This is a genomic window from Kitasatospora sp. NPDC002227, from assembly GCF_040296285.1.
GTDB lineage: Bacteria > Actinomycetota > Actinomycetes > Streptomycetales > Streptomycetaceae > Kitasatospora.
The window spans coordinates 1-54,876 of sequence record NZ_JBEOWY010000017.1; the positions used below are offsets into that span (position 1 = coordinate 1).

At 73.2% G+C, this 54,876-nt stretch carries 53 protein-coding genes, 1 pseudogene and 1 riboswitch (1 of these 55 only partly in view); of the genes and pseudogenes, 23 read left to right on the forward strand and 31 right to left on the reverse strand.

The window, feature by feature from the left end:
- Positions 1–112 precede the first annotated feature (112 nt).
- The 3 genes from ABT095_RS17585 to ABT095_RS17595 all read right to left on the reverse strand — a co-directional run bounded on the left by ABT095_RS17585 (position 113) and on the right by ABT095_RS17595 (position 3,193).
- Positions 113–1,987 (reverse strand): Ig domain-containing protein, encoded by a 1,875-nt coding sequence (locus ABT095_RS17585; protein WP_350530318.1) that lies wholly within the window; start codon positions 1,985–1,987, stop codon positions 113–115.
- A gap of 255 nt (positions 1,988–2,242) precedes the next feature.
- Positions 2,243–2,728, reverse strand: coding sequence for a GNAT family N-acetyltransferase (locus ABT095_RS17590; RefSeq protein WP_350530319.1), 486 nt, complete (start codon positions 2,726–2,728; stop codon positions 2,243–2,245).
- A 45-nt stretch (positions 2,729–2,773) separates the two neighbouring features.
- A complete protein-coding gene (locus ABT095_RS17595) occupies positions 2,774–3,193 on the reverse strand; it encodes an ankyrin repeat domain-containing protein (protein ID WP_350530320.1) in 420 nt (139 codons plus the stop codon).
- A gap of 257 nt (positions 3,194–3,450) precedes the next feature.
- Between ABT095_RS17595 and ABT095_RS17600 the strand changes: the two genes are divergently transcribed.
- From ABT095_RS17600 to ABT095_RS17610, 3 genes are all read left to right on the forward strand, one after another.
- The gene (locus ABT095_RS17600; RefSeq protein WP_104814662.1) at positions 3,451–3,645 is read left to right on the forward strand and encodes a hypothetical protein; all 195 of its coding nucleotides are present in this window, start codon (positions 3,451–3,453) and stop codon (positions 3,643–3,645) included.
- A gap of 106 nt (positions 3,646–3,751) precedes the next feature.
- Positions 3,752–5,320 carry a hypothetical protein gene (locus tag ABT095_RS17605; protein WP_350530321.1) on the forward strand — a complete coding sequence of 523 codons (1,569 nt, stop codon included), beginning with the start codon at positions 3,752–3,754 and terminating at the stop codon, positions 5,318–5,320.
- 230 nt (positions 5,321–5,550) lie between these two features.
- The gene (locus ABT095_RS17610; protein WP_345286024.1) at positions 5,551–5,925 is read left to right on the forward strand and encodes an RNA polymerase-binding protein RbpA; all 375 of its coding nucleotides are present in this window, start codon (positions 5,551–5,553) and stop codon (positions 5,923–5,925) included.
- 66 nt (positions 5,926–5,991) lie between these two features.
- Here ABT095_RS17610 and fxsA read toward each other — a convergent pair whose 3' ends face one another.
- From fxsA to ABT095_RS17630, 4 genes are all read right to left on the reverse strand, one after another.
- The gene (gene fxsA, locus ABT095_RS17615; protein WP_350530322.1) at positions 5,992–6,522 is read right to left on the reverse strand and encodes an FxsA family membrane protein; all 531 of its coding nucleotides are present in this window, start codon (positions 6,520–6,522) and stop codon (positions 5,992–5,994) included.
- Between the two features lie 49 nt (positions 6,523–6,571).
- Positions 6,572–8,170 (reverse strand): apolipoprotein N-acyltransferase, encoded by a 1,599-nt coding sequence (gene lnt / locus ABT095_RS17620; protein WP_350530323.1) that lies wholly within the window; start codon positions 8,168–8,170, stop codon positions 6,572–6,574.
- 157 nt (positions 8,171–8,327) lie between these two features.
- On the reverse strand, positions 8,328–9,935 hold the full coding sequence (locus ABT095_RS17625; protein ID WP_350530324.1) for an amidohydrolase: 1,608 nt from the start codon (positions 9,933–9,935) through the stop codon (positions 8,328–8,330).
- A 30-nt stretch (positions 9,936–9,965) separates the two neighbouring features.
- On the reverse strand, positions 9,966–10,406 hold the full coding sequence (locus ABT095_RS17630) for an Lrp/AsnC family transcriptional regulator (RefSeq protein WP_350530325.1): 441 nt from the start codon (positions 10,404–10,406) through the stop codon (positions 9,966–9,968).
- 224 nt (positions 10,407–10,630) lie between these two features.
- Between ABT095_RS17630 and ABT095_RS17635 the strand changes: the two genes are divergently transcribed.
- Complete coding sequence (locus ABT095_RS17635; protein WP_350530326.1) at positions 10,631–10,981, forward strand: hypothetical protein; 351 nt, start codon at positions 10,631–10,633, stop codon at positions 10,979–10,981.
- A gap of 138 nt (positions 10,982–11,119) precedes the next feature.
- On the opposite strand, the gene ABT095_RS17640 is transcribed toward ABT095_RS17635, so the two are convergent.
- Positions 11,120–12,283, reverse strand: coding sequence for an acyl-CoA dehydrogenase family protein (locus ABT095_RS17640; RefSeq protein WP_350530327.1), 1,164 nt, complete (start codon positions 12,281–12,283; stop codon positions 11,120–11,122).
- A gap of 215 nt (positions 12,284–12,498) precedes the next feature.
- Between ABT095_RS17640 and ABT095_RS17645 the strand changes: the two genes are divergently transcribed.
- The 4 genes from ABT095_RS17645 to ABT095_RS17660 all read left to right on the forward strand — a co-directional run bounded on the left by ABT095_RS17645 (position 12,499) and on the right by ABT095_RS17660 (position 16,333).
- Positions 12,499–13,077: a uridine kinase family protein gene (locus ABT095_RS17645; RefSeq protein WP_350530328.1), complete on the forward strand. Its 579-nt coding sequence runs from the start codon at positions 12,499–12,501 to the stop codon at positions 13,075–13,077.
- A 381-nt stretch (positions 13,078–13,458) separates the two neighbouring features.
- Entirely contained in the window at positions 13,459–15,333 is a 1,875-nt protein-coding gene (locus ABT095_RS17650; RefSeq protein WP_350530329.1) for an AAA family ATPase, read from the forward strand.
- 47 nt (positions 15,334–15,380) lie between these two features.
- Positions 15,381–16,151, forward strand: a complete 771-nt coding sequence (locus tag ABT095_RS17655; protein WP_350530330.1) for a MerR family transcriptional regulator — start codon at positions 15,381–15,383, stop codon at positions 16,149–16,151.
- Entirely contained in the window at positions 16,151–16,333 is a 183-nt protein-coding gene (locus ABT095_RS17660; protein WP_350530331.1) for a hypothetical protein, read from the forward strand. The genes ABT095_RS17655 and ABT095_RS17660 overlap by 1 nt, the downstream gene beginning before the upstream one ends.
- A gap of 210 nt (positions 16,334–16,543) precedes the next feature.
- Here the strand turns inward: ABT095_RS17660 and ABT095_RS17665 are convergent, their stop codons facing one another.
- From ABT095_RS17665 to ABT095_RS17675, 3 genes are all read right to left on the reverse strand, one after another.
- Entirely contained in the window at positions 16,544–17,590 is a 1,047-nt protein-coding gene (locus ABT095_RS17665; protein ID WP_350530332.1) for a hemolysin family protein, read from the reverse strand.
- Entirely contained in the window at positions 17,587–18,912 is a 1,326-nt protein-coding gene (locus ABT095_RS17670) for a hemolysin family protein (RefSeq protein WP_350530333.1), read from the reverse strand. Before ABT095_RS17670 ends, ABT095_RS17665 begins: the two co-directional genes overlap by 4 nt.
- A 298-nt stretch (positions 18,913–19,210) precedes the next feature.
- Positions 19,211–19,780, reverse strand: coding sequence for an RICIN domain-containing protein (locus ABT095_RS17675; protein WP_350530334.1), 570 nt, complete (start codon positions 19,778–19,780; stop codon positions 19,211–19,213).
- Positions 19,781–20,155: 375 nt separating this feature from the next.
- On the opposite strand from ABT095_RS17675, the gene ABT095_RS17680 reads away from it, so the two are divergent.
- Together ABT095_RS17680 and ABT095_RS17685 are read left to right on the forward strand one after the other, a co-directional pair.
- Entirely contained in the window at positions 20,156–20,905 is a 750-nt protein-coding gene (locus tag ABT095_RS17680) for a hypothetical protein (RefSeq protein WP_350530335.1), read from the forward strand.
- A 29-nt stretch (positions 20,906–20,934) separates the two neighbouring features.
- Positions 20,935–21,423, forward strand: a complete 489-nt coding sequence (locus ABT095_RS17685) for a hypothetical protein (RefSeq protein ID WP_350530336.1) — start codon at positions 20,935–20,937, stop codon at positions 21,421–21,423.
- Between the two features lie 3 nt (positions 21,424–21,426).
- On the opposite strand, the gene ABT095_RS17690 is transcribed toward ABT095_RS17685, so the two are convergent.
- The 3 genes from ABT095_RS17690 to ABT095_RS17700 are packed head-to-tail and all read right to left on the reverse strand — an operon-like array spanning position 21,427 to position 25,565.
- Entirely contained in the window at positions 21,427–23,631 is a 2,205-nt protein-coding gene (locus ABT095_RS17690) for an MMPL family transporter (protein ID WP_350530337.1), read from the reverse strand.
- Between the two features lie 33 nt (positions 23,632–23,664).
- Complete coding sequence (locus ABT095_RS17695; protein ID WP_350530338.1) at positions 23,665–24,162, reverse strand: ATP-binding protein; 498 nt, start codon at positions 24,160–24,162, stop codon at positions 23,665–23,667.
- Positions 24,163–24,173: 11 nt separating this feature from the next.
- Positions 24,174–25,565, reverse strand: a complete 1,392-nt coding sequence (locus ABT095_RS17700) for an NAD(P)/FAD-dependent oxidoreductase (protein WP_350530339.1) — start codon at positions 25,563–25,565, stop codon at positions 24,174–24,176.
- 117 nt (positions 25,566–25,682) lie between these two features.
- Between ABT095_RS17700 and ABT095_RS17705 the strand changes: the two genes are divergently transcribed.
- Positions 25,683–26,138: a hypothetical protein gene (locus ABT095_RS17705; protein ID WP_350530340.1), complete on the forward strand. Its 456-nt coding sequence runs from the start codon at positions 25,683–25,685 to the stop codon at positions 26,136–26,138.
- Between the two features lie 44 nt (positions 26,139–26,182).
- Positions 26,183–26,794 carry a GNAT family N-acetyltransferase gene (locus ABT095_RS17710; protein WP_350530341.1) on the forward strand — a complete coding sequence of 204 codons (612 nt, stop codon included), beginning with the start codon at positions 26,183–26,185 and terminating at the stop codon, positions 26,792–26,794.
- Here ABT095_RS17710 and ABT095_RS17715 read toward each other — a convergent pair.
- The 3 genes from ABT095_RS17715 to ABT095_RS17725 all read right to left on the reverse strand — a co-directional run bounded on the left by ABT095_RS17715 (position 26,791) and on the right by ABT095_RS17725 (position 29,286).
- Positions 26,791–27,786 carry a hypothetical protein gene (locus tag ABT095_RS17715; protein ID WP_350530342.1) on the reverse strand — a complete coding sequence of 332 codons (996 nt, stop codon included), beginning with the start codon at positions 27,784–27,786 and terminating at the stop codon, positions 26,791–26,793. The two genes, ABT095_RS17710 and ABT095_RS17715, sit on opposite strands and share 4 nt — an antisense overlap.
- 120 nt (positions 27,787–27,906) lie before the next feature.
- A complete protein-coding gene (locus ABT095_RS17720) occupies positions 27,907–28,680 on the reverse strand; it encodes a DUF2182 domain-containing protein (protein WP_350530343.1) in 774 nt (257 codons plus the stop codon).
- A complete protein-coding gene (locus tag ABT095_RS17725; protein ID WP_350530344.1) occupies positions 28,681–29,286 on the reverse strand; it encodes a DUF1326 domain-containing protein in 606 nt (201 codons plus the stop codon). It abuts the gene before it with no gap.
- A 209-nt stretch (positions 29,287–29,495) separates the two neighbouring features.
- Here ABT095_RS17725 and ABT095_RS17730 point away from each other — a divergent pair, with 209 nt between their 5' ends.
- Positions 29,496–30,275 carry an NAD-dependent epimerase/dehydratase family protein gene (locus ABT095_RS17730; RefSeq protein WP_350530345.1) on the forward strand — a complete coding sequence of 260 codons (780 nt, stop codon included), beginning with the start codon at positions 29,496–29,498 and terminating at the stop codon, positions 30,273–30,275.
- On the opposite strand, the gene ABT095_RS17735 is transcribed toward ABT095_RS17730, so the two are convergent.
- The 7 genes from ABT095_RS17735 to ABT095_RS17765 all read right to left on the reverse strand — a co-directional run bounded on the left by ABT095_RS17735 (position 30,266) and on the right by ABT095_RS17765 (position 35,147).
- Positions 30,266–30,703 carry a PH domain-containing protein gene (locus ABT095_RS17735; protein ID WP_350530346.1) on the reverse strand — a complete coding sequence of 146 codons (438 nt, stop codon included), beginning with the start codon at positions 30,701–30,703 and terminating at the stop codon, positions 30,266–30,268. The two genes, ABT095_RS17730 and ABT095_RS17735, sit on opposite strands and share 10 nt — an antisense overlap.
- Positions 30,704–30,782: 79 nt before the next feature.
- On the reverse strand, positions 30,783–31,631 hold the full coding sequence (gene hisG, locus ABT095_RS17740; protein WP_350530347.1) for an ATP phosphoribosyltransferase: 849 nt from the start codon (positions 31,629–31,631) through the stop codon (positions 30,783–30,785).
- Between the two features lie 49 nt (positions 31,632–31,680).
- Positions 31,681–31,953 (reverse strand): phosphoribosyl-ATP diphosphatase, encoded by a 273-nt coding sequence (locus ABT095_RS17745; RefSeq protein ID WP_350530348.1) that lies wholly within the window; start codon positions 31,951–31,953, stop codon positions 31,681–31,683.
- A gap of 86 nt (positions 31,954–32,039) precedes the next feature.
- Entirely contained in the window at positions 32,040–32,525 is a 486-nt protein-coding gene (ribH, locus tag ABT095_RS17750; RefSeq protein WP_350530349.1) for a 6,7-dimethyl-8-ribityllumazine synthase, read from the reverse strand.
- Positions 32,526–32,569: 44 nt separating this feature from the next.
- Entirely contained in the window at positions 32,570–33,853 is a 1,284-nt protein-coding gene (locus ABT095_RS17755) for a bifunctional 3,4-dihydroxy-2-butanone-4-phosphate synthase/GTP cyclohydrolase II (protein WP_350530350.1), read from the reverse strand.
- Positions 33,850–34,497: a nicotinamide mononucleotide transporter family protein gene (locus tag ABT095_RS17760; RefSeq protein ID WP_502884909.1), complete on the reverse strand. Its 648-nt coding sequence runs from the start codon at positions 34,495–34,497 to the stop codon at positions 33,850–33,852. The genes ABT095_RS17755 and ABT095_RS17760 overlap by 4 nt, the downstream gene beginning before the upstream one ends.
- Entirely contained in the window at positions 34,494–35,147 is a 654-nt protein-coding gene (locus ABT095_RS17765; protein WP_350530351.1) for a riboflavin synthase, read from the reverse strand. Before ABT095_RS17765 ends, ABT095_RS17760 begins: the two co-directional genes overlap by 4 nt.
- Positions 35,148–35,362: 215 nt before the next feature.
- Positions 35,363–35,490: riboswitch (FMN riboswitch) on the reverse strand.
- Between the two features lie 166 nt (positions 35,491–35,656).
- Between ABT095_RS17765 and ABT095_RS17770 the strand changes: the two genes are divergently transcribed.
- Positions 35,657–36,331 carry an MSMEG_1061 family FMN-dependent PPOX-type flavoprotein gene (locus ABT095_RS17770; RefSeq protein WP_502884910.1) on the forward strand — a complete coding sequence of 225 codons (675 nt, stop codon included), beginning with the start codon at positions 35,657–35,659 and terminating at the stop codon, positions 36,329–36,331.
- Positions 36,332–36,338: 7 nt separating this feature from the next.
- Here the strand turns inward: ABT095_RS17770 and ABT095_RS17775 are convergent, their stop codons facing one another.
- Complete coding sequence (locus tag ABT095_RS17775) at positions 36,339–37,376, reverse strand: CocE/NonD family hydrolase (protein ID WP_350530352.1); 1,038 nt, start codon at positions 37,374–37,376, stop codon at positions 36,339–36,341.
- Between the two features lie 185 nt (positions 37,377–37,561).
- Between ABT095_RS17775 and ABT095_RS17785 the strand changes: the two are divergent.
- The 4 genes and pseudogenes from ABT095_RS17785 to ABT095_RS17800 all read left to right on the forward strand — a co-directional run.
- A pseudogene (locus tag ABT095_RS17785) lies at positions 37,562–37,693 on the forward strand (carbohydrate-binding protein); the annotation flags it as partial.
- Positions 37,694–37,892: 199 nt separating this feature from the next.
- The gene (locus tag ABT095_RS17790; protein ID WP_350530353.1) at positions 37,893–38,696 is read left to right on the forward strand and encodes a glycerophosphodiester phosphodiesterase family protein; all 804 of its coding nucleotides are present in this window, start codon (positions 37,893–37,895) and stop codon (positions 38,694–38,696) included.
- Positions 38,693–40,081, forward strand: a complete 1,389-nt coding sequence (locus ABT095_RS17795) for an MFS transporter (protein ID WP_502884912.1) — start codon at positions 38,693–38,695, stop codon at positions 40,079–40,081. The genes ABT095_RS17790 and ABT095_RS17795 overlap by 4 nt, the downstream gene beginning before the upstream one ends.
- A 7-nt stretch (positions 40,082–40,088) precedes the next feature.
- On the forward strand, positions 40,089–40,562 hold the full coding sequence (locus tag ABT095_RS17800; RefSeq protein ID WP_350530354.1) for a hypothetical protein: 474 nt from the start codon (positions 40,089–40,091) through the stop codon (positions 40,560–40,562).
- On the opposite strand, the gene ABT095_RS17805 is transcribed toward ABT095_RS17800, so the two are convergent.
- Both ABT095_RS17805 and ABT095_RS17810 read right to left on the reverse strand, forming a co-directional pair.
- Entirely contained in the window at positions 40,549–41,403 is an 855-nt protein-coding gene (locus ABT095_RS17805) for a 4'-phosphopantetheinyl transferase family protein (protein WP_350530355.1), read from the reverse strand. The two genes, ABT095_RS17800 and ABT095_RS17805, sit on opposite strands and share 14 nt — an antisense overlap.
- Positions 41,404–41,419: 16 nt before the next feature.
- Positions 41,420–43,066 (reverse strand): acyl-CoA dehydrogenase family protein, encoded by a 1,647-nt coding sequence (locus tag ABT095_RS17810; protein WP_350530356.1) that lies wholly within the window; start codon positions 43,064–43,066, stop codon positions 41,420–41,422.
- A 151-nt stretch (positions 43,067–43,217) separates the two neighbouring features.
- Here ABT095_RS17810 and ABT095_RS17815 point away from each other — a divergent pair, with 151 nt between their 5' ends.
- Both ABT095_RS17815 and ABT095_RS17820 read left to right on the forward strand, forming a co-directional pair.
- Positions 43,218–44,657: a hypothetical protein gene (locus ABT095_RS17815; RefSeq protein ID WP_350530357.1), complete on the forward strand. Its 1,440-nt coding sequence runs from the start codon at positions 43,218–43,220 to the stop codon at positions 44,655–44,657.
- A 52-nt stretch (positions 44,658–44,709) separates the two neighbouring features.
- Positions 44,710–44,901 (forward strand): hypothetical protein, encoded by a 192-nt coding sequence (locus ABT095_RS17820; RefSeq protein WP_350530358.1) that lies wholly within the window; start codon positions 44,710–44,712, stop codon positions 44,899–44,901.
- A 120-nt stretch (positions 44,902–45,021) separates the two neighbouring features.
- Here ABT095_RS17820 and meaB read toward each other — a convergent pair whose 3' ends face one another.
- The 4 genes from meaB to ABT095_RS17840 all read right to left on the reverse strand — a co-directional run bounded on the left by meaB (position 45,022) and on the right by ABT095_RS17840 (position 51,237).
- Complete coding sequence (gene meaB, locus ABT095_RS17825) at positions 45,022–46,023, reverse strand: methylmalonyl Co-A mutase-associated GTPase MeaB (protein ID WP_350530359.1); 1,002 nt, start codon at positions 46,021–46,023, stop codon at positions 45,022–45,024.
- Positions 46,024–46,026: 3 nt separating this feature from the next.
- Positions 46,027–48,219 (reverse strand): methylmalonyl-CoA mutase, encoded by a 2,193-nt coding sequence (gene scpA / locus ABT095_RS17830; protein WP_350530360.1) that lies wholly within the window; start codon positions 48,217–48,219, stop codon positions 46,027–46,029.
- On the reverse strand, positions 48,219–50,081 hold the full coding sequence (locus ABT095_RS17835; RefSeq protein WP_350530361.1) for a methylmalonyl-CoA mutase subunit beta: 1,863 nt from the start codon (positions 50,079–50,081) through the stop codon (positions 48,219–48,221). Before ABT095_RS17835 ends, scpA begins: the two co-directional genes overlap by 1 nt.
- A gap of 160 nt (positions 50,082–50,241) precedes the next feature.
- On the reverse strand, positions 50,242–51,237 hold the full coding sequence (locus ABT095_RS17840; RefSeq protein WP_350530362.1) for an isopenicillin N synthase family dioxygenase: 996 nt from the start codon (positions 51,235–51,237) through the stop codon (positions 50,242–50,244).
- Positions 51,238–51,399: 162 nt separating this feature from the next.
- Between ABT095_RS17840 and ABT095_RS17845 the strand changes: the two genes are divergently transcribed.
- From ABT095_RS17845 to ABT095_RS17855, 3 genes are all read left to right on the forward strand, one after another.
- A complete protein-coding gene (locus ABT095_RS17845) occupies positions 51,400–52,482 on the forward strand; it encodes a terpene synthase family protein (protein ID WP_350530363.1) in 1,083 nt (360 codons plus the stop codon).
- Positions 52,483–52,562: 80 nt separating this feature from the next.
- Entirely contained in the window at positions 52,563–53,987 is a 1,425-nt protein-coding gene (locus ABT095_RS17850; RefSeq protein ID WP_350530364.1) for a cytochrome P450, read from the forward strand.
- Positions 53,984–54,876: the 5' portion of a cytochrome P450 gene (locus ABT095_RS17855; protein WP_350530365.1), read on the forward strand. The gene runs 481 nt beyond the window's last position; only the first 893 of its 1,374 coding nucleotides appear in the window; the start codon lies at positions 53,984–53,986; its stop codon lies beyond the right edge, outside the window. The genes ABT095_RS17850 and ABT095_RS17855 overlap by 4 nt, the downstream gene beginning before the upstream one ends.

A 54,876-nucleotide genomic window follows, 5' to 3' on the forward strand; every position in this document is an offset into this window, starting at 1 on the left:
CGGTGGTGAAGGCGAAGACCGGCAGTTCGTCGCCCCGGGTGAGCAGCCGGAAGGCGCCCAGCTCCTCGACGGCCCCGGCCCGCCCCACCGCCCCCAGTCAGCTACGTCTTGGTCAGGAGACCGTCACGTCGTCGTAGTAGGTGTAGGTCGGGTCTCCCGGGTAGTTGTCGTCCTTGCTGGTCAGGGTCAGGGTGTAGCTGTGGCCGGCGGTCAGGGTGCCGCTCGCGGTCTTCCAGCCGGCGCCCTGGGTGCAGGTCTTGGCCAGGACGGTCGCCGTGGTGCCGGTGGTGTTGTCCTTGAGGGTGGCCGTGGCCCAGTCGTAGGTCACGGTGTCCGGGCAGGTGACGTTGTACGAGAAGCTGACCTTCGTGCTGCCCGCCGGGGCGGTGAAGGTCTGGGCGACGGAGGAGGTGCCGCTCGGGCTGGTGGAGCCGACCATCGCGCCGTAGCTGCCGCTGTGCGCCGCCGAGGTGGAGGCACTGGCGGAGCCCGCCGCCGTCCAGCTGCTCAGGCTGCCGGTCTCGAAGCCGCCGTTGACGACGCCGCCGCCACCGCCGCTGGTGGAGACCGTCCAGCTGAAGGAGGCCGAACCCGAGGCGTTGGTGGTGTCCTTGGCCGTCACGGTCACCGAGGAGGTGCCGGTGGCCGTCGGGGTGCCGGAGATCAGACCGGTCGAGGAGTTGATCGACAGACCGCCCGGCAGGCCGGTGGCCGAGTAGGTCAGCGTCTGCCCGGAGGCCGAGTCACTGGCGCTGATCTGCAGCGAGGCGGCCGTGTTGACGATGGTGCTCTGCGCGCCCGGGTTGGTCACCGTGACCGTGTTGCCCTGGGTGCCGCCCACGATCGGGTGCGAGATGGCGCAGGCGTTGGTGTCGTTCGACCAGCTGGCCTGCTCGGCCCAGGTGCCGAAGGTGCCGAAGGTGATGTTGGCCGCGCCGCCCGACGTACCCGGCGAGAGCCAGGCGCACTCGTCGGAGTTCTCCTGGCCGTTGTAGGAGCTGCCGGTGTTGTTGGTCCAGCCGCCCGCCGGGTTCTGGTCCGACATCATCTCGTGCCACTCGTGGCCGAGCGTCATGGTGAACCCGTCCAGCGTCCCGGGCGAGTTGACGAAGCCGACGCCACAGCCGGCGCCCGAGTCGATGTTGTACGGCTGGTTGGAGAACGCGACGTCGCCGTACGGCGAGGAGACCGCGCCGCCGGTGAGCGTGGTGTCACCGTTGTAGTCGTGCCAGGCGCAGTACTGGTTCTGGTACTGGTCCGGGTTGGTGCCGTGCGGGGAGAGGATCACGTAGTACGCGTCGCGGTTGGCGGCGGCCGTGGTGTTGCCGAAGTGCCCGGCCGCGTTGACGGCCTCCTGGCCCAACTGGTGGCCGGTGGCGGCGCTCGGCGAGGCGGCCGAGTTGTCGTACCAGACCCCGGCGAGCACACCACCCGACTGGTACGGGATGAAGTTCGCGTTCGAGGGGCAACTCGTCGCCCCCGTCGCCACGTTGGGCCCGTCGCACCACTGGGTCAGGTCGGCCGACCAGAGCTCACCGCCGGTGCCGATGCCCTTGAACATCTGCTGGGTGGCACCCGCCGCCCCGGCCGAGTCGCCGGAGAACTTGGCGTTCCCGTTGGCGTCGGTGGTCTGGGTGCCCCACTGGCTGCCGTAGAACACCAGGTAGACCTTGGAGTGGCCGCTCTGCACGCCGATGCCGTCGATGCCGCCGCCGTAGGACAGCGTCTCCGGGCCGGTCGCCACGTTGGGGGTGGGGTGGCTCGCGGACCAGGACTGCATCTTGGCGTGCTGCTGGATGGTCGGCACCACGCCGTGCCGGTACGGGTGCTGGTATGCCGGGCTGAACGGGTTCACCACCGCGCTGCCGGAGTTGGCCGGGGCCGCGTGGGTGGCGGCGGCGGCCATCGTGGCGCCGGTGACGAGCGAGAGCGACGCGATACCGGCCATGACCAGCCGGGCCGCACCGCGGGTGTGGGGGGTACCCATGGGTGGGGGAATCCTCTCTGGTGACAGTGCGCACGGCGGCAACTCCCCTGGACGTCAGTGGAATTGACCACTCGACCGGAGATCCGCCGGGCACTGCGCCAAGCAGAGCAGCGTTGTCCGACACCGGTCAACGAGTCGTACGGCAGGTCAGAGGAAACTCAGAAGTTGATCCTGGAGCCACCCGCTCAGGAACGGCAAAACCCCCGCCAATTGCGGGAATTGACGGGGGAATGAGCCAGGTTCCGGTACGTCCGGCTACCGCGCGACGGCGACGATTTCCTTCGACATGCAGACGCACTCCGGCGCGTCCCGGTACACCCCGAAACCGGGCATCCGCGCGTACCCCTCGGAGGTGTACAGCGCGAGCGCCTCCGGCTGCTCGGTGCCGCTCTCCAGCACCAGCCGGGTGCGGCCGGCGGCCTCGGCGGTCTGCTCCAGGTGGCGCAGCACGGCCCGGGCCAGGCCCCGGCCGCGCGCGGCGGGCCGCACGTACATCCGCTTGAGCTCGGCGTCGCCCTCGCGCAGGCCGTGGTCGTTGGGCTCCTTGGCCCGCCAGCCGCCGCAGGCCACCGGCTCGCCGTCGAGGTAGACCACCACGAAGAGCCCGGCCGGCGGGTCGAAGTGGTCGGCGTGCATCACCGTCGCGTCCACGTCGCCGTACCGGCGGACGTACTCCTGCTGCACCTCGGCGGCCAGCTTCTGGGCGTCCGGGTGCCCGTACCCGGTCGTACGAATGTCCATGACCGCCAGCCTACGTGCCCCGGCGGCACCGGCCGGGGCCGGGGCTCAGCGGCCCTCGAACCGTGCGACCAGGTCGTCCTTGCCGAACATCCGGGCCGTCTCGGTCGCCGAGGGGGTGCCGGCCTTGGGGTCGGCGCCGCCGTCGAGCAGTGCGGCGATGACACCCAGCTCGCCCTTGAAGACCGCCCCGGCGAGGGGGGTCTGGCCCTTGTCGTTGACCCGGTCCGGATCGGCGCCGCGCTCGATCAGCAGCCGCACCGTCTCCTCGTGGCCGTGGTAGGCGGCGAGCATGACCAGGGTGTCGCCCCGGTCGTTGGCGAGGTTGGCCGGGGCCCCGGCGTCCAGGTAGGCGGCCAGCAGGGCCGTGCCGCCCGCGCGGGCGGCGTCGAAGAGCTTCCCGGCGAGTTCGATGACCTCGGCGTCGGGGTGCTGAGCGGCGGAGCCGGACGAGGCGGAGTCGGTCATGGAACAGGCCCTCCCATTCGGTGTGTGTCACTGCGGTATGCACCGTAGCGGACGACACGCCCGTCAGGTGGTAACGCATCCGTTCGGGCGAATTTCTCGGGGCCGGACTTCGCGCGTGTACGGCCGAGCCAATCCTTCCGCCCAGAAACACCCGTTTGCCACATTCCATCATCTATTACTTTTTGTCACGATTGGGACACTTTCGGTAACACTCTTTTCCCCTACGTCCCTGTCCCCCCTCCCCGAGGAGCAGACGCGTGATCCTCTCCATCTCCGGCATCGTCCTGTTCGGCACCATCACATTCCTGTTCTTCCGACGGGACGGCCTCAAGCCCTCGCATGCGATCGTCTGCGCCCTGCTCGGCTTCTACATCGCGGGTTCGTCCATCGCGCCCAGCATCCAGGCGGGCGGCGCGAGCCTGGCGAGCCTGCTCGGCGGCCTGAAGTTCTGAGCCGCGCTCCTCGTCCTTCCGGCCCGGGTGCGGACCCCTACCGCCCCGGGCCCGCTGCCATCCCGCTCCTGCCGTCACCCATCCCACCGTCGGGGAGACCTCCGGAATGTCCCTCAACCGCCAGCTGACCAGGGGCCGCGACTTCGCCCGCACCGCGGGCGACCACGCTGCCGACATGTTCGCGCCGCTCACCCTGATGGGCCGGGGCCTGCGCAGCCACGCCGACTGGACCAAGGGCCGCTGGGCCGCCACCCCCAAGGAGCGGCGGGGCCCGGCCCTGTTCCTGGTCGCGGCCGCACTGCTCGGCATCTTCCTGCTGCCGCACGGCCCGCTGTTCGCCCTGGTCGCCCTGATGGCCAGTGCCGCCTGGGCGGGCCGCCAGCCCAAGGCCGCCCCGCCCCCCGCCCCGGACGTGGCGGGCACCAAGCTCACCGCGCTCTACGCCGCCCTCACCCCCTACCTGGGCGGCTTCGACGACCTCACGCCGCTCTACCACGGCGAGGGCGGGTTCAAGGACGCCTTCGACTCCTGGGCCTTCGACGAGGACGGGCGGCTGACCAGCCTGGAGCTGCGCTACCCGCTCTCCTTCACCGACACCGAGCCGGGCGCCCGGGCCCGGATCGAGCAGGTGCTGCAGAGCAAGGCAGGCCGCTCGCGGGAGTACCGCTTCGACTGGGACGAGGAGTCCAACAGGCTGCGGGTCACCGCCCTCGCCCCGCTGCCCGCCGACATCCCCGCCCAGGTCTTCGTCACCGCACCCGGCGAGATCGTGCTCGGCTTCACCGACGTCCAGGGCAGCAGCCTGACCATTCCGGTGACCCAGGCCGGCGCCACCCAGCAGCAGCCCCCGGTGGTCTGGCGCACCGGCGCCCGCGCCGCCGAGCCGCACCTGCTCGCCTTCGGTGTGACCGGCTACGGCACCTCCTCGCTGGTCCGCTCGATCGCCCTCCAGGCCCTGCCGCACGGCGACCTGGTGGTGATCGACGGCGCCGGCACCGGCGAGCACGCCTGCCTGGTCAACCGGCCCGGGGTGCACACCGTGGAGACCAGCCTGCACGGCGCGCTGGCGGCGCTGGACTGGGTGGCCAAGGAGACCGAGCGGCGGATCTCGGCCCTGAACGCCTCCCGCCAGTACGGGGTGCCCGCCCCGGCCGACGTCACCCGGCCGCTCTGGCTGCTGCTCGACCACCCGACCGAGCTCAGCGAGCTGGCCCACGCCGAGGGCCGCCCCGACCCGCAGGACCTGCTCGAGGTGCCGCTGCGGCACGGCCGGGCCGCCCGGGTCACCGTGGTGGTCGCCGAGGACATCGACGCCCGGGACCGCGTCTCTCCCGGGGTGCGCGCCACCACCCGGGCCCGGGTCGTGCTCGGCCCCGTCCACCCCGAGCTCGCCCAGGAGGCGCTCGGTGCCCCGCTGGACATCTGCCCGGCCTCCCACACCCCGCCCGGCCGCGGCTACGCCCGCCTGGGCACCGCGGCTCCGGTCCGTCTCCAGGTGCCGATCACGGCCGATCCGCTGGACGACGAGGCCCCGGCCGCCGACCGGGACGCCGTGATCGCCCTCCTCCCGCACCGCGATACCCGCGAGGAGGCACCCGCCCCGACCGCGACCGTCCAGCTCGAACCCGGCGTCCGGCTCGACAAGACGGCGCACGGCGGCGGCTCGCGCCGATAAGCTGGGGCGCCACCGACCGGATTCCGATCACCGTGTGCATAATTTGTGATACTCAGGGTGATAATTACGCTCAGATGTGACAAATCGGGCGACGGTGGGTACAAACAGGGGCGGCACGACAGGCGACGCATATCCCGGGACGGGAATCTTCGTCGGAGGCCGAGCGTTGACCGAACGACGATGACAGCGACCACTAGTCCTGTGGGCCATAAGCCCGGGAGGCACGATTCATGAGCGAGCGAGCTCTCCGCGGCACGCGACTCGGGGCCACTAGCTACGAGACCGACCGTGGAATCGATCTGGCTCCCCGCCAGACCGTTGAGTACGCATGTCAGAACGGACACCGGTTCGAGGTGCCCTTCTCCGTCGAGGCGGAGATTCCCTCGGCCTGGGAGTGCCGTTTCTGCGGACAGGAAGCCATGCTTCTCGACGGCGACGAGCCGGAGGAGAAGAAGACCAAGCCCACGCGCACCCATTGGGACATGCTGATGGAGCGCCGTACGCGTGAGGAGCTGGAGGAGGTGCTGGCCGAGCGGCTGGCCGTCCTGCGCTCCGGCGGGATGAACCTCGCGGTTCACCCGCGGGACACTCGCAAGAGCGCCTGACGCGGAAGTAGCGCCGAAGGGGCCCCGGGCAACCGCCCGGGGCCCCTTCGGCGTACCCGCCCCTTACTACTTCTCGCCGTCCGGCTCCACGACCTCGCCCTGGATCACCTTGCCGTCCGGCCGGTGGATCCGCAGCTGCTCCTGCAGCCGCACGGCGTCCGCGAACGGCGCCGCACCCGCCGGGGCGGCCGAGCGCAGCGCGGTGGCCGTCAGCCGCCGCCCCAGGGCGCGCCAGAGCGCGCGGGTCGGCGGGAACAGCAGGGTCAGGCCGAGCAGGTCGGAGAGGAAGCCGGGCAGGATCAGCAGCGCCCCGGCCAGCACGGTCATGCTGGTACCGGTCTGCGGCTGCTGCGACTGCGGGTCCCTGGTCTGCGCGAGCGCGGCCGAGAAGGCCCGCGCCCCGGCCCGCTTGATCAGCGAGCCGCCGACCGCGACCCCGGCGATCAGCAGGAGCAGGACGGCGAACCCGCCGATCCACCCGGCCACCACGGTGAGCAGCCAGATCTCCAGCACCAGCCAGGCGGTGAACAGCAGGGGCAGCAGCCGCCGCAGGCGGCTGCGCGGGGCAGTGGGGGCCGGGGTGGCGTGCTGGGTCACGATAGGAATCACTCCAACGCGGTGCTCCCGCCCGGCCGATCCGGGCCGGTTAAGGCACCACTGAGGTCAACGACCCGGCCTCGGCCGGTGTTCCGTCAGCCTCGGCGGCCTCGGGCTTGCGGCGGCTGCGGCGCCCTGCCAGCACACCCGCCCCCGCGGCGAGCAGTCCGCCCAGCGCGAGCGCCCACTCGGGCGCGGCGCCGACGCGGTCGGCCACCGTCCTGCCGTCCCGCAGCGCCACGGTGGCGCTCAGCTCGGCGGCGGTCAGCTCCTTGGTGCGCTGCGAGACGGTGCCGTCGGGCTCGATCACTGCACTGATTCCGCTGGTGGCGGCGATCAGGACGGCGCGGCCGTGCTCCACCGCCCGCAGGCGCGACATCGCCAGCTGCTGCTCGGGCTGGCCGCTCTCGGCGTACGTGGCGTTGTTGGTCTGCACCACCAGCACCCGGCCGCCCTGGTTGACGGTGTCTCGCACGATCTCGTCGTACGCCACCTCGAAGCAGATCACGTCCCCGATCCGGGCCGGGCCGAGCTGCATCACGCCGTTGCCCTTGCCCGGGTAGAAGTCGCGGGCGACCCGCTGCAGCCGGGTGATCACCTTGGACAGCTCGGCACGGAACGGCACGTACTCGCCGAACGGCACCGGGTGCTGCTTGGTGTACGAGGCGCCGGGGCCGGTCACCGGGTCCCACACGATGCCCTCGTTCTGCACGTGCTGGTTGTCCGGCCCGTCGACCAGGGCGCCGACCAGGGTCGGCACGCCGACGGTGCGGACGGCCTGGTCGATCCGGTCCTTGGCCACCGGGTCCAGGAAGGGGTTGAGGTCGGAGGAGTTCTCCGGCCAGATCACCACGTCCGGGCGCGGCGCCTTGCCGGCGGCCACGTCCTTGGCCAGCTGCTCGGTCGCGGCCGCGTGGTTGTTCAGCACCATCATCGGGCGGCCGAGGAAGTCCATCCCGGGCTGTGCGACGTTGCCCTGCACCAGGGCGACCTTGACGGTGTCGTCGGCCTTGGTCGGGACGGGCACCGCATAGCCCGCGAGGACGGCGGCGGCGGCTCCGGCGCCGGCCAGGGCGGTGGCCCGGGTGCTCGTGCGGAAGTTCAGCACGGCCCAGGCCAGCAGGGCGCCGGAGAGCGCCACGGCGAAGGTCACCAGCGGGGCGCCGCCGAGCGCCGCCAGCGGTGTGAAGGGGCTCGCGGTGTTGGCGAAGGCCAGCCGGCCCCACGGGAAGCCGCCGAACGGCAGCCTGTCCCGGGCCCACTCCTGGGCCACCCACAGGCAGGCCGCCCAGAGCGGCCAGGCCCGCAGCCGGGAGCTCACCGCCAGGCCCGCGCCCATCAGCGAGACGAACAGCGCCTCGATCGCGGACAGCCCGACGGTGGCGTCCAGACCGATCACCCGGAGCCAGTCGAGCAGCAGCAGGAAGAAGGGGAACCCGAACACGAATCCCGTCCACGCCCCCTGCCGGGCCGTCCGCCCCCGCGTCAGCACCGACAGCAGCCCGACCCCGACCACCGACAGCGGCCACAGATCGAACGGCGGGAACGAGAGCGCCAGCAGAAGCCCGCCGACGACCGCCAGCGCGGTCCTCGGCAGACCCGCCCGTATCCGGGCGAGACGGCTGCTGGGAACGGATTCTTGCTGCATCAGCGAACCGTACAGCACGGACCAAATCCACCGGCAGCTGCACCATCCCCGCTCGGGGGTGCGAGGAACGGCGCGGCCGACCAAGCACGGCGCCGCAGCGACGCACGGCGGACTGCTTGCACTATCCGTTCGGGGGCACGGGGCCCCTGGAGGGTTCTCAGCGCTCGAAGACTGCCCGGCCCCGGACGACGGTGCGCAGGCAGACCGGGAGCGGCTCGCCCGGGGTGAGGTCGGGGAGGCCCGGGGTGCCGGAGCGGGGGTCGGTGGACCAGCCCGCCACGCGGGAGTCGGGGGCCTGGACCACGAGGTCGTCGGCGGCCCAGATCGCGTAGCTGGCGACGGCGCCGGGCACCAGCACGCCGTCCTGGTCCCGCCCGATCGCCCGCCAGCCGCCCCGGGTGTGGGCGGCGAACGCGGCGCGGACCGAGATCCGGTGCTCCAGCGTCCGGTGGAACGCGGCGGCCCGCACACTCCCCCACGGATCGAGCGCGGTGACCGGAGCGTCCGAGCCGAAGGCCAGCGGCACGCCCGCCCGCAGCATCGCGGCGAACGGGTTCAGCCCGGCCGCGCGCTCCGCGCCGAGCCGCTGGACGTACATCCCCTCCGGCCCGCCCCAGGCCGCGTCGAAGGCCGGCTGCACCGAGGCGGTCAGCCCGAGCTCGGCGAAGGCGGCCACGGCCTTGTCGTCCAGGGCCTCCGCGTGCTCCACGCGGTGCCGCAGGGCCTTGACCCGGGCGAGCCCGAGCCGGTCGGCGGCGGTGCGGACGCCCTCGACGACGGCGGTGAGCGCGGCGTCCCCGATCGCGTGGAAGCCGGCCTGCAGGCCCGCCTCGGTGCAGGCGGTGACGTGGTCGGCGACCTGCTCGGCGCTCAGGTAGGCGGTGCCGGTGTGCTCGGCATCGTCGTACGCGGTGTGCAGGCAGGCGGTGTGCGAGCCCAGCGCGCCGTCCACGAAGAGGTCGCCGCCCGCGCCGACGGCGCCCAGGCGCTGGGCGGTCTCGACGCCGCCGCGCGAGGCGAGCTCGCCCCAGTAGCCGAACACCTCGGGGCCGTCGGTCTCGGCGGCCAGCGCCAGCAGGTCCGCGAGGTCCTGCTCGGAGGAGATCTCCGGGCCGGCGCACTCGTGCAGGGCGCCGATGCCGAGCTCGGCTGCTCGGCGCAGCGTGGCCAGCTGGGCGGCGCGGCGCTGGGCCGGGGTCAGATGGGCCAGGGCGGCCTGCCGGACGGCGTGGTGGGCGTCCTTGGTGAGGGGGGCGTCCTGGTCGTGGCCGGGCAGCTCGGTCAGGCCCTCGGTGAGGGTGCGCAGGGCCGTGGAGGCCAGCGCGGAGTGCACGTCGGTGCGGGAGAGGTAGAGGGCTGCGCCTGCGCAGGCCTCGTCCAGCTCGGCGCGGGTCGGCGGGCGGCCCTCGGGCCATTTGGTCTCGTCCCAGCCGTGCCCGATCAGCACGCCCTCGCCGGCGGCGGCGAAGGCGGCGATCCGCTCCAGCGCCTCGGCCAGCGAGGGCGAGTCCGTCAGGTCGAGGCCGGTGAGCGCCAGACCGGCCGAGGTCGCGTGCACGTGGGCGTCCACGAACGCGGGGGTGACCAGCGCACCGTCCAGCTCCACCACCTCGTCGGCGGTCGCCGCATACGACTCGGCGGCGCCGTCGCTGCCGACCCAGGCGATCTGCTCCCCCTCCACCAGCATCGCGGTGGCGAAGGGGTCGGCGGGGCTGTGGACGTTGCCGCCGCGCAGCAGCACGGTGCGGTTGGTGCGTTCGGTCATGGGAGCAAGTCTGCACCCCCCTGCGGGGTGCTAGAGCTTCGGGGGGCGGGCCTCGTACGGGGTGGAGAGCACCACGGTGGTGCGGGTGGAGACGCCGGCGGCAGAGCGGATCCGGGCCAGCAGGTCCTCCAGGTCACCGGGGGCGGGGACCCGGACCTTGAGGATGTAGTTCTCCTCGCCCGCGACGCTGTGGCAGGCCTCGATCTCCGGCAGCCCGGCCAGGCGCTCGGGCGTGTCGTCCGGGGCGCTCGGGTCGAAGGGCTTGACCGAGATGAACGCGGTCAGCGCCAGATCGACCGCGTCCGGGTCGATGATGGCGGTGTAGCCACGGATCACCCCGCGTTGTTCGAGGCGGCGCACCCGCTGGTGCACCGCCGAGGTGGACAGGCCGGTGGCCTTGCCCAGGTCCGTGTAGCTCATCCGGCCGTCTTCGAGAAGCAGCTGGACGATGCGCTGGTCTAGATCCTCCACAAGGCGCAAACCTACTGCCCCGGGCGCCCCCTTGCCGACCGCCCCCTCCGGGGCGCAGAGTCGCACACCCGGCGCACGCCATTGGCATGTGCCGGATGAATGTGGCCAAGGACACACCGGATGCATCGGCGTGCGGCTCGCCGCAGGATTATGACGGTCCGTCGGCGGGAAGTGCTGGTGATGGCCGCCTCCGGAGGGATGCGGCCCGATCCGAGGGGGATCAGATGCCTGCCACTGACCAGCGCGCCCGCGGCGCGGAGGATGCACTGCTCGACGCCGTCGAGTTTCCCGGGGTGGACCCGGGCGAGGTGGAGAACTGGGAGATCGTCCGAGTGCACTGCCCGGCCTGCGACCGGCCGATCGCGCTCGTCGGGGACGAGGAGCGGCTGCCGCAGCACGCCGCCGTGCCGACCGCCTGGCACCCGTTCGCCACTGCCGTCTGCCCGGGCTCGGGGGAGTTCACGGACGACCTGAGCGAGTGCGACGAGCCCGCCGGCCCGAACTGCCCCGCGGCGCTCCTCACCCTCCCCGCACAGCTCGACTGGCGCACCCAGCCGTTCTCGCACGCGGCCTGAGCTCCGCTCCAGGGGACTTGCACCACCTGAAGGGGCTCGGGGCCTCAGCAACAACAGGGCGCGAGGAACTGCGCGCTGCGGAAGGCGACAGGCCGTCATCTTCCGCACTCGCGCAGTTCCTCGCGCCCCTTCAGTGGCTCACTTGCCCGTCAGGTGGCGGCCGATCACCAGGCGCTGGATCTGGTTGGTGCCCTCGACGATCTGGAGGACCTTGGCCTCGCGCATGTAGCGCTCGGCCGGGTAGTCCTGGGTGTAGCCGTAGCCGCCGAGGACCTGGACGGCGTCGGTGGTGACCTTCATCGCGGCGTCGGTGCAGAACAGCTTCGCCATCGCGGCCTCCTTCGAGAAGGAGAGCCCGGCGTCGCGGCGGCGGGCGGCCGCGAGGTAGAGCGAGCGGCCGGCCTCGATCTGGGTGGCCATGTCGGCGAGCATGAAGGACAGGCCCTGGAAGTCGGCGATCCGCCGGCCGAACTGCTGGCGGGTGCCCGCGTAGTCGACCGCGAGGTCGAGGGCGGCCTGCGCCACACCGATCGCACAGGCCGCGATACCCAGCCGCCCGGAGTCCAGCGCCGAGAGCGCGATCTGGAAGCCCTGGCCCTCCTCCCCGACCAGCCGCTCGCGCCCGACCCGCACGCCGTCGAAGTGCAGCTGCGCCGTCGGCGAGGAGGTCATGCCCATCTTGTGCTCCGGCGGCGCCGCCGAGAAGCCCTCGGCCCCGGCCGGGACGAGCAGGCAGCTGATGCCCCGCGCGCCGTCGTCGCTGGTGCGCACCATCGAGCTGTAGAAGTCCGCGTGCCCGCCGTGGGTGATCCACGCCTTGGTGCCGCTGATCACGTAGTCCTCGCCGTCCAGCTCGGCGCGGGTGCGCAGCGCGGCGGCGTCGGAGCCGGACTGCGGCTCGGAGAGGCAGTAGGCGCCCAGCTGCTCGCCGCCCAGCATGCCCGGCAGCCAGCGCTCGCGCTGCTCGTCGGTGCCGAAGGTGGCCAGGGCGTGGCAGGAGAGGGTGTGCACGCTCACCCCGAGGCCGACGGCCAGCCAGCCGGCGGCCAGCTCCTCGAGGACCTGCAGGTAGACCTCGTACGGCTGGTCGCCGCCGCCGTACTGCTCGCCGTACGGGAGGGAGAGCAGGCCGGCCTCGCCCAGGGTGCGGAAGACCTCGCGGGGGAAGCGGCCGGCGGCCTCGTCCTCGGCGGCGCGGGGGGTGAGCTCGCGCTGGACGAGGTCACGGGTGAGGCCGAGCAGTTCGCGGGCCTCGTCACTGGGCAGCTGGCGGTCGACAGGCTTGGCAGGGGCGGGGCTCATGAGGGCGGGGCCTCCTCGATCGGGCACCGCGCGCCGGGGTGGGCGGACGCGGCGCGGCGGAATCGCCCGACCGGCACCGGGTTGCGGTGAACGGCCGTTCACAGACGTGGCGAAGCGAGTATGCCCGATCAGGCGGCCGTCGTCACGGCCCCGGGGCATACCTTCGCAGGTGGCCGCCCCTGGAGACCCGTCCCCGACCCCCTAGGCTGGGCCCCATGCCGGCCCCCGATCTGCTCCCCCTCGCCGCCCGCCTGCGGGCGCTGGCTCCCTCCTGCGGTCCGGTGCGGCTGGTCGCGGTGGACGGGCACGCGGGGTCGGGGAAGACCACCTTCGCGGGCCGCCTCGCCGAGGCCCTGGGCGGGGCGCCGGTGGTGCACCTGGACGACCTGGCCACCCATGCCGAGCCCTTCGAGTGGGTCGGCCGGCTGCGCGAGCAGGTCCTGGAGCCGCTGGCCGGGGGTGTCGCGGCCCGGCACCGGGTCTACGACTGGACGCTGTGCCGCTTCGAGGCCGTGCAGGAGATCCCGGCGGCCGAGGTGGTGCTGGTGGAGGGGGTCGGCGCCGGGCGGCGCGAGGTGCGGCCGTGGCTGGCGGAGCTGGTCTGGATGGAGCTGCCCGCCCCCGAGGCCCGGGCCCGGGGCGAGCTGCGGGACGGGCCGGAGCTGGCCGAGTTCTGGGCGGGCTGGGCCCGGGCCGAGGCGGCCCACTTCGCCGCCGACCCGAGCCGCCCGTACGCGGGCCTGCTGGTCGACGGCCGCACCGGCCGCCCGCTCGAGGATCAGGCGTTCAACTGACGCCCTCAACCCTTGACCACCGCCCGAGGCGGAAATATGTTCTCCCCGTGGCGAGTTTTGTTTATCTCGCAACTTAAGAGCTGCGGCGCTCTCGGCCCCTTCCCCCGTGGGCCGAGGGCGCCGCTTCTGTCTCCGGCCGTTTCCCAGTGAACGGCCAGCGAACGATCAGCGCACGATCAGCGAGCTGCCAGGGAGACCGCTTGGCCCCCAACGACCCGTTATCCACCGAGATTTGGGCCTGCGCGGCACCCTTCCGGATCAGAGCTTCGCCGGTACGATTCGTCATGACGGGCGCGGCCGCGTCTCAAGGCGTCGCGGGTCCGGCACTGGCCACGCCTGGCACCGGCCCTCGTAACGCACACCGGGGGGCGTGAGTTGTCGATGGAGAGTTCAGGGACGTCCGGGGCGAACAGACTCGCCGACCGGGCCTGGCTGCGGGCGATGGACGCCTACGCCGCGGGGGCGTACGCGCGTGCCGAGGAGGAGTTCCGGGCGGCCGTACGGCTCGACCCGGGGATGGCCGATGCCTGGCTCGGCCTGCACGCGCTGCGCTGCGACACCTCGGGCGCGCTGCTGGCGATGCACCGGCACCGGGACCGCTTCGGCGAGCAGCGGGAGCGGCACCGCCGCCCGCTCAGCTCGTGGTACTGGCTGGGCTGGTGGGTGCAGCCCGTCCTGGAGGACGCCCGGGACTTGACCCTGGCGCACGCCTCGCACTGGCTGGACGGGCGCCATCTCACCGAGCTGGACGCCGCGTTGGCCTCCTGCCCGCCGGTGGACGAGGACTCCTCGGTGCGCTTCCTGCACGCCTGCCGCTCCTACCTGCTCAAGGACTGGGAGCAGCTGATCCGGGACACCGACCGGCTCCTGGACGACCCGCTGCTCGGCATCGAGGCGGGCCTGTTCGGCGGCATGGCCCGGGTCCGGCTCGACATGTGCGCCCAGGCGCAGCGCCCGCTGGCCGCCTCGCTGGCCCGCTGCCGCTCCGAGCAGCCGCAGCGCAAGGAGCTGCGCTACTGGCTCGCCCGGGCGTACGAGGGGGCCGGGCGCAGCGCGGCCGCGCTGCCGCTGTACCGGGCGGTGCACCGGGCGGATCCGGCCTTCATGGACACCGCCGCCCGGCTGGCGGCGATCTCCACCGAGGACGGTCAGCTGTTCGCCGAGGAGGACACCCCGTCGGCCGAACTCACCGGTCTCGAACCGGGGTTCGACGGGGAGTTCGGCTACCAGCCGGAGTACGCCGAGCCTGCGGAGGATCCGCGGGCGGAGGCGCCGGCCGAGCCGCAGGGGGCGCCGGAGCGCGCGGCCGAGGCCGGCCCGACGCCGGGGGCGGTGCTGCGGGCCGCCGAGGCGGCGGCCGCGGCGCCCGACCGGCCGGCGGTGGCCGGGGCGGTGCAGGGCGGCGAGGGGCTGGCGGCGGCGCTCGCGGCGCTGGAGCAGATGGTCGGGCTCGACCCGGTGAAGCGCCAGGTCCGGGCGCTGTCGGCGCAGTTGAGGATGTCCCGGCTGCGGGCCGACCAGGGCCTGCCGGTGCAGCCGCCCAAGCGGCACTTCGTCTTCTCCGGCCCCTCGGGCACCGGCAAGACCACGGTGGCCCGCATCCTCGGGCAGGTGTTCCACGCCCTCGGGCTGCTCTCCGGCGACCACTTGGTGGAGGCCCAACGGGCTGACCTGGTCGGCGAGTTCCTCGGCCAGACGGCCGTCAAGGCGAACGAGCTGATCGACTCCGCGCTGGACGGCGTGCTCTTCATCGACGAGGCGTACAGCCTCTCCAACTCGGGCTACAGCAAGGGCGACGCGTACGGGGACGAGGCCCTGCAGGTGCTGCTCAAGCGGGCCGAGGACAACCGCGACCGGCTGGTGGTGATCCTGGCCGGCTACCCGGAGGGGATGAACCGCCTGCTCGCCACCAACCCCGGCCTGAACTCCCGCTTCACCACCCGGGTCGACTTCCCCAGCTACCGCCCGCCGGAGCTGACCGCGATCGGCCGCTCGCTGGCGGCGGTCAGCGGGGACGAGTGGGACACCGACGCGAGCGAGGAGCTGGCCAGCATCTGCGGCCACGTGGTCGGCGAGGGCTGGATCGACGACCTCGGCAACGGGCGCTTCATCCGCACCCTGTACGAGAAGTCCTGCGCCTACCGCGATCTGCGCCTGTCCACCCTGCGCGAGCTGCCGACCCGGGAGGACCTGGCCACCCTGCGGCTGCCCGACCTGGTGCAGGCCTACGGGGAGCTGATCGACGGCAGGTCCTGAGCCCACCGGCTTGCACCTCACGCGACGTCAGGTTGCAGAGTATGGTCATGACCTTCGAACAGACCTGGAAGGTGGGTGCGCTCGCCGAGGCTGCCGGCCTCACCGTGCGCACCCTGCACCACTGGGACCAGCTCGGGCTGCTCAGCCCCTCCCGCCGCACCCCGGCGGGGCACCGCGAGTACAGCGAGGCGGACGTCGTCCGGCTCTACCAGGTGCTCGCGCTGCGACGGCTCGGCCTCGGCCTGGAGTCCATCACCACCTGCCTGGACGTCGGCGTCGACCCCGTCCGGCTGGTGCGCGAGCACGTGGCCGGGGTCGAGCGCTCGATCGCCGAGCTGACCGCCCTGCGGTCCCGGCTCACCCATGTCCACGGGGAGCTGCTGCAGCAGCGCTCGCCCGGGATCGACGCGCTGCTCGACGTCCTGCAGTCCATGAACAGCGCCGGGCCCGCCGATCTCGAGGCGCTCCGCCGCCACCTGGACGACGACCAGATCGCGGCCCTGCGCGAGCGGGCGGCCTCGGTCGGCCCGGCCACCCACTACCTGCTCGAGGTGGAGTGGCCCGAGCTCTACCGCCGGGCCGAGGCCCTGCGCACGGCCGGGGCCGCCCCCACCGCGCCGGAGGTCCGGCGGCTGGTGAAACGGATGGACGAGCTGTCCGCCCTCTTCAGCGGCGGGGACACCGCCCTCTCCGGCGCCGTCCGCGCGGCCTGGCAGGCCGAGCCGGCCGCGCTCTCCGGCCACCCCGAGGCGCCCGCCGACGAGTGGCGGGACCTCAGCACCTACCTGGACGAAGCCCGCCGGAAGGACCACTCCTGATGAACGCCCGCACCAAGCTCCGCATCTCGGCCGTCGGCACCCTGCCGACCCTGCTCATCGCCCTCGCCGTCCTGATCCCGTTCACGGTGACCGGGCTGACCCCCTGGCCGGTCATCCCCGCCGTGGTGCTCTCGCTCGGCGTCCAGCTGGTGATCACCTACGTCCGGCTCGGCAGGTCCTGACCCTGCTGGTGCGGGCCCGGCGTGCCGAGCTGGGCGGCGAGCCACGGGAGCGCCTCGGCGAAGGCGCTGCCGGCCATGCACGGCCTGTCGCCTACCGCATCGCGCAGTTCCCCGCGCCCCAGACAGTGCAACTGGATCCCTGCGGAAGCTGGCAGGTCAGGCTTCTTCCGACCTCGCGCAGCTCCCCGCGCCCCTGGGGGGTTTGCCCCCCTACGCGCGGCCCGTCACCCGGTGGTCGGGGTCGTGCATCTCGCCGACCAGTTCCTCCAGGACGTCCTCCAGGGTGACGACGCCGAGCTGGGCGCCGTCGGGGCCGGTGACCACGGCCAGGTGGGAGGCCGTGCGCCGCATCGCGGCGAGTGCGTCGTCCAGCGGCATCGACCCGCGCAGGACGGTGACCGGCCGCCGCAGGCGCTCCGGCATCGGCGCGTCGAGGTCCTCCGCCTCCAGCGTGTCCTTGACATGCAGGTACCCGAGCACGGCGCCGCTCCCGTCCAGCAGCGGGAACCGCGAGAAGCCCGTCCGTACGGCCAGCCGCTCGACCTCGCGGGCGGTCGCGCCGGCCCCCACCGTCACCAGCTGCGCCGGCTCCAGCAGGACGTCCGTCACCGGCCGGTGGCCGAGCTCGAGGGCGTCCTCCAGCCGCTCCTGCCGCTGCTCGTCCAGCAGCCCCGCCTCGTGCGAGTCGCTCAGCAGGTGCAGCAGCTGCTCGGTGGTGAAGACCGACTCGACCTCGTCCTTGGGCTCGACCCGGAAGAGCTTCAGGACGCCGTTGGCGAAGGCGTTCAGGCCCCGGATGACGGGGGCGAGCAGCCGGGCCAGCCGGTCCAGCGGCGGGCCGAGCCAGAGCGCGGCCTTCTCGGGGCCCGCCAGCGCGATGTTCTTGGGCACCATCTCGCCGATCACCATGTGCAGGAAGACCACCAGGCCCAGCGCCAGCGCGTACCCCAGCGGGTGGATCAGCCCGTCCGGCAGGCCGAGCGCGTGGAACGGCCCCTCGAGCAGGTGCGCGATGGTCGGCTCGGCCAGCGCGCCGAGCAGCAGGGAGCAGACGGTGATGCCGAGCTGTGCGGCGGCGAGCATGGCGGAGACGTTGGCGAGGGCGTGCAGCACGGTGCGGGCGCGGCGGTTGCCTGCCTCGGCGAGCGGCTCGATCTGGCTGCGCCGCACCGAGATCACGGCGAACTCGGCGCCGACGAAGAAGGCGTTGCCCAGCAGGAGCAGCAGCGAGGCCGCGAGCTGGAAGGCGGCGGTCATCGGGCTTCGTCCTCGTCGTCCGGGGTGCGCCGGATCTCCACCCGGCTGGTGCGGTGGCGCTCGACGGCCAGCACGGTGAACCGCCAGCCGGGCAGGTGGGCCTGCTCGCCGCGCTCGGGGATCTTGCCGAGCAGGTCGGCTAGCAGCCCGCCGAGCGTCTCGTACGGGCCCTCGGGGGTGTGCAGCCCGATGGCCTCCAGCTGGTCGGTCCGGGCCCGGCCGTCGGCCTCCCAGACCGGCAGGCCGTCCTGCGGGGCGAGGCGGCGAAGCTCGGGGGCGTCGGCCGGGTCGTGCTCGTCCTGCACCTCGCCGACGATCTCTTCGACGATGTCCTCCAGGGTGGCGACCCCGGCGGTGCCGCCGTACTCGTCCACCACGATGGCCATCGGCTGCTCGCGGCGCAGCTGTTCGAGCAGCCGCTCGGCGGGCAGCGTCTCGGGCACCAGGAGCGGCGCGGTGGCCAGCTCGGCGACCCGGACGTGGGTGCGGCGCCCGGCCGGGACGGCGAGGGCGTCCTTGAGGGTGACGGTGCCGCTGACCTCGTCCAGGCTGTGGCCGTACACCGGGAAGCGGCTCAGACCGGTGGCCCGGCAGAGGTTGAGCACGTCGGCGGCGCTGGCGTCGCGCTGCAGCGCGGCCACGTCCACCCGGGGGGTCATCACGCTCTCGGCGGTCAGCTCGCCCAGGCCCAGGGTGCGGACGAACAGGGTCGCCGACTCCTCGTCTATCGCGCCCGCCCTGGCCGAGTGGCGGGCCAGCGAGACCAGTTCGGCGGGGGTGCGGGCGTGGTCGAGCTCCTCGGCGGGCTCCATGCCGAGCGCCCGGACGATCCGGTCGGCGGCGCCGTTGAGGAAGGTGATCAGCGGGCGGCAGGCGGCGGAGAACAGCCGCTGCGGGCCGACCACGGCGCGGGCGACCTGCAGCGGGCGGGAGATCGCCCAGTTCTTGGGGACGAGCTCGCCGATCACCATCTGCACCACGGTGGCGAGCACCATGCCGACGACCACGGCCACGCCGGTGGCCGCCGACTCGGGCACGCCGACGCCGGTCAGCAGCGGGCCGAGCAGCACCGAGAGGGCGGGCTCGGCGAGCATGCCGACCACCAGGGAGGTGACGGTGATGCCGAGCTGGGCGCCGGAGAGCTGGAAGGAGAGCTGCCGCAGTGCCTTGCGCACACTCGCGGCCTTGCGGTCACCGGAGGCGGCGGCGCGCTCGACGCTGCCGCGGTCGACGGTCACCAGGGCGAACTCGGCCGCCACGAACAGGCCGTTGGCGAGGATGAGCAGCACGGCCGCGAGGAGCAGCAACCAGGCGGTGGTCACAGGGCCGCCTGCCTTCCGTGGCCGGGGAGTTCGCCTGGGGCGAGCCCGCCGTGGGGATGCGAGACGGCGCGGGTACTACCGGATGGATCGTCCATCGAGGGGAGGTGTCACTCCTCAGGTCGCGGGTCCGCCCCGGCGGTCGGGTGACCGGCCGGGCGGGCCGCCGGGCACTTTGCTCCGGCTTTACCAGCCTAGACGATGACCGTACGAAGCCGGACCACCCGTTCGACCGTGTCCGCAGCCTTCACCGGATCGGCTCGCCTCCCCTACATCAGCCCGCCCCCTGACTCGCCGGCGGTCAGTGCCAGTAGTGGTCGGCCCAGGTGCCGCAGGGCCACTGGATCACCGGGGCGCCGGGCTGGGTGCTGGCGCCCGGCAGGGCCAGGCACTGGCGGCTGTTGTAGTTCACGATGTGCACCTGGCCGTTGGTGTCGAGCTCGAAGGCCCAGTAGTGGTCCTTCCACTGGCCGCACGGCCACTGCACCAGCTGGGCACCGGCCTGCGTGCTCGCGCCCGGCAGCGCCAGGCACTGCCCGCTGTTGCGGTTCACCACGTGGTACCAGTAGTAACCGCTCTCGGTGAACTGGTAGTCCGTGGTCCAGTAGTGGTCGGTCCACGAGCCGCAGGGCCACTGGATCACCCCGGCGCCGTACGCGGTGCTGGCGCCCGGCAACGCGAGGCACAGCCCGCTGTTGTTGTTGACGATGTGGTCGTAGACCCCGTCCCACCCGATGTTCGGCCGCACCCGGGCGTGGGCGGGCGACTGTGCGGCGGCGGTGCCCGTGGCGGTCAGCGCGGACACCGCGACGGTGGCCACGGCCACCGCGGCCCGGGCCCAGCGGCCCGAGAGCAGCGCGGAAGTCTTCACAACAGTTCTCCTGTCGGTAGGCGGAGGGGACAGCACACACAGGAGAGCGGCCGGTCGCCGTGCACCCCCTGCGGGCCGAGCACCCAGAAACTAACGGGCCCGCACACAACCCACCAAGTGCAACTTTCCAGCCACCAACCGGAACCGTAACCTCCCCAACTCCCCACCCCACCCCGGCAGTCCGCCACGACCTCGGCCGATCACCCCGATCTCGCCACGCATGCCCCCACCGCCGCCGAGCCGTTCACCCCCGGGCCACTCCCGGAGCTCCCAGCTCTGTCCGAATCCCGCCGGTCCGGGTTCACCAGAAGTCAACACCACCGCACAGTTGTCCTGCGGCGCACCGCCACGAAGCAGCGCCGTACGCTGACTCCCGTGACCACACTGCCATCGCACGACCCGCGCTCATGGGGCCTCGCCCTCGACTTCGCCGACATGGACGAGCTGGTGGCCGGTCTGGTGGTCCCGGCCGAGGCGTCGATGCCCGTGATGAGCTCGCTGGAGACCTCCCGCGAGCTCGTCCGGCACTCCTGGCTCCGCTACGAGTTCGCCGGTGTCGCCGTCACCCACTCACTGGTCGCCCTCGAACTCGCCCTGGCCGCACGGCTGTCCGCCGACGGCACGCTCCCCGACCTGATCCGCCGCGCGGTCACGTCCGGCCTCGTCCCGGGCGACCTCGCCGCCGAACTCGACCGCGCCGCGGCGCAACGGGAGCGCATCGCAACGGGCCGGGCGACGAGCGGCGCACTGCCTCCGATGGGCTGTCTGCGGCTGGTGCGGGCCGTTTTCGACGCCGTCACGCTGCTCACCCCCGCCGTCCGGCCGACGGACCGTCTCGACCTGCTGTGGAAGCAGGTCCGCGCCGCGCCCTTCCCCGAGAGCTTTCGCGGGGTGGACCTCGACGGCGTCGAACTGATCCTCCTGGACGCCGGCGTCGCAGGCCTCGTCCAGCGCGAAGTGGACGGCGGCCTCGACGCGGCCGGCCTCTCCTCCCTCTGGGACTGCATCGCCGACCTCGACCGAGTCCTCCCCCTGATCAACGAGCAGTACTGCGCCGGCTACTACGCCCGCCTGCGCCGCCTGGCCTGCCTCGCGGCGGCCCGTCACCTCCCGACCGCGACCTGAGCCGGCTCCCCCGAAAGCAAGGAAGATCCATGGCATCCCCCGGTACCACCCGCTCCCGGCGCGCCCGCCGGGCCGTCGGACGGGTGCTCTGCACGGCCGTCCTGCTGCTCCTGGCCGCCGTGGCGGGCCGCGCCGCGCTGGACCTCGGGCCGGCGAGCGAGGTGGGCAGCGGCCGTGGGACGCCCGGGACTTACCGTGTCACGGGCCACCACTGCGGCCTGGGCTGCTCGGTCAGCGGCACCTTCACCGCGCGGGGCCGGACCGACCCGGGAGCGGTCGGCGTCGCGCTGCGCTCGGACGACGCGTTCGAGGTCGGAGAGGAGGTCGAGGCGGTCATGGTGGACGGCCGGGTGTACCCGCTGGACGGCGGCGGAGCCTGGTTCGGGGACATGGTGGCGCTCCTCCTCGCCCTGCCCGCACTGCTGCTCTGGCTCTGGCTCGTGGTGCTGCGCCCCCGTCGGCGCCGACGCGGACTTGTCTGGGAGGTGCTCTGGGAGTCCCGCGCCGCCGGGGCGTAGCCGCTATGCCGCCCCCGCGCCCTCCGCGTCGATCCGGGGCAGCAGGCGGTCGAGCCAGCGCGGGGTCCACCAGGCGCGGTGGCCGAGCAGGACCATGACGGCGGGCACCAGGAGCAGCCGGACCACGGTGGCGTCGATCAGGACGCTGGCGGCGAGGCCGAGGCCGAGCATCTTGACCACGATGTCGTGGCTGAGGATGAACGCGGCGAAGACGCTCACCATGATGAGGGCCGCGCAGGTGATGACCCGGGCGGTGATCCGCAGGCCGTGGGCGACGCTCTCCTGGCCCTGACGGCTGGCCAGCCAGAATTCGTGGACCCGGGAGAGCAGGAAGACTTCGTAGTCCATGCTCAGGCCGAAGACGATCGCGAACATGATCATCGGCGCGTAGCTCTCGATCGGCACCGTGCCGGACACTCCCAACTCCGGCCCGCCCCAGCCCCACTGGAAGACGGCGACCAGGACGCCGTAGGAGGCCGAGATGGAGAGCAGGTTGAGCACGGCCGCCTTCACGGCCACCAGCACACCCCGGAACACCGCCAGGATGATCAGGAACGCCAGCCCCACCACCACCGCGATGATCACCGGGAGCCGGCGGGCCATCAGCTCCACGAAGTCCAGCTGGGCGGCCGTGTTTCCGGTGAGGTAGCTCTTCGCACCGGTGCCCGCGACGGCCTTGGGCAGCACGTCCTTGCTCAGGTGGTCGAAGAGCTGCTGGGTCTGCTCGGCCTGCGGCCGGGCGGCGGAGACGGCGGTGGCGGTGAGCAGCGCGCCGTTCTCGGTGGCCTGCGGCGCGCTGATGCTCGCCGCGCCCGGGACACTCGCCAGGGCCTGCTGGAGGTTGGCCGCGAGGGCGGCCCGCTCGTTCTGAGGGACGGCGGACTGGTCCACCACGACGGTCAGCGGGCCGTTGGCGCCGGGGCCGAAGCCGGTGGCGATCAGGTCGTAGGCGCGGCGGTCGGTGAAGGTGGTGGGGTCGGCGCCGTCGTCGATGTGGCCGAGGCGGATGGAGAACAGCGGGACGGCGAGCACCCCGATGACCACCAGCCCGGCCAGCAGGAACCACCACGGGCGGCGGGCGACCGTCCGGGCGTAGCGGTCGAGCAGGCCCGCCTCGCCAGAGGTCTCCTCCGCGATCGGCTGCCGGAGGTGGAACCGGTCGATCCCGCGCCCGATCACCCCGAGCAGCGCGGGCACCAGGGTGAGCGCGCCGAGCACGGCGGTCGCGACGGTCACGGCCGCGGCGGCGCCGAGCCGGCCGATGAACTGCACCCGCGAGACGTACAGCCCGGCGAGGGCGACCACGACCGTGCAGCCGGAGACCAGGACCGCACGGCCGCTGGTCGTGGTGGCCCGGCCGGCGCTGCGGACCGGGCTCAGGCCGTCCATCAGGTGCTGGCGGTGCCGGGTCGTCAGGAAGAGCGCGTAGTCGATGCCGACGCCGAGCCCGATCATGGTGGCCAGGGTGGGCGCGACCGTCCCGAAGGTGAAGGCACTGGCCAGCAGGGACAGGCAGCTCAGGCCGACGACCACGCTGATCAGCGCCGTCACCAGCGGCAGCCCGGCGGCGAGCAGGCTGCCGAAGCCGATCAGCAGCACCACCACGGCGACCGCGAAGCCGACCGCCTCGCTCTTGAGATCGGTGGCCGCGGGCCGGGCCAGCTCACCCAGCGAGCCGCCGTACTCGACCTGCACACCCGCCTCCCGTACGGGTGCGACGGCCTCGTCCACCTGGCCGACGTACGAGTCCTCGAAGGAGGTCGGGTTCTCGTCGAAGCGGACGGTGATGTAGCCGGTCCGGCCGTCCGCCGAGAGGGAGCTCGAGGGCTGGCCGGGGGCGGTGGGCAGCGGGCTCTTCGCCGAGGTCACGTGGGCCAGCTTGCCGAGCGAGGCGACCGCCTGGTCGATCTGGGCCTGCACGGCGGTGAGCGGCCCGGCCTGGTCCTTGAGCACCACCTGGGCGGCGAACCCGCTCACCGCCGGTGCGTCGGCGGCCAGCAGGTCCTGCCCCGTCCTCGACTGCGTACCCGGCAGCTCGAAGTCGTCCACGTACGTGCCGCCCACCGCGTTCTGCAGCCCGTGCAGCACGCCGAGCCCGGCCAGCCACGCGATCACCACCACCGCGAAGTGCCGCGCGCACCACTCCCCCAGCCCGCGCAGGCCCCGCACCCGCGTCCGCCCCGGCCTACCGCCCCGTGCATCTCCCATGCCGACCAGCCTCGGCGGCAGGCCCGGAAATCGTCAGCAGGCGCGAACACCGCTCACCCGATCGAGTGAGCGCACCCCGATGTGGGCCAGTACCAGGTCGGCGACCCGGGCCACCGGCACCGTGGTGACCACCTCCAGGGTGGCCGAGGCGCGCAGCAGGGGCTCCACCGTCTCGACGTACTCCAGCGTCTCGGCGAGTTCGGCCGGGTCCTTGCCGTAGGGGTTGGTGGTCCGGCGGGTCAGGCGATCGACCAGGACCTCCACCGGAGCGCTGAGCAGCACCACATGGTCGAACCACGGCCGGAACAGCCCCTGGTTGCGGACGGTGCCCTGCACGAAGAGGACTCCGTGCTCGGGGGCGCTGCGCAGCAGCTCCTCGATCCGGTCACGGCGCCAGAGCCGCTCGCCGTCGACCACCTCGTGGTAGTCGCCGTCCTCGGTCTCCACCGCGGCGTAGCCGCGCGCGGCCAGCTCCGCCAGCAGCGTGGACTTCCCGACCCCGGACATGCCGGTCACCAGCACTCGCTTCATACCGCCGGATCCTACGAGTCGATCAGGGCTTCGAAGCGGTCGCGGTCCGGTCCGGCTGGGCCGCCCTGGAAGGCGGGGTTGGCGCGGAGCCAGGCGGTGACGCGGTCGCGGACCTCCGGGTCGGCCAGCAGTTCGGCGGCGGGGCGGCGGAAGTGCCGGATCTGGGCCCGGACGCGGGCCACCGCCGACTCCTCCCGGCCGCACGGGAGGGTGGCGGCCCGCAGCAGGGCCTCGCCGCTCGGGCGGGGCTTCGGCACGCCCGCGACGCCGCTGCGCAGGGCCTCCTGGCCGGCCTGGTCCATCGCGACCTGGGCGTCGAACCAGGGGCGCAGCCGGGCGAGCCGCCAGCGGTGGTAGGCGGCGGGCAGTTCCTGGTCGGCCAGGTCCTGCCCGGCCAGCCACTCGACCGCCAGGAAGGCGAGCGGGATGCCCTGGCCGAGCGTGGGGTTGGTGTGCACGGCCGAGTCGCCGAGGGCGAGCAGGCCGGCGGCCTGCGGGCCGTGCTCGTCCACCAGCGAGGTCCACCGGTTCTCGATCCCGGCCATGACGTGCACGGGGGTGACCGCCTCGTGGTCGAGCGCCAGCCACGGCGTGACGCCGGGGAACGCGGCGGCCACCCGGTCGAACACGGCCGGCTCGCGCAGCCTGGCCCGCAGCGGGTCCTGTACGGAGACCGTCAGGGCCACCGCGAAGTGGCCGTTGTCGGCCGGGAAGACCCGGCAGTTGGCGAACGGTGCGGCGCTGCCGAGCCCGGTCGGTTCGGGTGCCGTGTTCCCCGGCCGCCGCCGGTACCAGCGGCAGAAGTACGCGATGCCGGTGCGCTGGGTCTCCACCAGGACGGGCCGGGCCCCGGCGGCGGCCAGCCACCCCGGTACGGGCGATCGGCGGCCCCCGGCATCGACCACCAGGTCGGCGTCGAGCGCCCCGGCCGCCGTGGCGACCCCGGTCACCACGGGGACGGGCCCGGGCCGGGTGAGCAGCCCGGTCACCTCGGTGCCCGGCCGGAAGTCCACCCCGGGCTCGGCGCGGACGGCTGCCACCAGGGCCGACTCGAGCACGATCCGGCGGGCCCGGATCGTCACCAGGCCCTCGTCATCCGGCAGTTGCTCGTCCGGTGCGAAGTCGGCGAGTTCGTTGCGCTCCTGTGCGCCCAGGCGGAGCATGGCAGCGAGCACGTCGGGAGCGGCGCCGCGCAGCACCTCCCGGACGGGGCCGAGCAGGACGTGCGGCTGGACGGCCTGCGGCACGCCGGGGCGGTGCCAGTCGGCGAAGTCGGCGTCCAACTCGCTCCCGGCGCACCGCGCCTCGCGCTCCAGCACCGCCACCCGGTGCCCGCGCCGCGCCAGCACCAGGCCCGCCGCCAGGCCCCCGATCCCGCCACCGACCACGACGACGCGCGCCATGAGCCACCCCCTTGTCTCCGGCTGTCCGCGCACGCTACCGCAGAGCGACCACGGCATGCGTCGATCTCCCGACCCCCCGGTGCAGCCCGCTCCGGCCCAGGAGTAGCGTGCTCGGCCGTGAACGATGCACTTCCCCGGGTATTCCGCGAACCCCTGCTGGGCGCCGTGATCGCCCTGGCCGTCCTCTGCTCCAGCCTGTGGACGGCCGTCGGGCAGTACCGGGCCGGGCACCTGATCGACGCGGCGCCCGTGCGGGTGGACGCCGTGGTCACCGACGTGCAGAACCTGAGGGGCGGCCCGGAGTACACGGTGCAGTACCAGGTGGACGGCCGGACGTACTCCACCGAGTCCCTGGAACTCCAGCGTCTCGGCCTCCCGGCGGTCGGTGACCACATCCGGCTGGAGGTCGCCGCCTCGGCCCCGGGCACCGCCCGTCTGCTGGGCGACCGGTACCCGGAGCCGGACATGCCCACCACCGAGGCCCTCACCGCCGTCGGCGCCACCGCCGCCCTGGTGATCTGCCTGTACTTCCACGTCCAGCGCCGGCGCGCTCGCGCCGACGGCACCGGCTGATATCCGGGTGCCGGTCGGCCCGGTGCTGTGGCACGATCGCGGCCATGATCACCAACGACCCCGCCCCCGTCGTCGTCCCCGCCGGCCGCCTGGCCGCCCTGCCGCAGCCGGTGCTCGGCCTGACCGGCGGGCTGGAGCTGCGGCCCTGGCGGGCCAAGGACGCCGGGGCGCTGGTCGCGGCGGCGGCCGATCCGGGGATCCGGCTGTGGAACCGGCTGGACGTCGCCTCCGAGGAGGCCGCGCGGCTGCGGATCGGCCGGATGCGGGAGCGCTGGCAGGCCGAGACGGCCGCGATCTGGGCGATCGCCCCGGCAGACGGCGGGCCGGCCATCGGCCTGATCGGCTGGGGCGACCTCGACCTGGAGGAGGGCACCGCCGAGATCGTCTACTGGGTGCTCCCGCCGGCCCGCGGCCGCGGAGTGGTCCTCGCGGCGCTGACCCGCCTGACCCGCTGGGCCCTCGACGACCTCGGCCTGCACCGCCTCCGGCTCTGCCACGCCGTCGGCAACCCTGCCTCCTGCCGGGTCGCCGAGAAGGCCGGCTACACCTTCGAGGGCACGATGCGCAGCGCCCTGATCCACGCCGACGGCTGGCACGACCAGCACCTGCACGCCTTCGTCCGGGGCGACCGGCTCACCGACGGCCCCAACCGCTAGCGCATGAACTCCTGGAACGGGTGGTCGAACGACACCGGGCAGAGGTGGAGCTGCACGGCCTGGCCGCCCGAGATGTCGACGCCGATGTCCGCCATGCCGCCCGGCACGTCCCAGCTGTTGCCGAACTCCTCGGTGCTGTCCAGGGACAGGAACGGGGTCATCAGGGCGCCGCAGGTCTCGCAGTAGGCCTCCATCGGGTCCCGGTCACCGCCTGGCGCCCAGCCGCCGAGCTTCCAGCCGGGGGCGGAGGAGAGCTCGTACTGGTAGAAGGCCCGGGCCTCCTCCTCATCGTGGTACTTCTGGAGGGCCGGGCTGCCCTTGGCGTACTCGGCCTCGCACCAGTCCTCGATCCGCTCCGTCAGACCAGGGGCCAGCCGGTCCAGTTCCAGCGGGTCCGGATAGTCCGTCACCGTCTCGGGGTGGAGGACGCACGGCTCAGGCAGGTACCCGCCGTGCTGCGAGAAGCCGGCCGGCTCCGGCGGGGCCGCCACCACCTCACGCACCCCGGCGGCGGCACGCCAGAACAGCCGGACCGCCGGTATCCACTCCGGCTCGTGGTCCAGCGGGCACCACAGCACCTGCAGCAGATCCGCCCCCTCGGGGCAGGGCAGCGCGGGTACGTCCCGGCGGTAGAGCTGGACCACCGGCTGCAGCGCGTTCGGCGCTGTGCTCCACTCGTGGCCCGTGTAGGTGGCGTCGAGCGCCTCCGTCCACTCCGGCAGGTAGCTCCAGTCGATCGGCCTGGTCGCGTGGATCTCACGCCGCCGCCGGATGTCGGCCGCCGACACCGGCAGTTCGTCCTCCGGGTGCGGCCCGGCGCACACCGGCCACGGCTCACCGGCCGGCCAGAGCAGCGGGCCGCCGACCGAACTGTCGTGGACGGTCGGCTTCCCCACCCGCGGGTGCAGCCGCACCGCCGGGCGCGCGAGGGGTACCAGCTCGGGGAAGACGGCGGCGATGTCCACCGGCCGCGGCGGAGTGGTGGGGTTCACGGGAACCTTCCTGGCAGCGTGACGTCGCGAGGTGTTCGCGTGCCGACACCGTATCCACCGCCCCCGACAGCCGCGGTCGTGAGCCGACGGGACAGCCCTCAGCCGCGGAGCGGCGAAGAGTCACATGGGCATGGTCGCCGGCATGTGCAGTCCCGGGACCAGGCCGGGGTTCCAGGGCACGAAGCAGGCGTAGGCGACCAGGGCGACGCCCAGCACGAGGCTGAACGCCTTGCCGTGGCGCCAGGTCTTCTCCAGGAACACGGCCACGGCCAGACCGGCCATCCAGGCGAGGTTCATCACGCCGACCACGATCAGGACGACCATCAGGCCCCAGCAGCAGCCCACGCAGTAGCCGCCGTGGTAGAGGCCGGCCCGCAGGTCGCGCAGCCGCCCGGAGTAGCCGCCGAAGTGCATCAGGAAACCGACCGGGGAGCGGCAGTGGCTCAGGCAGCGGTCCTTGAAAGGGGTCACCTGGTACAGGCCGGCCCCCGCCAGCAGGAGGGCGCCGACCCAGGGTGCGGCGCCGGGCGCCCTGGCGGCGAACTCGCCGCCCGCCCAGGCCGCACCGTACGCGGCCAGTCCGAAGGCCTCCCACGCGCCCAGGTAGCCGACGACCAGGCCGGTGCTGCGGCCGGCGCGCGTCCAACCCGTCGCCTGGGCACGCAGCGTCCGCAGGTACAACAGGACGACGGGCGCGACGGCGGGGAGCATCATCGCGGCCATCATCAGCCCCCACAGGAGCAGGAACCCCCACAGGCCGAGCCCCATCGTGCCCGGCCCTGGCTCCATGTCGGCCGAGCTGCGGACCGTCAGGACCCAGGCCAGCCCGGCCGCAGCCAGCAGTGCGGCCCAGCTCGCCGGGACGACGGCCCGTCGAGCGAGTGGTGACGACATTCAGGCCGCCCAGGCGAACGGCGCGGAGAAGGCGTTCTTCCCTTCGGCTCCGAAGTCGAGGCCGAAGGCGTTCACCCGCGACCTCGTCGCGACTCCGGCCGCCAGGGTGTCCGCGGGGAATCCGACCCCGCTGACCCGCACGCCCTTTCCGGTCGCGTCGAGCGGGGAGACGAAGTCCTCGACCTCGAGGTCGATCGCGTCGCCGATCGTCACGCGGTGGGTCCGGCCGTCGTCGGTGTAGTCGATCCGGGCGACCTCCAGCCCGAGCATCTCCCCGACCAGCGGTCCGAGGGCCTCCATCGGGCCGCCGAGCTGACCGGAGAAGACCGCCCCGAGCGCGTCGGCCTGCTGCGGCGAGGCGGCCTGGTCCATGATCACGCCCAGCCGCCAGTTGCCCTCGCTCATGAGCGGCGGGGTGTCGGCCACCACGGCGACGGTAAGGCCGCTCACGTCGACGTCGTCCACCCGGCCGGAGTCGACGTGGAAGGCCAGCACCACCCGGCAGCGGTCGTAGTCCGCCGGAGCCGAGAGGCCGGAGGTGGCGCAGGGGCACACCATGTCGCAGTTGCAGTTCTCGAAATACGTTCCCTCGATACGCCATGCCATCGGAAGCTCCCTTCCTGAGGCTGAGGCACACGTCTGGATACTCCGTATTTTCCGCCCTCCACGATCCCCAGGCAACGCACGGCCGGTCAGGGTGACGTCGTGGTGACAGGCGGTTCCGGTCCACTCAGCCCCACCCGGCCCAGCGGCCTCGCCGCCCTGCAGCGCAGGAGGGTTCCGCCTGGACCCGCCGGTACGGCAGAGTGATCGTCATGAGTCTTGGCACCGTGGTGATCACCGGCGCGGCCGGCCGGATCGGGTCGGCCGTGCGGCGCGGGCTGCGCGGGGAGGCGGAGCGGCTGGTGCTGCTCGACCGGGTGGCACTCACCCCCGAGCACCCCGCCGAGGAGGTGCGGCAGGTGGACCTGGCGGACGCCCCGGCGATGGCCGGGGCGCTCGCCGGGGCGGATGCCGTGGTGCACCTGGGCGGGGTGCCGGACGAAGCGCCGCTGCCCGAGCTCATGAGCGGCAACGTGCTCGGCACCCACCACGTCCTGGAGGGAGCACGCAGGCACGGCCTGCGCCGGGTGGTGCTGGCCAGCAGCAACCGGCTCACCGGCAGCTATCCGGCCGCCCAGCTGGTCGGCCCCGAACTGCCGCCCCGGCCCGACGGGTTGTACGGGGTGAGCAAGGTGGCCCTGGAGGCGCTGGGGCGCCTCTACGCGGACAAGTTCGGCCTCTCCGTGGTCTGCCTGCGGATCGGCAGCTACGAGGAGGCGCCCGCCGACGCCCGCCACCTCGCCACCTGGCTGAGCCCCCGGGACTGCCTGGGCTTCGTCCGCGCCGCCCTCACCACGCCCGGGCTCGGCTTCACGGCGGCCTACGCCGTCTCGGCCAACACCCGCCGCTACTGGGAGCTTTCGCCCGAGCTCGGCTACCTCCCGCTGGACGACGCCGAGGCCTTCGCCGCCGGCATCCCCGCCCAGCTCCACCCCAACGGCCTGCAGGGCGGTGCCTTCGCCGAACCGGAGTTCACCCTGCCCTACCTCTGACCGACCGCGTCCACGAGGGACTTGAGGGTACGGGCGGCGGCGATCGCCTGGTCACGGCCGCCCGCCGTCTGGATCCCGACGGCCGCCAGCGCGGTGCCGTCGGCCAGGTCCAGCATCACCCACGGGTCGCCCTGGCGGAAGTTGACGTGCACGATCTCGGCCCAGGCCAGCCGGCGGCTGCGGACGAAGTTGACCACTGTGACGCCCTCGGCGTCGGCGCTCACCTTCGGCCGGGCCAGCATGTGCCCGACCGCCGCGAACATCAGCCCGCTGGTCACCATCGCCAGCCGGTCGTTCAGCTGCCAGTTGCCCGGCAGCGCGAAGGCCACCACCGAGAGCACGGTGACGAGCAGGCCGCACAGGGTGTAGAGCACCACCCGGTTGCGGCGCGGCGCCCAGGTGACGGGGAGCTGGTGGGCTACGGACACAGCGGGTGACTCCAGACGTGCGGGAGCCCGGACCGGGCGGAGCCGGTCCGGGCGGGGTGGTTCGACAGCGGGCGGAGGGTCAGAGGCGGCAGGCGTGGATGTTGGTGACCAGGATGGCCCGGGCACCGATGCCCCACAGGTCGTCCATGATCCGCTGGGCCTCCTTGCGCAGGACCATCGACCGGACGGCGACCCAGCCCTCGGTGTGCAGCGGCGAGACGGTCGGCGACTCCAGACCCGGGGTCAGCGCCACGGCGGCGCTCACGTTCTCGGCCCGGATGTCGTAGTCCATCAGCACGTAGCGGCGGGCCACCAGCACGCCCTGCAGACGGCGCAGGAAGCCGTCCACCGCCGCGTCCTCGCCCGCGCCCTTGGGCCGGATCACCACGGCGTCCGACACCAGGATGGGCTCGCCGAAGATCTCCAGGCCCGCGTTGCGCAGGCTGGTGCCGGTCTCCACCACGTCGGCGATCACGTCGGCCACGCCGAGCTGGACGGCCGTCTCGACCGCCCCGTCCAGCTTGGTCACCGTGGCCTTGACGCCGTGCTCGGCCAGGTGCTGCTCGACCAGACCGGTGTACGAGGTCGCGATCCGCTGCCCCTCCAGGCCCTGCACGTCCTCGAACGGCATGCCGACCGGGCGGGCGAAGCGGAAGGTCGAGCCGCCGAAGCCGAGCGCGAGCACCTCCTCGGCGTCCGAGGCGGAGTCGAGCAGCAGGTCACGCCCGGTGATGCCGATGTCCAGCCGGCCGGAGCCGACGTAGACGGCGATGTCGCGCGGGCGCAGGAAGAAGAACTCGACCTGGTTCTCCGGGTCGACCAGCACCAGTTCCTTGGGGTCCTTGCGCTGGCGGTAACCGGCCTCATGGAGCATCTCCGCCGCGGGACCCGAGAGCGAACCCTTGTTGGGGACGGCGATGCGCAGCATGCGTGTGGAACCCTTCACGGTTGTTGGAGTCACGGAACTGGGTGAGTGCTCAGAGGTGGGAGTAGACGTCGTCCAGCGTCAGCCCGCGGGCGATCATCATCACCTGGAGGTGGTAGAGGAGTTGCGAGATCTCCTCCGCCGTCTCCGCGTCGGACTGGTACTCGGCGGCCATCCAGACCTCGGCGGCCTCCTCGACGACCTTCTTGCCGATCGCATGGACGCCCTGCTGGACGAGCTGCGCGGTGCGGGAGGTCGAGGGGTCGCCGGTGGCGGCCTTCTGCTGGAGCTCGGTGAACAGCTCCTCGAATGTCTTCGAAGCCATGATGTGCTCACCTTACGGGCTACCGGCGGACGCGCGGTAAACGATTCCAGGCCTTGGACGGTCCGGTGGACAACCGGTCGGGTGGGTCAGCGCCCCGGGTGGAACAGGTCGCGCAGCGTGACGGCGGTGGCCACGGCGGCCGTGGTGGCCTCGTGCCCCTTGTCCTCGGCCGAGCCGGGCAGACCGGCGCGGTCCAGCGCCTGCTCGTCGTTGTCGCAGGTCAGCACGCCGAAGCCGACCGGCACGCCGGTGGCGACGCTGACCTCGGTCAGGCCCAGGGTGGCGCCCTGGCAGACGTAGTCGAAGTGCGGGGTGCCGCCGCGGATGACCACGCCCAGCGCGACCACGGCGTCGTAGCCGCGCGAGGCGAGCACCTTGGCGGCGACCGGCAGCTCGAAGGTGCCGGGCACCCGCACGACGGTCGGCTCGTCGATGCCGAGCTCCTTGCAGGCGCGGTGCGCGCCGTCGAGCAGGCCGTCCATCACCTGGGTGTGCCACTGCGCGGCGACGATCGCCACCCGCAGGTCGGCGCAGTTCTTGACGGTCAGCTCGGGGGCTCCGTGGCCGCTCACTTGGGTACTGCCTTTCGGTAGAGGGGGGCTTTCAGCAGGGGTGATCAGGAGTTGTCGAGCCAGGGCAGCTCGTGGCCCATCCGGTCGCGCTTGGTGCGCAGGTACGCGGCGTTGTGCTCGCCGGGCTCGACGGCCACCGGGCGGCGGCCGTGGACGACCAGGCCGTGCTCGGTGAGCGCGGCCAGCTTGTCCGGGTTGTTGGTCAGCAGGGTCAGCGAGCGCACGCCGAGGTCGGTGAGCATCTGTGCGCCGATGCTGTAGTCCCGGGCGTCGGCCGGCAGACCGAGCTCGAGATTCGCGTCGACAGTGTCACGTCCCTGCTCCTGCAGCTCGTAGGCGCGCAGCTTGTGGCTCAGGCCGATGCCGCGCCCCTCGTGGCCGCGCAGGTAGAGCACCACGCCGCGCCCGGCGGCGGAGACCTCGGCGAGCGAGGCCTGCAGCTGCGGGCCGCAGTCGCAGCGCAGCGAGCCGAACACGTCGCCGGTGAGGCACTCGGAGTGCACCCGCACCAGCACGTCCTCGCCCACCGGCAGCTTGCCGTCGGCGCCGAGGCCGCCGGCCACCAGCGCGAGGTGCTCGACGCCGTCGATGGTGCCCTTGTAGCCGACGGCGGTGAACTCGCCGTGGGCGGTGGGCAGGGCGGTGACGGCGGCACGGTTGACGTGCAGCTCGGTACGGCGGCGGTAGGCGATCAGGTCCTCGATCGAGATGATCGCCAGGCCGTGCTCGCGGGCGAAGGCGACCAGCTCGGGCAGCCGGGCCATGGTGCCGTCGTCGTTGACCACCTCGGCGATCGCACCGGCCGGCGGCAGCCCGGCGAGGCGGGCCAGGTCGACGGCCGCCTCGGTGTGGCCGGGGCGCACCAGCACGCCGCCCTCGACGGCGCGCAGCGGGAAGACGTGGCCGGGCCGGGTGAGGTCGGTCGGCTCGGTGGCCTGGGCGGCCAGCAGGCGGACGGTGCGGGCGCGGTCGGCGGCCGAGATGCCGGTGTCCACCCCGTCGCGGGCGTCCACCGAGACGGCGTAGGCGGTGCCCTTGCGGTCCTCGTTGACCTGGGTCATCGGGGGCAGCTTGAGGCGGTCCAGCTCCTCGCCGGTCATCGGCACGCAGATCACGCCGGAGGAGTAGCGGATGGTGAAGGCCATCAGCTCGGGGGTCGCGGCGGAGGCGGCGAAGACGATGTCGCCCTCGTTCTCGCGGTCCTCGTCGTCGACGACGATCACCGGGCGGCCGAGCGCGATGTCGGTGATGGCGTGCTCGACCGGGTCGAGGGCCAGCGCGTCGCCGGGGAAGCCCTCGTGGATCTCGTGAACAGGCTGGATGGTCATGCCGAGGCTCCCTGCAAGACGGTGTCGGACGCGGGACGGGGGCTGCGGGTGCGCAGGTACCAGGCGCGCATCCCGAACAGCACGAGGACGAAGTAGACGGCGTAGGTGAGGCCCGAGAAGGTGTAGCCGCTGTCGAAGGCGAGCGGCACGCCCACCACGTCGACGGCGATCCAGGCGAACCAGAACTCGACCCAGCCCCGGCCCTGGGCGAACATCGCGGCCAGGGTGCCGACGAAGATGTACGCATCGGCCCAGGGGTTCCAGGAGAGCTTGGGGAAGGCCTGGAAGAGCTCGGCCAGCGCGACGGTGCCGGCGGCCGTGGCGCCGGCCAGCAGGGCGCGCTCCTTCCAGCTCGCGAAGCGGACCGCGATCTCGCCGGTCGCCTTCCGGCTCTGCCGCCAGCGGCTCCAGCCCCACAGGGCGGTGGCGATCACGATCAGCTGCTTGCCGATCAGGCCGGGCACGTGCCCGTTCAGGTACGCGGTGATCAGCACCGCGCCGGAGAGCAGCTGCACGGGCCAGCTGATCACCGAGCGGCGCCAGCCGAGGGCGAGGGCGGTCAGGCCCAGCAGGTTGCCGATCATGTCGGCCCACTTCACCGGCTCGCCGAAGGCGGTGAAGGCTATGCCGGTCAGCCAGCTCACAGCGCACCGCCGTTCGGGACGGTACCGGCGGCCAGCAGGCGCTCGACGTACTTGGCCAGCACGTCGACCTCGAGGTTGACGGGGTCGCCGACCTGCTTGGCGCCGAGCGTGGTCAGGGCCAGGGTGGCCGGGATGAGGCTGACCGAGAAGCTGTCGGCGGCGGCGTCCACCACGGTGAGGCTGACGCCGTCCACCGTGATCGAGCCCTTCTCCACCAGGTAGCGGCTGATGCTCTGCGGCAGCGAGAAGCGCAGCACCTCCCAGCGCGGCAGGCCGGCCGCGTCCAGGTCGCCGGGGGCACGGCTGAGCAGGGTGCCGGTGGCGTCCACGTGGCCCTGCACGAGGTGGCCGCCGAGCCGGGCGCCGAGCGCCATGGCCCGCTCGAGGTTGACCCTGGAGCCGGGGGCGAGCGCGCCCAGGCTGGAGCGGCTCAGCGTCTCGGCCATCACATCGGCACTGAACTCGCCGTCCTGCTTGGCCAGTTGCTCGTTGTCGTCGAGCACGGTCAGACAGACGCCGTTGACGGCGATGGAGTCACCGTGCTTGGCGTCGGAGCTGACCAGGGGGCCGCGCAGGCGGATTCGGGAGGACTCGCCGATCTCCTCGATGGAGACGACCTCGCCGAGCTCTTCGATGATGCCGGTGAACACCCGGGTTCTCCTCGCGCTACTAGGGCGCGGACTCCGGGGTGTGGCATGGGATGAGGACACGGACAGCGACGAGGGGAGCACGGACGGGACGGCTGTGGAACCCCCTCGGCCGACGACGGACCGCCGAAGCGGGCCCGGCCCGGAGGAGAGAGCTCTCCCGTACCGCGTGACACCTGCTCCACGGCTCCCAGGAGCCATGGCACCGCTGAACCGCCCGCGCACGCCTCCCATCCGGACTTTAACCGTCGGTCCAGGAATTTCACCTGGTCAACCGGCCGCTGGCTGCGGACGGGTCGCGGACTGTAACCGCCGGTTCGGATTTTCACCGACCCCGGAGTGCGCTGAACGTCACTGCTACTGCCGTCATCATGCCACGCCCCCGGGTGTTCCCGGGAGGGGTGATCCTGTGTCCTGCTTCACTCCGGTGCGGGCCGGCGCCGGGAATGTCCCCGGCTGTCCGGACAAAACCCCATGTCGCCGGGGCCATCGGTCCGCTAGATTGCGAACACGTGACCACAGCACCGCGTCAATCCACGGCCCCCGGCAGTCTCTTCGACGCCCTGGGCGCCCATGCCGTCCGCAGCGTCGCCGAGTTGCGCGACACCTACGAGCAGCCGAGCACCACGGCCGTGCGCAAGCAGGTCGACCACATCAACGACACCGCGCGGCAGTTGATCGCCGCCTCGCCGCTGGTGATGCTCGCCAGCACCGGGGCCGACGGCCACTGCGACGTCTCCCCGCGCGGCGGCCCGGCCGGGCTGGTGAGCGTGCTCGACCCGTACACGCTCGCGATCCCGGACGCGACCGGCAACAAGCGGCTGGACACCCTGCACAACATCGTGGAGACCGGCCGGGTCGGGCTGCTCTTCGTCATCCCCGGCCGTGACACCACCTTGCGGGTCAACGGCCGGGCCCTGGTCTCCACCGACCCGGAGCTGCTGGCGGGGCTCACCGCCGTGGGCAAGCCGCCGCGCAGCGCGATCGTGGTGCGGGTCGAGGAGGTCTACGGCCACTGCCCGAAGGCCTTCCTGCGGGCCGGTGCCTGGCAGCCCGCGAAGTGGCCCGACCTCACCGGCGTCCCCTCCTCCGCCCAGGTCACCGCCGCCCACCTGGCGGACCCGGCCGTCACGGTCGAGATGATCGAGCAGGACGAGCGGGACGCGCTGCTGTACCGCTACGAGTAGCGGCGGCTCAGCCCGCCGCCGCCACCGGGAGGACCACGGCGGCGGGCAGGTGGACGGTCAGCTCGACCGGGACGGCCCGGGCGGCCGTCGCCTGGTTGCCCGCCGTGCCGGTGTTGCGGGCGTAGCGGGGGTGTGCACCGGCGCTGATCTGCAGGCGGATGCGGTGGCCTGCGGCGAGGCGGTGGGCCGTGGCGCTCATCGGGACGGTGAGGGAGACCGGCTCGGCACCCTCCGGGGAGAGCCGCAACAGGCCGTCGCAGATGTTCACGGACCGCCCGCGCGGGTCCACGTCGCACAGCCGCACGAAGACGTCGGCACTCGGCGTGGCGGCGCTGACCCTGAGCTCGGCCGAGACCGCGCCGATGAGCTCCAGCGGGGCCGCCAGCGGCGCGCTGCTGAAGACCAGCACGTCCTCGCGGGCCTCCAGCGCCCTGTTGTCCCGGCTGCCGCCCTTCGGCGAGAGCGTCTGCCCGCCGACCGAGGGCGTGGGGTCGGCCGGGTCGTTGCGGACGGTCAGCACCCCCTCCGACGCCCCGGGCCCGGTGGCCAGCGTGCCGTCGGCGCCGGGGTACCAGCGCTGCCCGGCCGGAGCGGCCGGCCAGTCGGGCAGCTCGCGCCACTCGCCGCTGCCGCTCCCGCCGACGTGGACCCGGACGGGCGCGGCCCGCAGGCCGGAACGGTCCTCACCCAGGTGGGCCCGCAGCCAGGCCAGTGCCTCGGCGAACACCTCCGGCCAGCCCTGCTGCAGGGCCGAGTTGTGCGTCCAGGGCCCGATCAGCAGTGAGGCCTCGGTGCCCGCCCGCCGCAGCCTGCGGTACTGCCGCAGCGTCTGGTCCAGCGTCACGTCGTGCCAGCCGCTGACCAGCGCGACCGGCACCGCGAGGCGCTCGGCGACGGCCCCGAGGTCGGCGCCGCCCCAGTACGGGTCGGTGGCCTCGGGGTGGGATCGCCGACGGACCTCCCCCGCCCCGGAGCTGCCGCTGCACCGGCTGCAGGTCCCGCTGCCGCACCTGCTCCCGTTCGCCATCGGCAGTTTCGACACCATCGGCCCGCTCTCCCGGGCCGACTTCCCGCACCGGCACTCCTTCTACGAGATCGTCCACGTCACCGGCGGGCGCGGCGCCCACGTCCTGGACCTCGCCCACCCGGCCCTCGCGCCACCGCAGTTGTGCGTGATCACGCCCGGCCAGGTGCACCACTGGGCCGACGCTCAGGGCCTGTGCGGCCAAGTCGGCCGGCACGGCCTACCGAGCGGGCGACCGGGTCACCTACGCCGGCGTCTCCTACACCTGCCTCCAGGCCCACACCGCCCCGCCCGGCTGGGAGCCGCCGAACGTACCGGCCCTCTGGCAGCGGGCCTGACACCCCCGGGAGCCGAGCGCCCGGCCTGCGGCTGGGGCGGCCGGGCGCTCGATCACCCGTGGACGGCCACGCACCGGAGTCCCGCATCCCCAGGGCGTTACGTCTTGACAGTCTGCGTAATACTGTAACGCGCACAGCCCGGACGGCCTTCGAGCGGGCAGCACCCACCCCCCGCCCCGAGCAAGCTCCGGAGCACCGCATGCACCCCTTCCTCGACCACCCGGGGCCGCTCGCCTTCGCGCACCGGGGCGGCGACCTCGGCCACCCGGAGAACTCGCTCGCCGCCTTCGAGGCCGCCGTGGCCCTCGGGTACCGCTACCTGGAGACGGACGTCCACGCGACCGCCGACGGTGTCCTGGTGGCCTTCCACGACTCCCGGCTCGACCGGGTCACCGACCGCACCGGTGCGGTGGCCGAGCTGCCCTGGGAGGCCGTCCGGCAGGCCCGGATCGGCGGCACCGAGCCGGTGCCGCTCTTCGAGGACCTGCTCGGCGCCTTCCCCTCGGCCCGCTTCAACGTGGACGTCAAGGCCGCGCCGGCCGTCGGGCCGCTGGTCGAGGCCGTCCGCCGGGCCGACGCCTGGGACCGCGTCTGCGTCGGCGGCTTCTCCGACCGCCGCCTGGCCGCCGTCCGCGCCGCGGCCGGACCCCGGCTGGCCACCTCGCTCGGGCCGCGGGAGGTGGCCCGGCTGCGGCTGCGCTCGCTGGCCGGGCCACTGCTGCCCGCCCGTCGTACGCCGTACGCCGGGCTGTGTGCGCAGGTGCCGGAGCGGCAGAACGGCGTGCGGGTGGTCGACCGGGCCTTCGTCCGGGCCGCCCACCAGCTCGGCCTTCAGGTCCACGTCTGGACTGTGGACGACGCCACACGGATCCGGGCTCTCCTGGACCTCGGGGTGGATGGCATCATGGCCGATCGCATCGACATTCTCCGGGACGTCCTCGACGAGCGCGGCTGCTGGACCAACAGCAGCACTGGCTCCAACACCGACATGGGAGCCCCATGAGCACCACCGCCCTCCAGCAGGACGAGCTGCCGGACCGCGAGGCGGCCGCCGACGGCCGCGCCCTGCGCCGGATGCAGTTCGGCTGGTACGTCAACGACTGGGCCAACGCCGCCTTCTCGGCCTCCGTCCTGACGGTCTTCCTCGGGCCCTACCTGACCTCGGTGGCCAAGAACGCCGCCGACGCCGCCGGCGAGGTGCACCCGCTGGGCCTCACCGTCCGCGCCGGGTCCTTCTTCCCGTACACGGTCTCGCTCTCCGTCGTGCTGTCGGTCGTGGTCATGCTGCTGACCGGCACGATCGCGGACCGCACCGGGCGGCACAAGGAGCTCATGTGCGGCTTCGCCTACGTCGGCGCCCTCGCCACCATGGGGATGTTCTTCCTCAGCGGCGACCGCTACCTGCTGGGCGGGGCACTCCTGGTGGTCGCCAACATCTGCTACGCGGTGTCGGTGGCCCTCTCCTACGCCTACCTGCCGGGCCTGGCCTCCCCCGACGAGCGGGACGCCGTCTCCTCCAAGGGCTGGGCGTACGGGTACGCGGGCGGCGGCGTGCTGCTGATCGTCAGCCTGGCGCTGTTCCTCGGCCACGACGCGCTCGGCCTGTCGGCGGGCACCGCCGTCCGGATCTGCCTGGCCTCGGCCGGCCTGTGGTGGGCCATCTTCACCGTCGTCCCGCTGCTGCGGCTGCCCTCCCGGGCGGGAGTCGCCCCCGCCCGTGCGGCGGCCGAGCCCGGCCGGCCCTCGGCGGGCAGCCTGCGCGAGCTCGCCCGCACCCTGCGCGGCATGCGGCAGTACCCGCTCACCCTGCTCTACCTGGGTGCCTTCCTCTGCTACAACGACGGCATCCAGACCGTCGTGTCGCAGGCTTCGCTCTTCGGCAGCGAGGAGCTCGGCATGAGCCAGACCACGCTGGTCGCCGCCGTGCTCACCGTGCAGATCGTCGCGATCGGCGGCGCACTGCTGCTCGGCCGGATCGCCCAGCGGTACGGCGCCAAGCGGACCGTGCTGGGCTCCCTGGTCGGCTGGGTGATCACCCTCGCGCTCGGCTACCTCATGCCCGCCCACCAGCCGGTCTGGTTCTTCGGCCTGGCCTGCATGATCGGCCTGGTGCTCGGCGGCAGCCAGGCGCTCTCCCGCTCGCTGTTCTCCCACCTCATCCCGGCCGGCCGGGAGGCCGAGTACTTCAGCTTCTACAAGATCAGCGACCGTGGCACCAGCTGGATGGGCCCGCTGGTCTTCGGCTTCGCCTACCAGGTCACCGGCAGCTACCGCTCGGCGATCATCTCGCTGCTGGTCTTCTTCGTGATCGGGTTCGCCGTCCTCGCGAAGGTCCCCGTCCGCCGCGCCATCGAGGCCGTCGGCAACCCCGTCCCCGAGCGGCTCTGACCAGAGGATGCCGAAGCTGTATCGGGCGGGCGCGGGGGAGTTCTGGCGGTTCTGGTGGCGCTACCTGGCCGGGCCCGGCATGTGGATCCTGCTCACGCTCTGCGTCATGCAGCTCGGCCCCACGTGGTCGGCGCATCAGAACCACGGCCGGACGGGAACCTGGACCGTGACCAGGATCGCCTGCAGCAAGGGGCACTGCGGCGATATCGGGCGCTTCGTCTCCGCCGACGGATCCGACGTCCGTACCGAGCTCCCCATCAGCGGCGGTTCCTCGCTCGGCGTGGGCGGGAGTGTCGCTGCCGTCGACACCGGCGGTGACACTGTCTACCCGCCCGGCGGCGGCACCGCCTGGCTGACGGTCACGGTCGTCACGACGGTGCTTGCCGTGCTCTGCGCGCTCTGGGTCTGGACCTTCCCCGTCGCACTGATCCGGCGGCGTCGCGCGGCGCGGCGCGACGGCCGTCCGGTTACTGGTCGCTGACCGCACCGGCTCGACGGGCGGCGGCCATGATGGCCGGGTCCAGGACGGTGGCGGCGGGGGTGCCGTCGGTGGTCTCGGCGACGGCGACGCTGATCCGGTAGGCCTCCGGGACGAGGTGGGTCTCGATGTGCCAGAGGCTGGCCTCGCGGGGGCGGCCGTCGGGCCAGCAGAGGCGGGGGCGCTCGCCGTCGAGGTCGAAGCCGAACTGGGTGAACGGGAAGCGCAGGCCCTGGCCGATCGCCTTGGTATAGGCCTCCTTGAGGGTCCACAGCCGCAGCAGCGCCGGGCCGCGCAGCTCCGGCGCGAGCTCCTTCAAGGCGGCCCGCTCGTAGGGGCTGCAGCACAGGGCGGCGGTCGCCTCGTGCACCTCGCGCCCGGTGGACTCCACGTCGGTGCCGAGCTGGCCGCGCCGGGAGACGCCCACCACCATCAGGTCCTCGGTGTGGCTCAGGCTCACCGAGAGCCGGCCCACCCCGCGCACGTACAGGCCGCCGCTGGGCCGGTGGCCGAGGTCGAGCTCCTCGGGCAGGGCGCCGACCACCGCCGCCGCCGTGTGCTTGACCAGCCGCCGCGAGGCCGCGAAGCGGACCTGCTCGGCCGGCTGGTCGAAGGCCTCGTACCGCTCGGACTCCCGCCCCAGCAAGGCGGCCAAGTCCGGCTCACCGGGCACCGGGTGCTGCCAGTCGGCCACCGTGCCGTAGACCACGGCGGTGCCCTCCCCGGTCATCGCCCGGTGCACCGCCGCCCACGCCCCGTCGGCCTCCGGTCCGCCCGCCGCAGCCGGCCCCACCAGCCGGATCGGCCGCAGTGTCGCGGCCGGAGCCGCCTGCTCCGTGGCCACTCCCCCGAGCACCGCCTCACCCGCCCAGCCGGATGCCGCGCAGGTCGAAGCTGCGCACCCCGTGGAAGCGGTCCAGCGCCTCGGCCGCGACCAGCTCGGCGGACTCGGTCAGCTTCGGCCGTACCGGGTGCTCCAGCCGGCCGAGCAGCCGGGCGAGCACCAGCAGCAGCCAGCCGGGGTCGGCCAGGAACGCGTCCTCGCCGTGCCGGGCCCAGTGCCGCCACACGCCCAGGCAGGCGGCGGCGGTCTGCAGCAGTGCGAAGCGCTCGCCCAGCGCGTAGCCCCGGGTGCCGCTGTCCGGCCCCAGCTCGGCAGCGCCCTCCCGCAGCGCGGCCAGCTCCGCCGCCAGCGCGGCCGCCAACGGCCCGAGCGGCTCCGCCCGGTCGGCGAACTCCTCCGCCGCGGCCAGGATCTCACCGCCGAGCGGGTCCGCGTCGGCGGCCGGTGCGAGCGCGTCGAAGACCAGCTCCGGCAGCGGCGCACCGGGGCGGAACAGCGCCTCCGGCACCGCGCCGGCCACCACGGCCGTCGGCAACTGGGGCACGATGGTGGCCAGGCAGCAGGGCGTGCCGGGGTAGGTGGAGTGCACCAGCCGCAAGTCCCGCTGGGCCTTGCCGAACATGCCGTACGGGCCCCAGGTGCAGAAGGTCTCGGCGCCGAGCACGGCGGAGAGGTCCTGCAGACCGTCCACCATCAGCTGCGGGCCGACGTACTTGGCGGCGGCGGAGAGCAGGCTGCTGCGGCCCGGCAGCAGGTGCAGCGCCCGCACGGCCGTGGTGAACAGGCAGTCGGCGGCCAGCAGGTCGGCGAACGCCCAGGCCACGGCGTCCCGGCGGCGGGCGTCGCCGAGCGGCTGCCCGTTGCGGGCGGGCGAGTCCACGGCATAGCCGAGCGCGGTGCGCAGCGCGGTCTCGGCGGTGCCGAGCGCCATCGCGGGCACGGCGGCGCGGGTGATCTGGTGCGCGCCGAGCAGCAGGGCGAGGCCGTCGCCGCCGAGCCCGGTGTCCTTGGGCAGCGGCAGGCTCTCGACGTACAGGCCGCCCTGCTCGCCGCCCCGGTTGCCCTCGGTGAGCACCCGGGGCAACCGGCGCACGCCGGGCCGGCTCAGCTCGCGCGGGCCGAACAGCTCGGCGCGCAGACCGTCCTCGGTGCGGGCATACGCGACGAGCGCGTCGGCCCGGCCGATCCCGGGCACGCTGCGCTTGCCGCCGTACAGCCTGGGCTCGCCCGACTCGGTCTCGCCGACGGCGAGTTCGTCGCCGTGGCCGTCCTCGGGTGCGAAATCCGGCTCCACGACGGTGAGCCGGCCGCCGGTGAGCAGCAGGTCGGCGGTCTCGCGGCGCTGGGTGGGGGTGCCGTGCGCCCAGACCGCCAGCGCGGCGGTCAGGCTGCCGGCCACCGGGCCGTACCCGAGCGCGAAGTCCCGCCGGAAGACGGCCCGCAGCACCTGCACCAGCTCGTCCGTGCCGGCCAGGCGCCCGCCGAGCTCGACCGGCACGAACTCCTCGGCCAGTCCGAACTCGGCGAGCAGCGCCTCACCGCCGCACGGCAGTTCGTACCGCTCGTCGGCCGCCAGCACGGCGGCCGGACCGAGCCGGTCGCCGAGCAGGTGCTCCAACTCTGCGGCCCGACCGGCGGCAGACACCAGATCCCAGGTCACCATGGATCGAAGGTAGACCGTCCGCTTCCGAACGGTCAGCCGCCACCTGCCAGTTCGTCAGCTCCCCCGTACTACGTCAAGTGCCCTACCAGCCGCTCCGGCCGTCCGGGCCCGGCCTAGGATGGCTGCACTACCGTGTGGACGGGTGAGTCCGATGGCAGATCCAGCCCAACCGCAGCAAGGCCTGCGCGCCACAGCGACGGGCGCCGAGCTCGGCCTGACCTGGAGCAAGCGAGCGGAGTGGATGCATCGCCGGGTCGACTCGGTGGTGTTCTCCGACCACAAGACGGTGCGGGTGCACGCCAGCATCGATCTGAGCATCCCTGGAACGGCGCCCAAGGCGCCGTGCCCGCCCGGCCAGACCTGCGACGTGACGGGCTTGGGAGCGGCGCCGGTCCGTGTCCTACCGATCGCCTTGCTCGGCAAGCACGAACTCTCGATGTCATTCGACCTCCTGGATGAGAGCGACCGCTCACTGCCGCGGTTGCGGGCCGAGAAGTCGGCCGAGCTCTCCGTCGAATGCCTGCTGGCACTGGCCTCTGCCATCCTCACCCGCGCCGCCCGCCTGGCCCGGCGCGGGGTCGAACCGCCGCCAGTCGAACTCGGCGAAGGGCTCCGCAACGCCCTCACCCAGCTCTGCTCCGTCTCCTCCGCCCTGGCGGCGGGTCCGGCTTGGGGCCAAGTGGTGGGCTCCGACTGGGGGATGAGCCTGCAGGACCGGTGGATTCTCCTGCGGGACAAAGAGTTCGTACGCTGGAGCAAGATGCTCGCGGAGAGCTACTTCCTCTGCGTCCTGATCGAGGGGCAGGAGGGCCAGCACCGGGTGGTCAAGTACAGCTACGAGATGCGCGCCGACACCTGGCTGGCGCCGATCCGGGAGAGCGCCTCGTCACGGCCCACGCTGGCCACCCGGCTCGGCTGGGCGGACTGGCCGTTCACCATCCCCGCCGCCGTACTCAACAGCACCAGTTACCACTGCGAGGTCAGCAACCCGCACGGGGTCGATGTCCGGCTGCTGGAGGTCAGGAAGCTGCCGGAGCACAAGGCCTCGTACGCGCTGCGCTGCCCGACCGAGATCTCACCCTCACGGTCACAGGTGACTGCGAGGGGGCAGCACAAGGACGACGTGGAGAGTTGCCTGGTACTGGTGCGGCTCAAACTCTCCACCACCGGCTGGCTCAGGTCCGCGACAGTGCTCTCACTCGCCGTGACGCTGGTGATGTGGCTCAACGCCGCCCGCGTCGACGCGTTCCTCCCTGCGAAGGACTCCACAGGCGACCCCACCCCCAATTCCGCCGTGCTGATGGGTACCTTCCTGACTGCCTTCGGCGCGGCCGGGATCGCCGTCCTCATCCGCGCTGACGAGCACGAGCTGACCACCGTGATGCTCCGCTGGCACCGGATGGTGGTGGCGGCCGTCGTGGGGCTCGCCTTCCTGGTGGTGCTGGCCCTCGTTCTGGCTCAGGACGAGACATGGCTGGCCCTGGCCTTCATCGGCGCCGGGATCGTCACCGCCGTCGGATTCGCGTTGCTGGCTGTCACCGTGTGGGGCGCCCCCTGGTGGCGGCGCCGGCGCAGCCGGCCGGAGGCCTGATTCCTGCTCGTGGCAGACTGGGAACTACCCCCGACGAGGGAGATGAACACCGGTGACCCAGCCAGTCGAGCCCAACGAGACCCCACCCCGTCTCGACCAGCCCGGGGGTTATGTCCACACCATCGAGGGCCGGCAGACCTTCCCCGGAGCCGAGTGGTCCCGGGACGGCCAGGCACGGTCGACGGCCCTGTTCGAGGAGGCCCGGCAGCAGCTGCGGGCGCCGGAGCGGCCACACCCGGCCTGACCAAGGGCCTGGACTCCCCCGCGACACGGACACCCGTCGAAGCCGCTGCCGTGAACGCCACTCGCCGGTCGACGCCCGTCCGTGCGACCTACCGGCCGCTCGGTTCTCGCCGGGGGGTGGTCAAGCGTCCCGGCCCCGGTCTCGGTAGAAGCTCTCGAGGATCTGCTCGGCCGCCAGCGCAGCCGTAAGAGTGCCCTCGCGGACCTGCTGTTCCAGGCCAGGGGCCAGCTCCCGTACGGCCGGGTCGCCGTGCAGCCTGGCCAGCAGCTGGTCGTGGACCATGGCCCACAGCCAGTCGACCTGCTGGCTACGCCGCTTCTCCGCCAACGCTCCGGTGGCGTCGAGGAGTTGGCGGTGGGCCTGGAGGCGGTCCCAGAGGTCGTCCAGGCCGGTGCCGGAGAGGCCCGAGCAGGTGAGGACGGGTGGGGTCCAGGCGGCTTCCGGGGGCTGGAGCAGGCGCAGGGCGCCGGCCAGCTCGCGGGCGGCCTTCTTGGCGTCCAGCTCGAACGGACCGTCGGCCTTGTTGACCGCGACCAGGTCGGCGAGTTCGAGGACGCCCTTCTTGATGCCCTGCAGCTGGTCCCCGGTGCGGGCCAGGGTGAGCAGCAGGAAGGTGTCGACCATCTGCGCGACGGTGGTCTCGGACTGGCCGACGCCGACGGTCTCGACCAGCACCATGTCGTAGCCGGCGGCCTCCATCACCACCATGCTCTCCCGGGTCGCCTTGGCGACGCCGCCGAGCGTGCCGGAGGTCGGCGAGGGCCGGACGAACGCGGCCGGGTCCACCGCGAGCCGCTCCATCCGGGTCTTGTCGCCCAGGATGGAGCCGCCGGTACGGGTCGAGGTCGGGTCGACGGCGAGCACCGCGACCCGGTGGCCCAGCCCGGTGAGCATCGAGCCGAAGGAGTCGATGAAGGTCGACTTGCCGACACCCGGCACACCGGTGATCCCGATCCTGACCGCGCGACCGGCGTGCGGCAGCAGGGCGACCAGCAACCGCTGCGCCAGCTCCCGGTGGTCGGGCCGGGTGGACTCGACCAGGGTGACGGCCCGCGCGATGTACGCGCGCGAGCCGTCGAGCACCCCGTGGACGTAGGCGTCCAGGTCAACAGGGCGGGCCATCGGCTACAGCTCGTGGCCGAGGTCGGCGGCCAGCCTGCGGATCAGGTCGTAGGCGGCGTCCGGGATGACCGTGCCGGGCGGGAAGACCGCGGCGGCGCCGGCCTCGTACAGCGCGTCGAAGTCCTGCGGGGGGATGACCCCGCCGACCACGATCATGATGTCCTCGCGCCCGGCGGCGACGAGTTCGGCACGAAGCGCGGGCACCAGCGTCAGGTGCCCGGCCGCCAGCGAGTTGACGCCGACGATGTGCACATCGGCCTCGACGGCCTGGCGGGCCACCTCGGCGGGGGTCTGGAAGAGCGGGCCGACGTCCACGGTGAAGCCGAGGTCGGCGAAGGCGGTGGCGATCACCTTCTGGCCGCGGTCGTGGCCGTCCTGGCCCATCTTGGCGACCAGGATGCGCGGGCGGCGGCCCTCCGCCTCCTCGAAGCGCTCGACCAGTTCGCGGGTGCGGTTGAGCCCCTCGGAGGGGCCGGCTTCGTCGCGGTACACACCCGAGATGGTACGGATCTGGCCGGAGTGGCGGCCGTACACCTTCTCCAGCGCGTCCGAGATCTCGCCGACGGTGGCCTTGGCCCGGGCGGCGACGATGGCCAGCGCCAGCAGGTTGTTCTCCAGACCGGCGGAGGCGCCTTCCGAAGCCGCGGCGGTGAGCGCGGCGAGCGCGGCCTGGCAGGCGTCCTCGTCGCGCTCGGCGCGCAGCCGGGCGAGCTTGTCGACCTGCTGGGCGCGGACCGAGGAGTTGTCGACCTTGAGCACCTCGATCTGCTCGTCATTGGCGACCCGGTACTTGTTGACGCCGATCACCGGCTGGCGGCCGGAGTCGATCCGGGCCTGGGTGCGGGCGGCGGCCTCCTCCACGCGCAGCTTGGGAATGCCCGCGTCGATGGCCTTGGCCATGCCGCCGGCCGCCTCGACCTCCTGGATGTGCTCCCAGGCGCGGGTGGCGAGCTCCTGGGTCAGCTTCTCCACGTAGGCGCTGCCGCCCCACGGGTCGATGACCCGGCAGGTGCCGGACTCCTGCTGCAGCAGCAGCTGGGTGTTGCGGGCGATCCGGGCCGAGAAGTCGGTCGGCAGCGCGAGCGCCTCGTCGAGCGCGTTGGTGTGCAGCGACTGGGTGTGGCCCTGGGTCGCGGCCATCGCCTCGACGCAGGTGCGGGTGACGTTGTTGAACACGTCCTGCGCCGTGAGCGACCAGCCCGAGGTCTGCGAATGGGTGCGCAGGCTGAGGGACTTGGGGCTCTTCGGGTCGAACTGCTTGACCAGCTTGGCCCAGAGCAGGCGGGCCGCGCGAAGCTTGGCGATCTCCATGAAGTAGTTCATGCCGATCGCCCAGAAGAAGGAGAGGCGCGGCGCGAAGGCGTCCACGTCCATCCCGGCCGCGATGCCGGCCCGCAGGTACTCCACGCCGTCGGCGAGGGTGTAGGCGAGCTCCAGGTCGGCCGTGGCTCCGGCCTCCTGGATGTGGTAGCCGGAGATGGAGATCGAGTTGTAGCGCGGCATCTTCTGCGAGGTGTACGCGAAGATGTCGGAGATGATCCGCATCGAGGGCTGCGGCGGATAGATGTAGGTGTTGCGGACCATGAACTCCTTGAGGATGTCGTTCTGGATGGTCCCGGCCAGCTGCTCCGGCGCCACCCCCTGCTCCTCGGCAGCCACGATGTAGAGGGCGAGCACCGGCAGTACGGCGCCGTTCATGGTCATCGAGACCGACATCTTGTCCAGCGGGATGCCGTCGAAGAGCTGGCGCATGTCGTAGATCGAGTCGATCGCGACGCCGGCCATGCCGACGTCGCCGGTGACCCGGGGGTGGTCGCTGTCGTAGCCACGGTGGGTGGGCAGGTCGAAGGCGACCGAGAGGCCCTTCTGGCCGGCCGCGAGGTTGCGGCGGTAGAAGGCGTTGGACTCCTCGGCGGTGGAGAAGCCCGCGTACTGGCGGACCGTCCACGGCTGGTTGACGTACATGGTCGAGTACGGGCCGCGCAGGTACGGGGCGATGCCCGGGTAGGTGCCCAGGAAGTCCACGTCCGCGAGGTCGGCGCCGGTGTAGAGCGGCTTGACGGCGATCCCCTCGGGGGTCTCCCAGACCTGCTCGGCCACGTCCTTGCCGGTGGCCTGCTGCCAGCCCGCCTGCCACTGCTCCTCGGTGGCGCCCTGCGCCTCGCCGAGCTCGACCTCGGTGAAGTCGGGAATCATCACACCGCTCCGATCTCGTCGAGGGCGGCGGTCAGGACGGCGACGGCGTCGCTGCCCACGTGGACGAACGCGTCCACCCCCGCCCGCTGGTACGCCTCGCGCTGCTCGCCACCCTGCCCGGCGAGCAGGACGAGCCTGGCCCCGGCCGCCTTGAGCGCGGCGGCCACCGCCTCGGCGTGCTCCACGTACAGCTTGTCACTCGAGCACAGGCACGCGACGGCGGCGCCCGAGGCGGCGAAGGCCTCGGCCAGCGCGGCGGCGTCCGTCCCCTCGGCCGACGTGGTCTCGATGCCGCCGGCCTGCAGCAGGTTGGCGGCGAAGGCCGAGCGGCCGGCGTACGCGGCCGCCGGGCCGATCGCGGCGAGAAAGGCCTTCGGGCGCGCGCCCCGGGCGGCGAGGAAGGCGTCGGAGCGGCGGCGCAGCGCCTCGAACCGCTCGGCGCGGCGCACGGTCGGCAGGCCGCCGGCGGGGCGGGCCGGGGCCGGCTCGCGGGTGAGCGGCTGCTCGCCCAGGTTGGGGAACTCGCTGACGCCGGTGATCGGCTCGCGGCGGTGGGCCAGCTCGGCACTCCGCTCGGCCCAGGTCTGCCCGATCCGCTCGGCGACCAGGCCCTCGGTGAGCGCGGCGCGCTGGCCGCCGGCCCGCTCGATCTCCTGGAAGAACGCCCAGGCGGCCCGGGCGAGCTCCTCGGTGAGCTGCTCGACGTACCAGGAGCCGCCGGCCGGGTCGATCACCCGGGCCAGGTGGGACTCCTCGAGCAGGACGGACTGGGTGTTGCGGGCGATCCGGCGGGCGAAGGCGTCGGGCAGGCCGACGGCCTCGTCGAAGGGCAGCACGGTGACGGCGTCGGCGCCGCCGAGCCCGGCCGCCAGGCAGGCGACCGTGGTGCGCAGCATGTTCACCCACGGGTCGCGCTCGGTCATCATCACCCGGGAGGTGACGGCGTGCTGACGCTGCGCCGCGTGCTCGCCGGCCACCCCGCACACCTCGGCGACGCGGGCCCACACCCGGCGGGCGGCGCGCAGCTTGGCGATGGTGAGGAACTGGTCGGCGGTGGCCGCGAGGCGGAACTCCAGCTGCCCGGCGGCCTCGTCGGCGCTCAGCCCGGCGGCGGTCAGCTCGCGCAGGTAGGCGACGCCGGTGGCCAGCGCGCAGCCCAGCTCCTGGGCGGCGGAGGCGCCGGCCTCGTGGTACGGCAGGGCGTCGACGGCCAGGGCGCGCAGGCCGGGGTGGCCCTCGGCGGTGCGGCGGGCCAGCCCGGTGGCGGCGGCCAGCAGCTCGGCGGTCCGCGCGTCGTCGCCGGTGCGGGCGAGCAGGCCGAGCGGGTCGGCACCCAGGGTGCCGGTGGGCTTGTCGTACATCGCGAGCAGCTGCTCGGCGGCGGCCGGGAACTCGGCGCCCGCGTCCAGCGCGACGGCGGCGAGGTCGAGGTACACGCCGTCCAGGGCCTGCGGCAGCGCGGCGACCGGCAGGCCGTGCTCGCTGTCCAGGGTCAGCCAGAGGCTGGTGACCCCGTGCTCCAGGTCGGCCAGGACCGCTTCGTTGGCCCGGCGCGGGTCGGGGTCGGTGTGCTGCTGGCGCACGTCCCACCCGCCGACGGCCGAGCCCTGCGGGCGGCCGCCCCGGACGAAGGGGAAGGAGCCGGGGTATCCGGGCTCGGCGGCCGTGTCCGTCGCGGTGTACAGCGGACGGACCCGCAGGCCGTCCTGGAGGTCGGTGGCCAGCGCATCCTCGGCGTCGGCACCACTCACGTCCTGCGCGCCAGACTTGCGCAGGACGCCTTCGACAAGACGCTGCCACTGCTCACGGTTTGCATCCGGGAACTCGGCGGCCAGGGAGAGCCCTTCGGGCGAGACCGTCATGAGGGAAGGTTAGAGGTAGTTAACCCCTACGCATCAGATCGAACCGGTGTGACCTTGCCCTCGCTGCACTCCCCGCAGCCCGTAGTGCCGCAGGTGGGAACCCCTGTCCGCCGCCGCTGACCCCCCGTCCGGGTGAACGGGGGGCATCCTCGGCGCCGGCTCAGGAGAAGACGTCGGCCATCCGCTGCTCGAACCACTCCTGCGGGGTGGCCGCGCCCTTGATCCGCTCGGCGGTGCGCTCGTTGCTGAACGGGAACAGCGGGGTGATCGGCGCGTCCGGGTTGGGGATGTGGAAGAACGGCAGGCTGATCCGGGCCCGGCCCTCGCCCACGGCCGGGTTGGTCACCTGGTGCATGGTGGAGACCCACCGCCCGCCGGTCCAGAACTCCATCATGTCGCCGATGTTCACCACGAAGCTGCCCCGGGTGTACGGCACGTCGCACCAGCCGTGGCCCGGCCGCTCGACCTGCAGGCCGCCCGCCGCGTCCTGGTAGAGGATCGTCATGTTGCCCCAGTCGGCATGCGGGCCCTTGCGCAGCTGACCGTCCATCGGCGGCTCGGTCAGCGGGTAGTAGTAGTTCGCCGAGACGGTGGAGGCATGGCGGTCGGTCTTGTCGTCGAAGAAGCCCTCGTCCAGGCCGAGCGCCAGCGCGAACAGCCGGATCAGCCCGCCGGCGAGGCGCTCCATCGCCTCGCCGTACTCGCGGTACACCTCCCGGAAGCCGGCCGGCGCCTCGGGCCAGCGGTTGGCGGCCTGCCAGGGCACCGTCGCGTACGCGGCGTCGGGGCGCGGCGTGACGCCGTCCCCGCGCACACTCGCCGAGTACACCTCCGCCAAGTCCGGCGGGGCCTCGACCCCGCAGCTCTTGGAGCCGCAGCCGGCGCTCGCGTAGAAGCCGTTGCTGCCGGGCACCACGGCCACCTCGGCCTTCGCCTCGGCCGGGAGCTCGAAGAAGGCGCGGGAGGTCTCGTACATCCGGTCGATCAGCTCCTGCCCGACCCCGTGGCCGACCACGGTGAAGAAGCCGGACGTCTCGCAGGCCGCGCCGATCGCCCGCGCCGCGGCCAGTCTCCCGGCGGGGGTGTCGGTGCCGGAGAGATCGATGACGGGCACGTAACCGCCCACCACGGTGGCGTCTTCGACTGATGTGGACATCAGCACTCCTTTCCTCCGCCGGGGAAGCTACGGCGGTTTCCTTGCGGCACGGCTGAAGCCCGGGCCTCAGGGCGGCTTTAGCGCGCCTGCGCAAGGTCGGAGCGTCTGCGGCCCGGCTGCTCCCGCCGTTCCGGCCGCAGCGCGACGCCCTTGGGGGTTCCCTTGACGACGGCCGCACCGATCGACGACCAGGAGACCTCCGCCGGGCGGCCCGAGGAGTTCTACCTGCCGCCCCTGCCCCGGCTGCTGCCGGTCGGCTACCACCCCGAGGCCGCGCGGATCGAGTTCGCCTCCAACGGCTGGGTCCGCCGGATGCTCGGCCCCTGCTTCGCCGGCGAGGAGCAGCTGCTGCACTTCCTGCGCCAGCGCAACGGCCTCTACGGGCCACTGACGGTGCCGCGGGCCGATGCGGGCCGGGCACGGGACATCGCCGACTGGTACCAGTTCGTCACCGTCATCGACAGCTTCGCCTCGGACCGCCACGCCCTCGGCGCCGACCACGCCTCGGCCCGGGCCACCTTCGCCGCCGTCCTCGACGCGCTCGACGGCCCGCTCCCGGCCGGCGACGGGCCGGCGGCGGTCTACGGCCGAGCCGCGCGGGACTTGTACGAGCGGCTGGGCCGCGGGCTGAGCCCGGCGCAGACCGCGCGGCTGCTGGCCTCACTGGCAGCCTTCCTGCACGGCTGCGCGGTGGAGATCCGCAGCAAACTCGACCGCGCCGTACCGGAGTTCGAGGAGTGCATGCGGGTGCGCGAGGACAGCTTCGGCTGCGCCTTCCTGCAGCTGCTCACCGAGTACGCCGCCGAGGTGGACCTCACCGCGCTGCGCGCCACCGGCCTGCTCAACCAGGTGCACCACCACGCCATGCGGCAGCTGATCATCGTCAACGACCTGCTCTCCTGGCGCAAGGAGTACCGGGACGAGGACACCATGACCACCGTACGGGTGCTCTGCGAGGGCCAGGGCCTGACGCTGCAGGCCGCCGTCGACCGGCTGTGCGCGCTGGTCGAGCGGCACGAGCGGGCCTACCTCGCCGCCCGGGACGCGCTGCTGGCCGGGCCGGCCGACGCCGACCTGCGGGCCTACCTCGCGGGGCTGGACCAACTGATCGGCGGGAGCCAGGAGTTCGAGTACCTGACCCCCCGCTACTTCGGCGACGGCTCGGCCTGGGACGGCAGCACCTCCGGCTGGCTCAGCCTCACCGACCCGGTGGCCCACTTCCGCCCCGCTCCCGCCACCCGCTGAGCCACCCCGCCGAGTCACCCCGCCGAGCCGCCCCGGCCCGCCTGAGCCATGAACCGCCCGAGCCGCCTGAGGAGCCTCCCATGGCCGCGATCGCCCCCGACCGACCGGCAGCCCGCTACGCCCTGGCCCCCGGCGCCCTGCCGCTGCTCGGCCACGCCCTGAAGCTCGCCCGCCGGCCGCTGGAGTTCCTCACCGGCCTGCCCCGGCACGGCGAGCTGGTCGAGGTCCGGCTCGGCCGGCGACCCGCCGTACTGGTCTGCGACGCCACCCTGATGCGTGAAGTACTGCTGGCCCCACGCGTCTTCGACAAGGGCGGCCCGCTCTTCGACAAGGCCGAGGAGCTGGTCGGCAGCGGCCTGTTCTCCGCGGCCTTCGAGCCCCACCGCCGCCAGCGCAGGATGATGCAGCCGGGCTTCCACCAGGCCAGGCTCGCCGGGTACGCGACCGTGATGGAGCAGGAGACCACCGAGCTGCTGGCGGGCTGGCGGGACGGGCAGGAGTGCGACGTCCGCGCCCAGATGCACACCCTGACCCTGCGGATCGCCGCCCGCACCATGTTCACCAACCCGATCAGCACCGAGGCCACCGCCGAGGTCCAGGAGTGCATGCCGCTCATCAACCGCGGGGTCTACAAGCGGATGGTCGCCCCCACCGCCCTGCTCGAGAAGCTGCCCACCCGGGACAACCGCGAGTTCGCGCTGGCCCACCACCGGATGCGGCAGGTGGTGGCGAAGACCATCACCCAGTACCGCGAGGCGGGCATCGACCACGGCGACCTGATGTCCATCCTGATCAGCACGGTGGACGAGGAGACCGGGCAGGGCCTGAACGAGGAGGAGATCCACAAACAGGTCACCACCCTGCTCGCGGGCGGCATGGAGACCACGGCCAACGCGATCTGCTCCACCCTCCACCTGATCGCCGGACACCCCGAGGTGGAGCGGCAGTTGCAGCAGGAGCTGGACGCGGTGCTCGGCGGCCGCCCGGCCGAGTTCGCGGACCTGCCCCGGCTCGACTACCTCGGCCGGGTGCTGTACGAGACGCTGCGCCTGCGCCCGCCGGTCTGGCTGCTGACCCGGATCACCACCCAGGACACCGAGCTCGGCGGCCACCGGCTGGCCAAGGGCACCATCCTGCTGGTCAGCCCCTACATCCCGCACCACGACCCGGGGTTGTTCCCCGACCCGGAGGTCTTCGACCCGGATCGCTGGCTGCCCGGCCGCGCGAGCGAGGCCGCCCGGACGGCCATGCAGCCGTTCATCCTGGGCAACCGCAAGTGCATCGGCGACAAGTTCGCGCTCACCGAGGCGATGCTGGTGATCGCCCGGCTGCATGCCGCCTGGACGCTGCGGCCGATCCCCGGCGCCGCCCGCGAGCACCTCCCGGAGGCCACCCTCGGCCCGGGCCCGCTGCCGATGCGGCTCACCCGCCGGGCGCCCGCCGTCACCGCGTCCGCCGCCACCCCGACCGCCAACGGCTGCCCCTACCAGGGCGGTGGGCAGTGACCGCCGCCACCGCCCCGCACGCCCTCCCGCTGCTCGGCCACGCCGGGCAGCTGTGGCGGCGGCCACTGCCCTTCATGCGCGAACTCGCGGCCACAGAAGGCCTGGTGACCCTGCGGCTCGGGCCGTACCGGGCCTACCTCGCCTGCGGGGCCGCCGCCACCCTGCAGGTCCTGCACGAGCCGCGCGTCTTCGACAAGGGCGGCCCGCTCTTCGAGAAGGCCCGGCTGCTGGTCGGCAACGGACTCGTCAGCTCCGACTTCATCACCCACCGCAGGCAGCGCCTGCTCCTCCAGCCCGCCTTCCACGCCCACCGCCTGCCCGGCTACCAGCAGTTGATGGCCGGTCAGCTCGACGCCGCCCTGGACGGCTGGCGCCCGGGCCAAGTCCTGGACCTCGGCCACGAGTTGCACGCCCTCACCCTGCGGGTGGCCGCCCGCACCATGTTCGGCTCCGGGCTGGACGAGCGGGCGGTCGCCGAGGTGGTGGGCGCCATGCCGGTCATCATGCGCGGCGTCTACCAGCGCATGATCCTGCCGGTGGAGTGGGCGCACCGCCTGCCGCTGCCCGCCAACCGCCGCTTCGAGCGGGCCCGCGCCACCATGCACCGCGTCATCCGCGAGACCGTACAGGCCTACCGGCGGGCCGGGCGGGACCACGGTGACGTGCTGTCGATCCTGGTCGGTGCCCGCGACGAACACGGCGCCGCGCTCTCCGGGCAGGAGATCCACGACCAGGTGATGACCCTGCTGATCGGCGCGACCGAGCCGCCGGGCGACGCGCTGACCTGGGTGTTCCTCCTGCTGGCCGGCCACCCGGAGGCCGAGCGCCGAGTCCAGGCCGAGGCGGACGCGGTGCTCGGCGGCCGCCCGGCCACCGCGCTCGCCGCCGC

Bases quoted from the DNA above. Each gene is read 5' to 3' on its own strand.
- ABT095_RS17700 (WP_350530339.1), bottom strand. From the start codon at position 25,565: ATGGCGCGCGTCGTCGTGGTCGGTGGCGGGATCGGGGGCCTGGCGGCG.
- meaB (WP_350530359.1), bottom strand. From the start codon at position 46,023: ATGGCCCGCCCTGTTGACCTGGACGCCTACGTCCACGGGGTGCTCGAC.
- ABT095_RS17690 (WP_350530337.1), bottom strand. From the start codon at position 23,631: ATGGGAGATGCACGGGGCGGTAGGCCGGGGCGGACGCGGGTGCGGGGC.
- ABT095_RS17850 (WP_350530364.1), top strand. From the start codon at position 52,563: ATGGCCGCGATCGCCCCCGACCGACCGGCAGCCCGCTACGCCCTGGCC.
- ABT095_RS17800 (WP_350530354.1), top strand. From the start codon at position 40,089: ATGCCGAAGCTGTATCGGGCGGGCGCGGGGGAGTTCTGGCGGTTCTGG.
- ABT095_RS17810 (WP_350530356.1), bottom strand. From the start codon at position 43,066: ATGGTGACCTGGGATCTGGTGTCTGCCGCCGGTCGGGCCGCAGAGTTG.
- hisG (WP_350530347.1), bottom strand. From the start codon at position 31,631: ATGCTGCGCATCGCCGTCCCCAACAAGGGTTCGCTCTCGGGTCCCGCG.
- ABT095_RS17720 (WP_350530343.1), bottom strand. From the start codon at position 28,680: ATGTCGTCACCACTCGCTCGACGGGCCGTCGTCCCGGCGAGCTGGGCC.
- ABT095_RS17755 (WP_350530350.1), bottom strand. From the start codon at position 33,853: ATGACCATCCAGCCTGTTCACGAGATCCACGAGGGCTTCCCCGGCGAC.
- lnt (WP_350530323.1), bottom strand. From the start codon at position 8,170: ATGCAGCAAGAATCCGTTCCCAGCAGCCGTCTCGCCCGGATACGGGCG.
- ABT095_RS17835 (WP_350530361.1), bottom strand. From the start codon at position 50,081: ATGACGGTCTCGCCCGAAGGGCTCTCCCTGGCCGCCGAGTTCCCGGAT.
- ABT095_RS17710 (WP_350530341.1), top strand. From the start codon at position 26,183: ATGATCACCAACGACCCCGCCCCCGTCGTCGTCCCCGCCGGCCGCCTG.
- ABT095_RS17790 (WP_350530353.1), top strand. From the start codon at position 37,893: ATGCACCCCTTCCTCGACCACCCGGGGCCGCTCGCCTTCGCGCACCGG.
- ABT095_RS17605 (WP_350530321.1), top strand. From the start codon at position 3,752: ATGTCCCTCAACCGCCAGCTGACCAGGGGCCGCGACTTCGCCCGCACC.
- ABT095_RS17655 (WP_350530330.1), top strand. From the start codon at position 15,381: ATGACCTTCGAACAGACCTGGAAGGTGGGTGCGCTCGCCGAGGCTGCC.
- ABT095_RS17625 (WP_350530324.1), bottom strand. From the start codon at position 9,935: ATGACCGAACGCACCAACCGCACCGTGCTGCTGCGCGGCGGCAACGTC.
- ABT095_RS17645 (WP_350530328.1), top strand. From the start codon at position 12,499: ATGCCGGCCCCCGATCTGCTCCCCCTCGCCGCCCGCCTGCGGGCGCTG.
- ABT095_RS17665 (WP_350530332.1), bottom strand. From the start codon at position 17,590: ATGACCGCCGCCTTCCAGCTCGCGGCCTCGCTGCTGCTCCTGCTGGGC.
- ABT095_RS17660 (WP_350530331.1), top strand. From the start codon at position 16,151: ATGAACGCCCGCACCAAGCTCCGCATCTCGGCCGTCGGCACCCTGCCG.
- ABT095_RS17775 (WP_350530352.1), bottom strand. From the start codon at position 37,376: ATGGTGTCGAAACTGCCGATGGCGAACGGGAGCAGGTGCGGCAGCGGG.
- ABT095_RS17585 (WP_350530318.1), bottom strand. From the start codon at position 1,987: ATGGGTACCCCCCACACCCGCGGTGCGGCCCGGCTGGTCATGGCCGGT.
- ABT095_RS17640 (WP_350530327.1), bottom strand. From the start codon at position 12,283: ATGAGCCCCGCCCCTGCCAAGCCTGTCGACCGCCAGCTGCCCAGTGAC.
- ABT095_RS17725 (WP_350530344.1), bottom strand. From the start codon at position 29,286: ATGGCATGGCGTATCGAGGGAACGTATTTCGAGAACTGCAACTGCGAC.
- ABT095_RS17795 (WP_502884912.1), top strand. From the start codon at position 38,693: ATGAGCACCACCGCCCTCCAGCAGGACGAGCTGCCGGACCGCGAGGCG.
- ABT095_RS17815 (WP_350530357.1), top strand. From the start codon at position 43,218: ATGGCAGATCCAGCCCAACCGCAGCAAGGCCTGCGCGCCACAGCGACG.
- ABT095_RS17635 (WP_350530326.1), top strand. From the start codon at position 10,631: ATGCCTGCCACTGACCAGCGCGCCCGCGGCGCGGAGGATGCACTGCTC.
- ABT095_RS17650 (WP_350530329.1), top strand. From the start codon at position 13,459: ATGGAGAGTTCAGGGACGTCCGGGGCGAACAGACTCGCCGACCGGGCC.
- ABT095_RS17595 (WP_350530320.1), bottom strand. From the start codon at position 3,193: ATGACCGACTCCGCCTCGTCCGGCTCCGCCGCTCAGCACCCCGACGCC.
- ABT095_RS17695 (WP_350530338.1), bottom strand. From the start codon at position 24,162: ATGAAGCGAGTGCTGGTGACCGGCATGTCCGGGGTCGGGAAGTCCACG.
- scpA (WP_350530360.1), bottom strand. From the start codon at position 48,219: ATGATTCCCGACTTCACCGAGGTCGAGCTCGGCGAGGCGCAGGGCGCC.
- ABT095_RS17730 (WP_350530345.1), top strand. From the start codon at position 29,496: ATGAGTCTTGGCACCGTGGTGATCACCGGCGCGGCCGGCCGGATCGGG.
- ABT095_RS17745 (WP_350530348.1), bottom strand. From the start codon at position 31,953: ATGGCTTCGAAGACATTCGAGGAGCTGTTCACCGAGCTCCAGCAGAAG.
- ABT095_RS17840 (WP_350530362.1), bottom strand. From the start codon at position 51,237: ATGTCCACATCAGTCGAAGACGCCACCGTGGTGGGCGGTTACGTGCCC.
- ABT095_RS17590 (WP_350530319.1), bottom strand. From the start codon at position 2,728: ATGGACATTCGTACGACCGGGTACGGGCACCCGGACGCCCAGAAGCTG.
- ABT095_RS17610 (WP_345286024.1), top strand. From the start codon at position 5,551: ATGAGCGAGCGAGCTCTCCGCGGCACGCGACTCGGGGCCACTAGCTAC.
- ABT095_RS17685 (WP_350530336.1), top strand. From the start codon at position 20,935: ATGGCATCCCCCGGTACCACCCGCTCCCGGCGCGCCCGCCGGGCCGTC.